Genomic DNA, 54189 nt, shown 5'->3' with positions numbered 1-54189 from the left:
GCGCGGCTCTCCAGTGCTGCCTGCAGTTCGTTGAAGGGTAGCGCCTGGATCTGGCACTTTGCCGTCACGCCCAGCGTGTCGCAAAGCTCGCGCGCCAGATCGACATTGAAGCCGGACAGGCGGCCTTCCGCATCGAGAAACTCGAAGGGCGGGAAGTCGAGCGTGGTCAGAAAACGGATGCGCGGGACGTTGCTGATGTCGGGATTGGCGCGATGCTCGCGCTTGTCGAAGGTCAGAAGCGGCCCTTGCGCCTCCGCGGCCACCACCGGAGCATGCATAGCCGGCAATAGAATCAGCAAAAACCCCATGATTCTGACTGATGCAGACGCGATGCCGTTCGATACCATGGGCTTCAATTCTCGATGTTTCATACATTTTCAGTTGATACCAAAAACGGTTTATCAAACTCATGGGCACCGGAGAATATTGGAATTCCGGAAATGTCGATAATTCTCCCGCGCCATCTGCATCGCTATCCGCGCTGGAGGCCGGTGGAGCCGGCGACGCATTGCATGCGGACGAGGTGCGGCTCTTTCTGAAACTCGGCATCGGCAAGCCAACACTGGCTGCAGCCGCCCTCAAGGCGCGGCAGAACGCAACAACCATCGAGCGAGAACTGATCGCCGATGGCATGCTTGATCCGCAGATCTTCTACGAAGCGCTGGCCGAATGGCTGGGCCTGCCCTTCTTCGCAGCCATAAACCCGGCGAATGTCTTCGTGACGGAGATGATCGACACCCAGCTTGCCAGCGGTTCGCTGCTGAGGCTCACGCGCCCGTCGCGTCCGGCCATGCTGGTCATTGCGCCCGAGGCGCGCCACGCGCTCAGGCTCCGCGACCAGCTTGCCGCCGCACCCGAGATGCGCGAGGGACTGGCGATTGCCACGCCTCAGACAATCCGCGACGCCATCTGGCAGGCCAATTGCCGGGCGCGCGTCGAAAAAGTGACCGACCGGCTCTTTGGCAACGCGCCCGCCTTCAGCGCCCGTGTGGTCCTGACCGGCTGGCAGGGCTATGTGCTCGGCGCACTGTCGGTGAGCGTTCCCGTGGCTGCGGTCACCTGGCCCGAGCAGATCCTGCTGGTTCTGCATATTGCCCTGAGCGCCGTCTATCTTCTCGCCATCGGGCTTCGCGCGGCTGCCCTTCGGGCAGGGATGGGTGAAGCCACCATCCCTCCGCCGGCATCCGCCATCGACACCGGTGCGCCGCTGCCGGTCTACACCGTGCTCGTCGCGGCCTATCGGGAAGAGGCGGTGGTGCCACAGATGATGGCGGCGCTTGATCGCCTCGACTGGCCGAAATCGCTTCTCGACATCAAGATCATCTGCGAGGCGGATGACCGGGCGACGATTGCAGCCGTCGCCCGGCACGCAAGTGGCGTGCATTTTGAAATCGTCGAGGTGCCGCCCGGCGGACCACGCACCAAGCCGAAGGCGCTGAACTATGCGCTGGCCGGTGCGCGCGGCGATTTTGTCGTGATCTTCGACGCGGAAGACCGGCCGCATCCGCGACAGTTGCGCGAGGCGCATGCGTGTTTCACCGCGGAGCCCGAGGCCTTGGCCTGCCTGCAGGCGCCGCTCCAGATCGCCAATGCAGCCCAGAGCCGGATCGCCGCCCTCTTCGCGCTGGAATATGCCGGCCTGTTCCGCAGCCTGTTGCCGCTTCTTGCCCGTCTCCGCCTGCCGATGCCGCTCGGCGGCACCTCCAATCATTTCCGAAGGGAGGCGCTTGAGGCCGCCGGCGCGTGGGATCCGTTCAACGTGACCGAGGATGCGGATCTCGGCATCCGCCTTCATCGCATGGGCTATCGCTGCGGCGTCCTCGGTCTGCCGACGCTGGAGGATGCACCGACCGAGTGGCCGGTCTGGCGCGCGCAACGATCACGCTGGTTCAAGGGCTGGCTGCAGACGGTACTGGTGCATTGCCGCGCACCCGCACGCCTTCATGCGCAGATCGGCACGGCCGGTCTCATCGCCTTGTTTCTGACGACGGGTGGGATGCTGTTTTCGGCGCTGGCGCATCCATTGCTGGCAGTCTTCATCCTGCGTTCGATCTGGCTCTTCGCCAGCGGCGCGTGGCTGGCGGCGGGCCTTGCCGAACAGGTCCTCTTTGCCATCGACGTCGCCAATATCATCGGCAGCTACTGTCTCTTCGCGGTTCTCGGACGCAAGCCGATGACGGCGGAGGAACGGCAGGCGGTTGGGAGACCCTGGTTGGGCCTGCCGTTCTACTGGATGATGCTTTCCGTTGCCGCCTGGCAGGCAGTGCGGGAGCTTTCGGACGATCCCTTCCTGTGGCGAAAGACGCCGCATGCGCCGGCAGCCCAGGAAGACCCGTCAAAAGAGGCCGGCGACCTGCGCCAGAAGCAGGAAGTTGAGGCAGAGCACGACCGCCGCGCCCACCGTGCCGAGCACTCGGACGGGAATGCCGTTCACGTATTCGCCCATGATGCTGCGCTTTGAGGTGAAATGCAGCAGTGCCAGCATCGGGATCGGCAGGGCAATCGACAGGATGACCTGGCTGACGACCAGCGCCTTGGTCGAATCGACGCCCATGAGAACCACGGCGAAGGCCGGGACCATGGTGACGAGGCGGCGCACCAGCAGGGGGATGCGGAAACCGACGAAGCCCTGCATGATCACCTGCCCTGCCATCGTCCCGACGACTGAGGATGACACACCCGAGGCGATCAGCGAAACGAGGAAGACCGAGGCGGCGGCACCACCAAGCAGCGGCGTCAGCGTGTGATAGGCCGTCTCGATTTCCGCGACTTCCGAATGGCCAAGGTGGAAGGCGGCGGCAGCCATGATGACCATCGCCATGTTGACGAGGCCGGCAGCAGCGAGCGCGATCATCACTTCACGGTTGGAGAAGTTCACCAGCATGCGCCGTTCGCGGTCGTCGGCAGGCCGGATGCGGCCCTGTGTGAGCCCGGAATGCAGGAAGACCGCATGCGGCATCACCGTTGCGCCGACAATGCCGACAGCGATCATCAGCGCGTTGCTGTCCGGGATGTTCGGGGTCGTGAGACCCTTGGCGACATTGCCCCATTCGACTGGCGCGATCAGCATTTCAACGAGATAGCAGAGGCTGATCACGGCGACGAAGACGCCGATGAGGATTTCCATGCGGCGAAAGCCGCCCTGCTCCATGATGAGGATGATGTAGGTGATGATGGCCGTCACTACCATGCTGGCGAGAAGCGGCATGCCGAAGATCAGCGAGAGGCCGATCGCGCCGCCCAGAAACTCGGCAAGGTCGGTCGCCATGGCGGCGATTTCGCTTATCGCCCACATCACATAGACCATCGGCTTCGGATATTGCTCCCGGCACATTTCCGCGAGGTTGAAGCCTGTGACGATGCCGAGCTTGGCGGAAAGCGACTGGAACAGCATGGCAATCAGGTTTGCCGCCAGCAGAACCCAGAGCAGCGCATAGCCGTAGCCCGCCCCCGCCTGGATGTTCGTGGCGAAATTGCCGGGGTCCATGTAGGCGATCGAGGCAATCACCGCCGGACCGAAAAAGGGCAGGAAGGCCCGTACCCCTGTCCTGCGGCCGGCCAGAGCATCGCGCATGGCCTGCTCGTGCCGCGAGGCCATGGTTGATCCGCTCGCCATCTGCATTTCGTCGCGCAACATGTCTCTGCTTCCAATTTATAGCATGTGCTATAATAATTAGCCTATGACAAGTTCCTGTCAATAAGGCGCAGCGACGAAATTTCCGCTTGCCGAGGCGCCGCAACGCGTTCAGAAAGCCGGGACAGTCGCGATGGGACCAATGGGCGCGACACGGCAAGGCGGGGCATGGCAAGACGGAAATCGACAGAAGCGGACGATGCGCTGGCTGCGCCCGGAACACGGGCGGCAGCCTTCCAGCAGGCGCGCGATGCGCGCCGCTCGGAGCTTCTGGAAGACTATGTCGAACTGATCGACGATCTCGTGCGCGCAACCGGCGAGGCCAGGCAGGTGGATATCGCCGCCTATCTCGGCGTTGCCCAGCCGACAGTTGCCCGCATGCTGAACCGCCTGTCGGATGCCGGCCTCATCGAAAAGCGCCCCTATCGCGGCATTTTCCTCAGCGAAGCCGGCACGAAACTCGCCGAAGAGGGCCGCGAACGCCACGCCATCGTCGAAACATTCCTCATCGACATCGGCATCGATCCCGAGATTGCCAGCTGCGACGCAGAAGGCATCGAACATCACGTCAGCCGCGAAACGCTCGCCGCCTTCAAGGCCTATTCGACCGCCAAGCGCGACAAATAATCGGAAAATCGGGAAAAAGCTGGAGCGGGTGAAGGGAATCGAACCCTCGTATTCAGCTTGGGAAGCTGCTGCTCTACCATTGAGCTACACCCGCTTTCGACCTTTCGGTCTGCCCGGCACAAATCCAACACTCGCCCTGTTTTGTCAAGCCGGACTTGAACGTCGCTGACACGACCGATGCGTTGCCGCGAAACCGCGATGGATGGCGCAGGCTGTATTAAATGAATATCTGAAATAATATTCGGCAGCCGATGCTGTCCAGCCGCAAACTGAACATGTACGGCTTGTATTTTCATGTCCCATAATATTCGGCAATTCTCGGCAAAACAACGTAAAACCCGATTGCAATCGCGTCCGTTACGCCATTATAAGGCCATCTTCGAAATCTCCTCATGACTGTAAACTTTTCAAGCGGAAACGGTCGAACGTCATGGCCAATGCCACGTATCTTCTTGCCGTGAATTTCTCGATCGGCCTGGCGTTCTCGCTGGCATTTGTCAGCATTGCGCGGTCGCAGCGGGTGACGATGGGGTACTGGTTTGCGGCAGGCTTCCTGTCCGCCTCCTCCACGGCAGGCGTGGAGACGCTTGCTCCGGCCACAAGTGCGCCGGCACTCGTATCCTTTCTGTCATTTTCCGGCCTGCTGACTGCACTGACCATGGTGACGGTCGGATTGTTCAGAAACTTCACGACCTGGTCCGTCTGGCCGATCCTTGCGCTCTATCTGGGATTCGAAGCGGCATTTCCTGCAGTCCTGAGGGGTGCCGCCCGCGACTCGGCCATCCATGCCTTTGCCTATCAAACGCCGTTTGCGACGATGACGGCGCTGGGAGGCGTTGCTCTGCTGTCGGGCTCGATGTCGCGCCGGTCGGTGCCGGAGCGGTTGCTGGCGGGTGTCTTGTTCCTGACGTCGGCGCAATTTCTCTTCAAGGCGTTTCTGGCGCATGCCATCGGCACCGGCGCCAGTGTCCAGACCTATGCTTTCAGCAGCTATGCGCAATATTCCCAGACAATCTCGGCGATCCTGTCCATTCTTCTCGGCGTCTGCCTGATGATGGTCCTGATGGAGGAGAGCCAGTCTCGCGCCAGACACACCCTGCTGCGCGACCACCTTTCGGGGCTCTGGACGCGCCGCGCGTTCTTCGAGCATGCCGAGGCTGCGCTGAAGCGCAAGACGGGCGGCGGAACGCCTGTCGTCATCCTGTGCGACCTCGATCACTTCAAGAAGATCAACGACACCTATGGCCACGCGGTCGGCGACGAGGTCATTCGCGTCTTCGCAGCCTGCCTGGAGGCCGCCGGCGGCGATGTCTGCGGGCGGCTTGGCGGCGAGGAGTTCGCGGCCCTGACCGTCAACGGCGATGCGTCGCTCGCCCAGCTCCAGGTCGAAGCGGTGCGGTCGAGGCTCTACAACGCCGCCTTCGGGCAACCGGGACTGCGACCGACGGCGAGCTTCGGCATTGCCATCATGGATCCCGACGAAAGTCTCGCCGAGGCCATCAATCGTGCCGATGCCGCGCTCTACGAAGCCAAAGCACGCGGCCGCAACAGGTTCGTCTTCTCCCGAAACGAAAAGGACATTGCGGTTGTCCTGCGCGAAGCGCTGCTGCGCCGCTAGGCAATCCAGCCGGCCTGTCAGACGCGGCCGATGGCGATGCTCTCAAACGGCGGCCATTGTCACCCGCGCGCACAATCCGCCTGACTTCGCGTCATTCTCCAGCTCGAACTCCATGTCGTAGACGGTTGCGATCTCGCGGACGATCGACAGGCCGAGACCGCTGCCGGGTTTGGCACTGTCGAGCCGCCAGCCGCGCCGGGTCAGGTTGGCAAGCTCTTCCTTCGGCACGCCCGGTCCGTCATCTGCGACGCGGAACCAGATCCTGCCGTCGTCGGCTCCCCAGGCGACAAGAACGCGCGACTTCGCCCATTTGGCGGCATTCTCGATGAGGTTTCCGACGATCTCGCGGAAGTCGCCCGGATCGACGGGGGCCGTGAGCGCGGCAGGGCCTTCCGTTGCGAAGGTGATCTCTTCGCCGTCGGGTGTGCGGCTGACGGTGCGAATGACATCGCCGACGAGCTTGGCAATATCGCTGTCGCCGCGGCGGAGATCCGGCCTTGCCGCAATCCGCGACAGGGCCAGCTCGCGCTCGACATGGGCGCGCATCGTTGCGGCCAGATGGTCGAGTTCGTCGGCCAGCGCCGTCTCGCCCCTGTCGCGCAATGTCAGCGCGTCGTTCGAAAGAACCGTCAGCGGCGTGCGCAGGCCGTGGGCCAGATCGGCGGCGCGGCGGCGGGCCTTTTCGATCATCGCCCCTTGCGCATCCAGCAGCTGGTTCATGGCCGTCACGGTCGTCTGAAATTCCGCCGGATAGTCGCCCGTAAGGCGGCTGTCGCGGCGTTCACGGATGCGGTTGATGCCTTCGCTGAGCGACGATAGCGGGCGCAGGCCGAAGGCGAGCTGGGCAATCGAGGCGCCGACCAGAAAAAGCCCGAGCGCGGCGAGCGCCGGCGCGAAATCGCGGACGAAACCGTTGCGCGCCTCCTCCAACGCCCGGCCGTTGCTGGCGACGGCAATGCGGATCGCCCGCTGGCCGCCGGGGGCCGAGATGCGCACCATGCGTTCCAGCACAATGAGGGTCCGGTTTTCCGGCCCCGGCAGAAGATAGTGATGGATCGTCCCGTCGGTATGCGTATCCGCCGGCAGGTTGAGCTCGGTATCGAAGAGCGAGACCGAACGCATCGTCTGGGCCGCCGCATCGTCGACGACCTGCCAGTAGAGCCCGCCATAGGGAATGCCGAAACGCGGATCGAGCGGGCCGCTCGGGCGCACGAGCCTGCCGCCGGCATCAAACGTCAGGGCGCCGGCCAGCGTGTTGATCTGGTTTGTCAGCTCAAGATCGATGCGCTTGCGGATATTGTTTGAGAAGAGCGAGACGAGAAGGGCCGCCGTCAGCGCCAGCGCGAGGCCGACCGTCAGCGCAGAGAGCACGAGGAAGCGGCCGCGGATCGAGGACAGCCATTTCATCCGGCGTGCGATCATGCGCCTGCCTCGCCGCCACCGGCAATGCGGTAGCCATAGCCGCGGCGCGTCTCGATGAGATCGCGGCCGAGCTTGCGGCGCAGCCGGCCGATCAGAACCTCAACCGAATTGCTCTCGCGCTCGAAATCCTGCGCATAGAGCTGTTCGGTGAGTTCGAGCTGGGTCACATGCCGGTCGCGATGGAGCAGGAGATGGTGCAGACAGCGATATTCGAGCGGCGTGAGGTCGACGGGCACGCCGGCCAGCGTCACCAGCCTCGTGCGTGGATCAAGCGCGATCTCGTCGGCGGAAAGCACGGGATTGGCCTGTCCCGCGGAACGGCGCAGGATCGCCCGCAGCCGCGCCAGCACTTCGGCCACCTGGAACGGCTTGGCGAGATAGTCGTCGGCGCCCGCATCGATCCCCTCGACGCGCTCTTCCCAGTTGCCGCGCGCCGTCAGCACCAGAACCGGCATCTGCCGTCCGGCCTTGCGCCAGCGTTTGAGCACCGTCATGCCGTCCATCGTCGGCAGGCCGAGGTCGAGGATGGCAGCGGCAAACTCCTCGCTGTCGCCGGCATACCAGCCGGATTCGCCGTCCCGCTCATGGGCGACCAGATAGCCGGCGCGCTCCAGATGGGTGATGAGGTCGCGCGCAATCAGCGGGTCGTCTTCAACAAGCAGAATGCGCATCATTCGTTCTCGGTCTTGAGGATGCGGCCGGTCCTGGCATCCATATGGATCTCGACCAGCCTGCCGTCGCCCTGAAGCACCTTGAACTCGTAGGTGAAGTTGCCGTGCCGGACACGCGGCTCGATGCGGACGATATCGCCCGGAAAGCGCTCGGCAACAATCGCCTTGAGATCGGAAAGCGGCCTGACAGTGCCGTTCTCGACGGCGCGCTGGATCGCGTCCAGCGTCACGCCCTCGTCGCCGTCATCATCGCTGTCGGCATGCGCAAGCGATCCCGCAAGGGCGAGCGCGGCAACGGCAATCAGGAGGGAGGGAACGGGTCGATACATGGTTTCACGCTAGCACGGCGAAGCTGAAATTTCGCTGACATTTTCCGTCAGCCATCGCTCAGGTCGGGGACACTAGGTTTGCTGCCAACGATCGGACACGGGGTCACGATCGCCAACCAAGGAGCATGTCCCATGAAGAAACTCATCCTCGCTGCCACCCTCTTTTCCGCTCTTGCTGCCGGTGCGGCCTACGCCGAAGACGAAAGCACGAAGTGCGACGTGCCGAAGGACAAGTGGATGAGCGAAGACGCCATGAAGGCCAAGGCCAAGGAAATGGGCCTCGAGGTGCGCAAGATCAAGATCGAGAACGGCTGCTACGAAGTTTACGCCATCGACGCCAAGGGCAAGAAGGTCGAGCAGATCTTCAACCCGGAAACCGGCGTTCAGGTCGGCACGGAAGGCAGCAACTGATGTCCGAGGTCTCGCTCCACGGCCGGGAGATCGCTTCCGGCCGGAGCGCTGACCGGATCAAGGTGTGGGATCCTCTGGTGCGGATCTTCCACTGGTCGCTGGTCGCGCTCTTCACCTTTTCCTTCCTCACCGGCGACGAGTGGAAGTCGGCCCATATTCTCTCGGGCTATGCGATCGGCATTCTCCTCGCCATCCGCATCGTCTGGGGTCTGGTCGGCACGCATCATGCGCGGTTCGTCAGCTTCATCTACTCGCCGCGTACGATCCTCACGTTCCTCAAGGACAGCCTGTCCATGAAGGCGAAGCGCTATGTCGGGCACAATCCCGCCGGCGGGGCGATGGTGATCCTGCTGATCGCGATGATTTCCGGCATCGTCACTACCGGCTACATGATGACCACCGACACGTTCTGGGGCATCGAATGGGTGGAAGACGTCCACAAGGCACTCGTCTACTCGACCCTCGGCCTCATCATCCTGCATGTCGCAGGCGTGGTTCTGGCCAGCATCGAGCATCGGGAAAATCTCGCCCGTGCCATGGTCACCGGCTGGAAACGACGCTAGCGCATTTCAACAGCCTCCCAAGCCTCTCGCGAGCCCTCACACCGGGGCTCGCGACCGCCCTTCGGGGCGCTCACCCCATCATCGCAGAAATGTTTTCGCCGGCGCCGTTGATGGCGCGAATGCATAGGGTATGAGATATGCGTTGAGCCCGGTCAGGCGACCGGCTCCAGCATCGGAGGGACGTATAAACTCATGAAAAGCATCATCAAATTCTGTCTTATTGCCACCGTGTCCGCAACTGCGCTTGCCGGCACCGCACTTGCTGGCGACAAGTGGGGCGCGTTTGCCGTCGATACGTCGGACAAGTCCAAGTCGCCCTATTTCGGCGTCGGCGGCGGCGACACGGAAAAGGAAGCTTCCGATTTCGCCATGAAATTCTGCAAGGAAGAAGGCGGCAAGGAATGCACACTCGCCGTGACCTATGAAAAGTGCGGCGCGCTGGCCTCCAACGGCAAGTCCATCTGGTGGGGCGTTGCTCCGACGAAGAAGGACGCCGAAGCGCAGGCCCTGCAGGGCTGCAAGGACGGCGCCTGCAAGGTCGTCTCCTCCGACTGCAACTGAAACTGAAAGCGGCGCCGGTTTGAGCCGGCGCCGCTTTTCATCTGCATGTCCTGGCGATCAGGCCTGCAGCGGATCTTCGCCGAAGCGGTTCGGGCCGGTCGTGCCCTTCAGGAAATAGGCTTCGATGAGAAACCAGATCGGCCCGATCAGCGGGATCAACTGGATCAGGATGAACCAGCCGGACCTGTCGCGGTCATGTACGCGCTTGATGGCGACCGCCAGACCCGACCACACCGCAAAGACCAGATAGGCAATGCCGACGACGAAATAGGGAGCGGAAGCCGCGCCTTCGACGTGGAAATTGCCATCTTCGGTCACCGTGCCGGGGAAGATGGTCCAAAGGATCGAGAAGATGACGCCGACTGCGGCAGCGGCAATCAGATGAATGAGAAATGCAAACCAAATCTTCTTGCGGTTGATGCGGCCGTCGAATTTAAAAAGAAGCTCTTTCATATAATCCTCACAGTGAAAAAGTTCCCAAATCCCTAATCCAGGGCTGACCATTGTCAACGAATGGGAGACAATTATCTTAGAAATGTTCGAAGATGATGCACGGCATGGTTAACCGGCGCAAGGCCTGCCGGCTGAAATGACAAATCCTGCGTCCTCCGGCGGTCAACCGGCCGCTCAGCTTCTGAAATGCTTGGAGAGCTTCAGCCCCTGAGCCTGATAGTTGGAGCCGACGCCAGAACCGTAAAGCGCCTGCGGCTGTTCCAGCATGTGCTCGTAGACCAGACGGCCGACGATCTGGCCGTCTTCGAGGATGAAGGGCACCTCGTGGCTGCGTACCTCAAGAACGGCGCGCGAGCCCTTGCCGCCGGCGGCCGCATGGCCGAAGCCGGGATCGAAGAAGCCGGCATAGTGGACGCGGAATTCGCCGACCAGCGGATCGAAGGGCGTCATTTCGGCCGCGTAGAGCGGCGGCACATGCACAGCCTCGCGGGAGACGAGAATGTAGAACTCGTCCGGATCGAGGATCAGCTCGTTGCGGCCGCGGCCATAGATCGGCTCCCAGAAGTCATGCAGGTCATGCGCGCCCTTGCGGTCGACATCGACGACGGCGGTATGATGCTTGCCGCGATAGCCTATGAGGCCATCCGGGCCGGTGCCTTCGAGATCGATGGAGAGCGCGATGCCGGCGCCGGAGACATTCGGTTCGCTGGAGGCCACAAGGCCTTCGCTGGCATGCAGGCTTTTGACCTCCTGCTCGGTCAGAAGCGCATTGCCGATGCGGAAGCGGATCTGCGACAGGCGCGAGCCGCGACGCACGACGATGGGGAAGGTCCGGGGCGAGATTTCGAGATAAAGCGGGCCGTTATAGCCGGCCGGGATCTTGTCGAATTCCTGCGCGCGATCGGTGATGACGCGGGTGAAGATATCGAGACGGCCGGTCGAGCTTTTCGGATTGGCCGACGCCGACATCGCGACATCAAGCGACAGGCTTTCCATTAGCGGGACGATATAGACGCAGCCCGTTTCCAGCACCGCGCCTTCGGAAAGGTCGATGACATGGAGCTTCAGCCGGTCGAGCTTGTCGGCGACGAGATGATGCGGGCCCGGCAGGAAGCTTGCGCGGACGCGAAACGCCTTTGCGCCGAGCCTCAGGTCGAGGCTGGCGGGCTGGATCTGGTCATGGTCGAGCGCGGCCTCGCTCTTGAGCTTGCCGGCATCGAACAGAGCCTTGATCGCCTTGTCGGCCAGAATTCCGGTGGTGCGGGTCATTTTTGAAATCCTTTGGCGGACAAAACCAAAATCGGCCAATTGACGCAAGCGCCCTTGAGGCGTAAGGGCTTTTTATCCCGTGGTGATTTGGCCGGTCGGCTTGCAGCCACGTTAAATAAGTGGCTAAAAGGACCGGGTTGTGAAACCGGTCCGCAATTGCGACCGGTTTTTTTGTTGTGTGAAGGTGCATACCCATGACCAGGAATTGGAAGCCCGCAACCAAACTCGTTCACGGCGGATCGCTGCGCTCGCAATTCGGCGAGATGTCAGAAGCGATTTTCCTCACCCAAGGGTTCCTCTACGAGACGTCGGCTGCGGCCGAAGCCCGCTTCAAGGGCGAAGATGACGGGTTCATCTATGCCCGCTACGGCTCGCCGACGAATGACATGTTCGAAAAGCGCATGTGCCTGCTGGAAGGCGCCGAAGACGCCCGCGCCACCGCGTCCGGCATGGCCGCCATCTCCGCCGCCATTTTGTGCCAGCTGAAGGCTGGCGATCATATCGTCGCCGCCCGCGCCCTCTTCGGTTCCTGCCGCTACATCGTCGAGACGCTGGCGCCGCGCTACGGCATCGGCTGCACGCTGATTGACGGCCGCGATCTCGACAACTGGGAAAAGGCGATCCAGCCGAACACCAAGGTCATGTTCCTGGAAAGCCCGACCAACCCGACGCTGGAAGTCGTCGACATTGCCGGCGTTGCCAAGCTTGCCAACCAGATCGGCGCCAAGCTGGTGGTCGACAACGTGTTTGCGACGCCGCTCTTCCAGCACCCGCTCGATCTCGGCGCCCATATCGTCGTCTATTCGGCCACCAAGCATATCGACGGCCAGGGCCGGTGCCTCGGCGGCGTCATTCTCTCCTCGAAGGACTGGATCGACGAGAACCTGCACGATTATTTCCGCCATACGGGTCCGGCCATGTCGCCGTTCAATGCCTGGACGCTGCTGAAGGGTCTTGAAACCCTGCCGCTTCGCGTCAAGCAGCAGACGGAAAATGCCGCACGCGTGGCCGATTTCCTCGCCGACCAGAAGGCTGTTGCCAAGGTCATCTATCCGGGCCGCGCTGACCACCCGCAGGCCGACATCATCGCCAAGCAGATGACCGGCGGCTCGACGCTGGTTGCCTTTGAACTCAAGGGCGGCAAGGAAGCTGCCTTCGCGCTTCAGGACGCACTCGACGTCATCTGCATCTCCAACAATCTCGGCGACGCCAAGAGCCTGATCACCCATCCGGCGACGACCACGCACAAGAACCTGAAGGACGAAGACCGCGCCGAACTCGGCATTTCGCCCGGCACCGTCCGCCTGTCGCTCGGCATCGAGGACGGCGACGACCTGCTGGCCGATCTCGAGCAGGCGCTGTCGAAGGTCAAGGCTTAAAGACTATCTGCGTCGGGCCATGCCCGGCGCGCGGCCTCGCGGAAGGCGTCAATGGCGGCTTCCGCGATCGTCAACTCCATATCAAGGGCTTCCGCCGCGTAGGCGACTTCGCTGGCATCCTGAAGATGGTTGAGAATGCCGACTGCCTTCCTGACAATGTCGGCGCCATAGGCCGCTTCAGCCTTTTCCACCGCCTTGCGCGGAATGTCATGATGCACCTGCGCCAGCCGGCCCAGATCAATTGCATCACGATAGGCCACGGCACGGTCGAAGCACCGGTCTGCGTTCGCGAGCAGTTTCTCCGCAAACATGTCGGGAATGCTCAGCATTGGGACCGCAAGGCCAGGCGCAATGGCACCGCTCAGCGAAACACGCGCTTCCCGAACGATTTCAAACTTGATGGCGAGCCCTTCGTATTCAACGAGCGTTCGAATACCATAGGCATCGGCGCGGATATCACGAAGCGACTTGACGTCGTCGGCGAAGAGAGCGGCAAGTCCTTGATCGAACACAGCGTTGCGGATGTTGCGATAGCCGTCCGTGTCCGCACACAGGAAATCGACATCAAGCGAACGGCGATATTCGCCGTGAGTCAGCACGATTGCTGTTCCGCCTCCGAACCAGCAGCGGGTTTCAAGAAGAAACCCAGCGTTCATGTTTCGAAGCAGGCCCGCAATCGTGTTGTGTTCCGGTCGCTTGAATTTCATGCCGCATTCACACCAGAAGCCGGCCGTGGCCGAAGGCGCGGGCGAGTTCTTCGATGAGCCGGGTTTCGTCCTTACTCAGGCGATTGCGATCGACAAAGCGCCAGTTGCGTTCATAGAGCGCAAATGCTTCTTTTGCCGGAATGCCGCGCGCAGGATCCCGGTTCCACGCGAGCGCTTTCAGCTCGGGGAAGTCGGCAGGCACGATCATCCGGTCAGTCATCATATCCATGAAGACATTTTAGCAGAGGCCGGCCGGCCGGGCAAATTGGCTGGTGATCTCGCTTACCGCCCCGCCGCAGCCGCCCGCGGCGCATGGTTGGGCGACAGCGCCTTTGTGAGCGCAACAATCGCCACCAGCGTGACGAGATAGACGAGAACCTGCAGCTCGCTCGGGGTCTGGGCGTAGCCGATCAGCGTGTGCAGGAGGCGGCCGGGAATGCTGCCTTCGTCGATCAGCCAGGATGTGTCCCAGGCGGTGGCGGAGAGAACGTTGACCTTGCCGGAGGCGAGCAGGAAGGCGGCGCATTGGGAGGCCATGCTGGCGGCGAGCAGCGTGATCAGCCCGGACGTGACGGAGAAGAGGTAGCGCGTCGGGATCTTGACGAGGCCAAGATAGGTGAGCGCGGAGACCGCACCGCCCAGCACGAGACCAAGCACGGAGCCCAGCGCCAGCGAGGACCAGCTGTCGCCACCGGCAAGCACGATCCCGTACATGAAGAGTGCGATTTCGGCGCCTTCGCGCAAGACGGCGACGCCGACGACCACGGCAAGAGCGGCGAGCGGGCGGCGGCCTTCGCTGACGGCCTGTCCAGCAGCGGTGAGTTCGGCGGCGAGTTCGCGGCCGTGGCGGGCCATCCAGAGGTTATGCCAGACGAGCATGCCCACCGCGATGGCGAGCACGCCGGCATTGAAGAGTTCCTGCCCGAAGCCATCGGCCCATTTCGACACGACCTCGGCGAACATCGCCAGAAGCGCGCTGCCGGCAATGCCGGCGAGAACGCCGCCGGCAATCCACCAGCGGCTGCCCGCCACGAGCCTCGTCGCGGCCAGCACGATGCCGATGACGAGACCGGCCTCGAAGACTTCGCGGAAGACGATGATGAGGGCGCCGAGCATGTGAAGTTTCCCGAACTGAACGGTTTACCGGACGACGACGTTACTGGACGACAACCTGACCGGTCGTTTCCTTCGGATGGAAGTCATCGAAGAACGTGTAGGTGCCGGGCGCCTGGGCGCGGACATTCACCAGAATGTCGGAAAAGCCGGCGGCGACCTTCTCGAAGCCGAGCTTGGAAGATTCCAGTTCCACCGGCATCGGGTTGGCATTCTTCAGCTTGATGCGGAAGGGCTCGCCTGCCTTGACCGTGATCTGGTTCGGGGTGAAGACCTTGTCCTTGACGGTGATCTCATAGGTCTTCATCTCGTCGGCGCTGGCCGCAAAACCCGAGGCACCCAGGGCGACAGCCAACAGTGCGGCGATGACCTGAAGCTTGCGCATGTTCATTCTATGCTCCGTGAACCCAGCCCGGTTTGTCTGCAGCCCGGCTTTTCGAACAGCCATAATATCATGATATTCCGAGTCAAGAAAAATTGTGTCGCAGGTCTTATCAAGCGATGTCTGACATGCCACCAGCAGGCCACGGCAAACTTGACGCAAGCGCTTTGGTGTACAATACCTAAATCCATGGTTTTGCAGGTGTGTCATGTATAGGGCGGTAACCCGGGATATCGAAGTGACGGTTGAGCCGTTCTATCTTCCGGACCAGTCGGATCCGGAGGATAGCCGCTATGTGTGGGGCTACCGGATCGTCATTGCCAACTGGTCGAAGAGAGCGGTGCGCCTCATGCATCGCTATTGGCATATCACGGACCAGAACGGGCAGGTCGACGAGGTCACGGGGCCTGGTGTCATCGGCGAACAGCCGCGGCTCGCGCCCGGCGACACCTATGAATATTCCTCCGGCTGCCCGCTCGACACGCCATCCGGCATGATGTTCGGCCGCTATCAGATGGAGACGGACGACGGGGAAACCTTCGACGTCGCCATTCCTGCATTCTCGCTGGATTCACCGGGTCTGGCACGGACGCTGAACTGAATTCAGCGTCCGCCCTTTGAGCGTTACGCTTCGGCGCGCACCGTTTCCACTTCCTCGGCCGTGTAACGATAGACCTCGGAGCAGAATTCGCACGTCACCGTGATCACGCCATCCTCAAAGCCCTGATCGACTTCGTCCGGATCGAGACCGCGCAGAACGCCGGCGATCTTGTCGCGCGAGCAGGAGCAGCGGTCGAGGACCTTCTGCGGTTCGAAGACGCGGACGCCGCGTTCGTGGAAGAGACGATAGAGCAGACGTTCAGCGCCGACCTGCGGGTCGGTGAGCTCGTCGGCATCGATCGTTGAAACGAGGCTGCGGGCCTCGGTCCAGTTGTCGTCTTCATCGATCTCGTGGCCTTCGTCGCCATCGCCGCCGGGAAGATCCGGCTGGCGCATGCGCTCCGGCGCTTCGGGCAGGAACTGCGCGATGAGACCGCCGGCCCGCCAGCGATGGCGCGGCTTGCCAGCCTCGTCGCGGTCGAGCAGTTCGGCGACGCTGAGACGGACTGCCGTCGGGATCTGTTCCGACTGGCGGAAATAGACCATAGCGATGTCTTCAAGGCTCGAACCGTCCATCTCGACGATGCCCTGATAGCGGCCCATATGCGTGCCCTGATCGATGGTGAAGGCCAGAATGCCGCTGCCGAGCAGATCGGGCGGCGAGGTCAGGCCTTCGTCCATCGCCTCTTTCAGCCGCTCCTCGTCGAAGCGGGCATAGGCGCGCAGGCTGTCGGGCGTCGAAAAGTCGGCGACCAGAAGATCGACCGGCCCGTCGCCCTGCGTCTGGACGATGAACTTGCCTTCGAATTTCAGCGAGGTGCCGAGCAGGACCGTCAGCGCGACGGCTTCGGCCAAAAGCCGTGCCACCGGCACCGGATAGTCGTGGCGGGCAAGGATGGCGTCCAGCATCGGGCCGATCTGCACGGCGCGACCGCGCACATCGAGACCCTCGACCTGGAACGGAACAACATTATCGTCCCCGGCGAAACCAAATTCGCCGAGATTGGCGGTCAGCTCTGACATCATGTTTCTCCCGGCCGGGTCCGGTATTGCGGACGGCCGTCTTTCAAGCGTGTTTCAGGGGTGGCGAGGACTGAACAACCGATCTGCATCGTCTCCAGTCCTTCAAGTTGCCCCTTAGATAGTCAATGAATCAGATAACGCCAAGGCACCAGGCCAGAATGGATTTCTGAGCATGCAGGCGGTTTTCCGCCTCGTCGAAAACGACCGACTGCGGGCCGTCGATGACTTCATCCGTGACTTCCTCGCCGCGATGCGCCGGCAGGCAGTGCATGAAGAGCGCGTCCTTCTCGGCCTTGGCCATCAGCTCGGCATTCACCTGATAGGGCATGAAGACGTTGTGGCCGCGGGCCTTGTGCTCCTGGTTCATCGACACCCAGGTATCGGTGACGATGCAGTCGGCGCCGGCAACGGCGCGGTCGACGTCATGGGTAAGCATGAGGTCGGCACCCTTGTTGCGCGCCCAGTTGAGGAAGCGATCATCCGGCTCGGAACCGAGCGGAACCGCCATGTTCATGCGGTAGCCGAATTGTGCGGCGCCCTCGACGAAGGAGTGGAGCACGTTGTTGCCGTCGCCGGTCCAGGCGATCGTCTTGCCCTTCACGGCACCGCGATGCTCCTCGAAGGTCATGATGTCGGCCATGATCTGGCAGGGATGCGTGTCATCCGTCAGCGCGTTGATGACCGGCACGGTGGCGTGTTCGGCGAGTTCCAGCAGGCGCGAATGGGCGGTCGTGCGGATCATGATGGCATCGACGAAGCGCGAGAGGACCTTGGCGGTGTCGCCAATCGTCTCGGCGCGGCCGAGCTGCATTTCGGTGCCGGACAGGAACAGCGTTTCGCCGCCCAGCTGGCGCATGCCGACATCGAAGGAGACGCGGGTTCGGGTCGAGGGCTTCTCGAAGATCATCGCCAGCATCTTGCCTTTCAGCGGCTGGTCGGCGGTTCCGGCTTTCGTCGCCTTCTTGCGGGCCAGCGCGTCATTCATGATGACGCGCAGCTCGCCGGCGGAAACGGCGGAGAGATCGAGGAAATGCTTCGGAGAGGCCATGTCGATGTCCTGAAATGAAATGGCTGCTTATGCCGCAGCCTTGAAATGGTCGAGCGCCCGTTCGATGCGGGCCAGACCTTCGCGGATTTCGTCTGCCGTGACGGTCAGCGGCGGAACGAGGCGCATGACATTGTCGCCGGCGCCGACGCCGAGCATGTGCTCAGCGCGCACGGCCTTGATGAGATCGGCGACCGGCCGCTTGGCCTTGATGCCGAGCAGCAGGCCCTGGCCGCGCACTTCGACAATCTCGTCCGGATAGCGATCCTTCAGCGATTCCAGACCCTGACGGAAGACGAGGCTCATGTCGTTGACATGTTCGAGGAAGCCATCGCCGAGCACGACGTCGAGCACGGCATTGCCGACCGCCATGGCGAGCGGATTGCCGCCATAGGTCGAGCCATGCGTGCCGGCGACCATGCCGGAGGCTGCTTCTTCCGTGGCAAGGCAGGCCCCGAAGGGGAAGCCGCCGCCGATACCCTTGGCAATGCCCATGATGTCGGGCGTGATGCCGGCCCATTCATGGGCGAAGAGACGGCCCGTGCGGCCGACGCCGCTCTGGACTTCATCGAGGATGAGCAACAGGCCGTGATCGTCGCAGATGGTGCGCAGTGCGCGCAGGAATTCCGGATCGACGGGGCGCACGCCGCCCTCGCCCTGCACGGGCTCGATCAGAATGCCGGCGGTTGCATCGGTGATGGCAGCCTTGACGGCATCGAGATCGCCGAAGGGCACCTTGTCGAAGCCGGACGCCTTGGGGCCGAAGCCTTCGATATATTTCTCATTGCCACCGGCCGCGATCGTCGCCGTCGTGCGGCCATGGAAGGCGCCGTCGAAGGTGATGATGTGGAACTTTTCCGGATGGCCCTTGTGGAAGTGATAGCGACGCGCCGTCTTGATGGCGCATTCGATCGCTTCGGCACCGGAATTGGTGAAGAAGACCTTGTCGGCAAAGGTGTTGGCAACCAGGCGGCTGGCGAGGCGTTCCTGGCCCGGAGCCTCATAGAGGTTCGACACGTGCCAGAGCTTCTCGGCCTGCGCCTTCAGCGTCTCGACCAGATGCGGATGCGAATGGCCCAGCGAATTCACCGCCACGCCGGCTGCGAAATCGAGATATCGCTCGCCGTTTTCCGCAATGAGCCAGACGCCCTCGCCGCGCTCGAAACGGAGCGGCGCACGGGAATAACTGTCATAAAGCGGCGTGGCTTCGGCCATGGCGCGGATCTCCTTTGGTCCTGTCATCGACGGGAATAAAAAATGCCGCTTCAACAGCGGCGCGGGCACTATCGCGATTTCACCCGTCATTGTCAACAAATGCAGGCGGTTGGTGGTGTCGCCTTCTGCCGTGTGGAGACGGCGACGGCGCACTGAAATCCCGGCAGGCGATCCGCCTCCGGGGTTTCCCTCATTCTCATGATCCCCTTCACAGAAGATCGGCCGGGGCGTCTGCAACACCTCGTAATAGTATAAGTAATATGGCGTCCCAGACGCCCCGTTTCAGTCCTTGTCACTCAACGAACTTGGATCTCAACGCCCGGTCCTCGTCCGGGTTCTTCCCGGAAGATAATGGTAGCGAACCGATAGCTTATGCTGGCCAGGCCAGCGCGTCGGGGACGGCCTGCCTTGCCGCGCTCCCCGCCGGGTCACCGTTTCTCGCCAAGCGCCGGCAATCGTCGTCCCATTTCTTGTGAGTCAGGAACGAAAACCAGTCTCTCTTCCTGTCGGTCGAAAGACATGCGGGGGCTTGCGTCGCACCCCCACATCCGGAACCGGCCCCACCTCGCCGCAGCGCCCTGCGGTGTATCCGTGATGGGACGGGACAAGTATGGGGGAAGAATGGAGAGCGGGGGAAATGGGGGATGGAATTTTGGTGGAAATACCCCCTCTCTTGGAATTTCTAGCACTTAGCGTTCCGCTAAGATGCTGAAATTCCTTTCTCCCCCACCAAGGGGGAGATGGAAGCAAGCGGTCGCGCCATCCTCCAATCTCCCCACTTGTGGGGGAGAAAGCGATTTCGATGGCTTAGCCGAAGGCTAAACATCAGAAATCGCAAGAGAGGGGGCCTATCTTCCACCGCAATGCCCCGCAATTCACCCCTCACCAAGCTCGCCAAGGGGAGAGGATGGGTGGCGCCCTCAATCCTTCAGCAATTCCGGTCCATCCAGGATGTCATTGTCGATCGCGCCGATCGCCTGCTTGTCCTTGCCGTCATAATCCAGCGCGTGGAGCATGTGGCGGATGAGGTTGAGGCGGGCGCGGCGTTTGTCGTTGGCGCGGATGACCGTCCAGGGCGCGTGCTTGGTGTGAGTTTCCTTCAGCATCCTGTCGCGCGCCTTGGAATAGTCGTCCCACTTGGTCAGTGCGGCGATATCCATGTCGGAGAGTTTCCAGACCTTCAGCGGATCGTGGCGGCGGTCGTGGAAGCGTTTCAGCTGCATCTCGCGGCCGATATTCAGCCAGAACTTGAAGAGATGGGTGCCGTCATTGACGATCAGCCGCTCGAATTCCGGCACTGCCTTGAGGAAGGCCTTGTATTCGCCCTCGGTGCAGAAACCCATGACGGGTTCGACACCGGCGCGGTTATACCAGGAGCGGTCGAAGGCGACGAATTCGCCGGCGGTCGGAAAATGGCTGACATAGCGCTGGAAATACCATTGGCCATGTTCCGTCTCGGTCGGTTTGGTGAGCGCCACGACACGGGCGGAGCGCGGGTTCATGTAGGCGAGTGTTGCGGCAATGGAGCCGCCCTTGCCCGCAGCATCGCGGCCTTCGAAGATGGCCATCACGCGCTTGCCGGTTGCCTGCAGCCAGAACTGGACCTTCACCAGTTCCTTGTGCAGTGAGTAGAGCTCGACCTGATACTCTTCCTCCTTCAGCTTCTTCTTGTAAGGATAGCCGCCGGAATCGAGTGCTGCTGCCTCGATCCATTCGGGCAATTGCGGGTTATCAACGTCGAACACCCGCTTCTTGCCGCCGATCTCAAGTTCCACGGCCCTGCTCTTTTCACCGGTCATGCGATCACTTCCCTGTTTGTCATAATTTTGTTTGTCATAATTTTCATCTTAGCGCGGGTGCGTGCGAAGAAAAACATGTCACAATAGAAGCGTAACAAGTTCCCATCATTGGCGATTCGCGTGTGTTGGGAGGAAGGCGTGGCATTGACGGACGACGACGGCAAAATCAGATGGCGGCAGAATCCGTATACCCTGCTTGCTGGCCTTCTGATCCTCGTGGCCGCCCTTGCCGCCGCCATGCACGCCATTGCGGTGGCCGTTGTGCTGTCGATCGGCGCCGTCGCGATCCTGGCCTACCAGCCATCCCGCAACGCCCGCACTGAACCGATTGCCGCAAGCGTGAACGAAACGCTGCCCGTCACCGAGGCGCCGCGCGACAATATCGGCATCACAAGGGCTGCGCTGTCGGCCATCGACATGCCACTCTATCTGATCGACGGGCGCGAGAACATCGTCTTCCAGAACGGCGCGGCAGCCGAGGCCTTCGGCGACATCGAGCCGAACGCGCATATCACGACGCGCCTGCGCTCGCCCGCCATTCTCGACTGCGTGCGCGAGACGATTGCCACGGGCAATGTCAACACGGTGGAATACACCGAGCGCCACCCTTCGACCCGGGTCTATCTCGTGCGCGTCGCCCCGATTGCGCCGGAAGGCAGCCGGCCGACACATTTCATCCTCTCCTTCCGCGATATCTCTGAATCGCGCGTCGTGGAGCGGATGCGCTCCGACTTCGTGGCCAATGCCAGCCATGAGCTGAGAACCCCGCTCGCCTCGCTGCAGGGCTTCATCGAGACGCTGCAGGGACCGGCAAAGAACGATCCGAAGGCCGGCGAACGCTTCCTCGGCATCATGCTGGAACAGGTGCAGCGGATGAACCGGCTGGTCGACGACCTGCTGTCGCTGTCACGGCTGGAACTGAAGGCGCATATCGCACCCTCCGACCGGGTCGACCTGCTGCCGCTTCTCGGCCATGTCCGCGATGCGCTGCAGCCGCTCGCCGCCTCGCTCGACGTCGAGATCGTCGTCGACCTGCCCAACGATCCCGTCTTTGTCGCCGGCGACCGGGACGAACTGATCCAGGTCTTCGAAAACCTCGTGCAGAACGCCTGCAAATACGGGCAGGAAGGCAAGCGCATCGAAGTGACGCTGACGCCAGCGACCAAGGGCCAAGGGGCGGAAGTGTCGATCCGCGATTTCGGTCCCGGCATTGCCGAGGAACATATTCCACGTCTCACCGAGCGTTTCTATCGCGTCAATGTGGAAGCCAGCCGCTCAAAGAAAGGCACCGGGCTCGGGCTCGCCATCGTCAAGCATATCCTGACGCGGCATCGCGCGCGCCTCATCGTCCAGTCGGAAATGGGCAAGGGATCGGTCTTCACGGTCAGATTTTGACGCGTCTCATCGCACAGGCTTTGACAGCACCTGAAAAAGCCTAGTGAATTCAGCGATATAATTTGTCACAAATCTTTTGCCAAAGTGTCATAAAAGCATTGGCGGGTGGCGCTAGGAAAGCGCATCCATACGGAATGCGTCGCGCCATTGTCATGGTGCGGCCGAGCATGAACGCGCAACGGCTGATCGAAGAGGCCCGACATGACCCAATCCCACATTATGACCGCCTATGACGAGGAACTGCGTTTTCTCAGCCGCCGGATCGCGGAAATGGGCGGCATGGCCGAACAGATGGCAAGCGACGCGGTTCGCGCGCTGGTCAACGCCGATGCGGCTCTTGCGCAGCGCGTGATCTCGGATGACGCGATCCTCGACGCCGCCGAGCGCGAGATCACCGACAAGGCGATCCTGACGATCGCCCGCCGCCAGCCGGTTGCCAACGACCTGCGCGAAATCATGGGCTCGATCCGCATCGCCTCCGATCTGGAACGCGTCGGTGACCTCGGCAAGAACACCGCCAAGCGCGTCATCGCCGTCCAGCAGAGCGGCGTTCCGCGCGCCCTGGCCCGCGGCATGGAACATCTTTCGGAACTCGCTCTTGCACAGCTGAAGGACGTTCTCGACGTCTACACGACGCGTTCGGCTGAAAAGGCGCAGGCCATCCGTGATCGCGACGAGGAAATCGACGCGATGTACACCTCGCTCTTCCGCGAACTGCTGACCTACATGATGGAAGATCCGCGCAACATCACGTCCTGCACGCATCTCCTCTTCTGCGCCAAGAACATCGAGCGCATCGGCGACCACGCCACGAACATTGCCGAGACGATCTACTACATGACGACCGGCACGCAGCCCGACGGCGAGCGCCCGAAGGACGACAACACCGCCACGATGACGGTTCAGGGCTGAAGGCGGTAGAAGCGTCATGCAGCCGAAAATCACCGTGGTCGAAGACGAGGAGGCGCTGAGCGTCCTCCTCCGTTACAATCTGGAAGCCGAAGGCTACGAGGTGGAGACGATCCTGCGTGGCGATGAGGCGGATATCCGCCTGCAGGAGCAGGTGCCGGATCTCGTCATCCTCGACTGGATGCTGCCCGGCGTCCCGGGCATCGAACTGTGCCGTCGGCTGCGCGCCAGACCCACGACCGAGCGGCTGCCGATCATCATGCTCACCGCACGCGGCGAGGAAAGCGAGCGCATTCGCGGTCTCTCGACCGGGGCGGACGACTATGTCGTGAAGCCCTTCTCGACGCCCGAACTGATGGCACGCGTCAAGGCGATGCTGCGCCGCGCCAAGCCGGAGGTCGTCTCCTCGCAGCTGAAATGCGGTGATATCGAACTGGACCGCGACAGCCACCGGGTTCACCGCCGGTCGCGCGAAGTGCGCCTCGGGCCGACGGAATTCCGCCTGCTGGAATTCTTCATGTCGTCGCCCGGCCGCGTCTTCTCGCGCTCGCAGCTTCTCGACGGCGTCTGGGGCCACGACATCTATGTCGACGAACGCACGGTGGACGTCCATATCGGACGCCTGCGCAAGGCGCTGAACTTCTCCAACATGCCGGATGTCATCCGCACCGTTCGCGGCGCGGGCTATTCGATGGAAGGCTGAGACACGCATTGATGCACGGCCGCTGACCCTGACGGGTCGCGGCCGTGTTTTTGCTTCCTCTATCACCTCAGATCACGATTTCCCGATGTGAACGGGGAACCGGATCGGGGTTCAGGCGTTCTCCCGGAGCAAACGGAATGTGTTTATTCCGATAAAAGGAGAAACGCTCATGAGCAGCACGACTGACAAGATTTCCGGCAAGGCAAATGAACTCGCGGGCAAGGCCAAGCAGGCTGTCGGCAAGGCAACCGGCGACGACAAGCTTCGCGCCAAGGGTGCAGCCCAGGAGGTCAAGGGCAAGGTCCAGACCGCCAAGGGCGATGCCAAGGACGCCATCAAGAGCGTCACCGACCGTCTCTGACGGTTCAGCCCTCATCCCCCCAGTTTCCCTCCTCCCCACAAAAGCAGCGGGCCCCTTTCGGGGCCCGTTTCATTTCGTTCTGTGCTTTCGCGGAAATCAGCGGCCGGCGCGACGGCGCTCGGCGGACGGCTGATAGGCGAGCCGCGCATGATAGGTGCAATAGGGCGAGCTATCCGGGCTGTCATTGCCGCAGAAGTGGAAGTCGTCCTTCATCGGGTCGCCGACCGGCCACTTGCAGGTGCGCTCGGTCAGTTCCGTCAGCGCCAGGCGGCGCGAGATCGGAACGACGACGTTGGACGCCGGCTGCACTTCGGTCTCGTAATAGACTTCCGTCTCGACCTCTTCCTTCAGCATGGTTGCGCCCTGCGCGCGGGTGACCGTGCGGGTCACGGTGCGCGGCATGAAAGACTGAGCGCGGGGGGCCGCTGCTGCTGCCTGGCGCTTGGCCGGACGAGCGGCTGTTGCACCGCCCGCCTTGGCACGACCCGGCAGGCAAAGGCGATGCACCTTGCCGATCACCGCATTGCGGCTCACGCCACCCAGCTGGGCGGCGATCTGGCTGGCGCTCAAACCTTCGGACCACAATTTCTTCAGTCTTTCGACGCGCTCATCTGTCCAGCCCATCGTCATCGTCAAATCCGCTCCTTGTGCCTCGCAGAATCCACCACCGAGGCCGCAGAAGGATTCCGCTGCCGGGATACGCGCTTACAGTGTGGTGACTAGTTCCGCCGCATGCGATCTAGTAATTATTTGTTAACCTAAAGGGTGGGTGACTCTGTGGCAAGAGTCGGCGGAATCGGCGAGAATCACTTTCTGCGCTTTTCCCCAACTTGATGGGATTTTGGCAACACTCCCCGCCAACGTACAGCGCGCTATCAATTTTGCAAACAATTGAAATGTAATGCTTTATTGAAACGTCATTGAAGGATTTGACTCCGCCCAGCCTACCGTAACGGAAGGTGGAATCACGCTGAGTCAGGCGTCCAAAAAAATTTGCTTCCACCACAAAAAATCCCGCCGTCAAGCGGGATTTTCCGATCAATCGATGCAATTTCAGGTCGATCAGCTACCCGGGAGCACGTGAATCGAGAAGAGCTTGACGCTGTTTCCCTCACCGCCGGCGTCGGCATTGATCAACAGCCGGCCGGGTCCTTCTGCAGCGCCTCCGCTCTTGACCTCGACATCGAACATCAGGTCGGTCTTGTTCTGCGACAGCAGGAAGCGGTGGCGCCCGCAATTGCCGAGCCCGCCGAATTCGCATTCGACGGTGACCTGAACCGGCTTGTCGCCACCTTCGAGCATGAGGGCGACGTTGGAGGTCTTGCCCTGCATGGCGGCGATGGTCGATTGCGGCAACTCGATCGACACCGACCCATCAAGGCCCGGTGTGGCGGAGGTGATGGCGAGATACGGTCCGGAGCCGCTCTGCTCGACCTTCGCGGTTGCCTGCGAACCGACGGAGAAGGATTTCGACTTGCCGGCCTCGAAGAGCTTGGTCCACTCGTCGCCATAGCCGCCCTGCCGCGACAGCGACTTCAGCTGCTTGGCGCCGTCAAAATCGGCTTCCTTGACGCTGGGCGGCGGATTGGGAACAGAACCGTCGCGAACGGCCTTGGGCAAGGTCAGGCCGGTGCTTTCGACCCACCACCAGCCGGCAGCACCAAAGGCCGCGAGCGTGACGAGGGCGAAGGCGCGGGCCTTCCAGCGGCTCTTGCGGCGCGGCTTGATGGCGCGTTCCGGCGGCAGATGGATGACTTCGGGCTGCGGCTCGACCTCGCGATCGTCCGCATAGACCGGCTCCGGCGTCTCGATGTCGAAGGACGGCGCGCGGCGTTCATCGCGGCGCTCCACCTCCGGCATGATATCGAAGACCGGCTCGCGGGGACCGTTGTCACGCTCCAGCTCGACGGACGGCGCGTCGTCAAGCGACGGCGCGCGATCCCGCGCGGGGGCATTCTCATGGCGCACCATGCCGCCGATGGCAGACGCGGCGGATGCAGCAGCCAGCCGGCTCTCCCGCTCGCGCGCCTCATGCTCGGCCCTCGCTGCCGCCAGTCGAGTGCGTTCGGCATCTGCCGCGCGGCGGGCCTCCTCTTCGGCGACGCGGCGCTCGGCCTCCTCGCGGACAAACCTTTCGCGCTCGGCAGCCTGCCGGGCAGCCTCTTCGCGGGCGCTCTGTTCCCGCGCCTGCGCTTCGCGTTCACGCTCTGCAGCCTGACGCTCGGCGAATTCACGGGCCGCCTGCTCGCGGGCAAGCCGTTCTCTCTCGGCCTGGACGCGGATGGCCTCCTCGCGCTCCGCCTGTTCTTCCAGTGCGCGGCGGCGGGCTTCGGCCTCGCGTTCGGACTGTTCGGCGGCATTGCGACGGGCATCTTCGGCCTGACGGCGGGAGTCTTCTTCCTGGCGCTCGGCGGCGAGCATCTGCTCGCGCTCCTGCAGGGCGCGTTCGCGGGCTGCCTGTTCGCGGGCGGCGATGCGCTCGCGCAGCGCCCGCTGCGCCGCCTCATATTCCAGTTCGCGGGCAACGCGCTCGCGGTCGATCTCGTCGCGGCGGCGGCGCAATTCGGCGTCGCGCTCTGCCTGTTCCCGCGCACGCTCGGCGCGCTCGCGCGCCTGCTCGGCCTCTGCACGGGCCTGCTCGGCCATTTCCAGCTCGCGCTTGCGGCGCTCTTCGCGCTCGGCGGTCTCGCGGGCCGCGCGATTGCGCGCCTCGTGCTCCATATAGTCGAGCTTGGCATCGCGCTCGACACGATTGATCGCGGCCTCGAGCTGGCGGCGCTGTTCGGAGGCGGTTGCCGGGTCGGTGATGTTCTGCTGGCGCATCCCGTTTTCCAGCGCCAGACGGGCAGACTGGTAGACGCGGGCGCGCTGCTCGGGGTCGGCGCCCGGACCCACCCGCTCGAGAGCCTTTCTGATGGCCGTTTCCAGACTCAAATGCTTCTGCTCCTAAAGCGTCTTGCGGTCATTCAAGACCGTCTGCGGCAGCCCCCGCCCGCCCGAAAATCCATAGTCGCGAATGCACATGATCGAACCTGCATTCGCGATTTCACGCGACATGGCAAAAACCAGGGCACGCTTCAATCCTGAAGCTCTACTAAACAACGACCCATGGCGAAAATAGCAAGTGACATCTTATCCACTATCGCGACGGTTATGGCTGCTTGCCACCCCCACATATTTCAATTTTCATCGGAATGAAAACCTGCTAGATGATTGACGTTTGCGTAAACGTCACAATTGGACAAGCCGGGAGGAACCATGGCTCTGCCGCCGATCTTGAAAGACAACCTGCGCCTGCCGGTGGTCGCATCGCCGCTTTTCATCATTTCGCATCCGGACCTGACCCTTGCCCAGTGCAAGGCCGGCGTGGTCGGCTCGTTTCCGGCGCTGAACGCGCGGCCCGAGGCCCAGCTGGACGAATGGCTGGCCAAGATCACCGAGGAACTGGCCGATCACAACGCCCGGAACCCGGAACGCCCGGCCGCCCCCTTTGCCGTCAACCAGATCGTCCATACCTCGAACAAGCGTCTCGAGCACGACCTGATGATGTGCGTCAAATACAAGGTGCCGATCGTCATTTCCTCGCTCGGCGCCGTGCCGGAGGTCAACCAGGCGATCCAGTCCTATGGCGGCATCGTGCTGCATGACATCATCAACAACCGGCACGCCCATTCGGCAATCCGCAAGGGTGCCAACGGCCTGATCGCGGTTGCCACCGGCGCCGGCGGCCATGCGGGCAAGCTTTCGCCCTTCGCGCTGATCCAGGAAATCCGCGAATGGTTCGACGGGCCGCTGCTGCTGTCCGGCGCGATTGCCAATGGCGGGGCGATCCTTGCCGCGCAGGCGATGGGCGCGGACATGGCCTATATCGGCTCGCCCTTCATTGCCACGCACGAAGCCCGCGCGGCGGACGCCTACAAGGAGATGATCGTCGCCTCGAATGCCGACGATATCGTCTATTCCAACTATTTCACTGGCGTGCACGGCAACTACCTGAAGCCCTCGATTGCGGCCTCCGGCATGGACCCGGACCATCTGCCCGAGGCCGATCCGTCGAAGATGGATTTCAGCCAGGCCGCCACCGGTGGCGCCAAGGCGTGGAAGGACATCTGGGGCTGCGGCCAGGGCATCGGCGCTGTCAAGGAAGTGACCTCCACCGCCGCCCTCGTCGACCGGCTGGAGCGGGAATATATCGCCGCGAAGAAGTCCATTTGCGGTTGAGACAAGCACTGCTATTCTGCCGCCCGCAACGGGAGGCAGGACGCATGCGGCATAGACACTGGATGGCAGGGTTCCTGATCGGCGCGGCGCTGGCAGCCGCGCCTTTTTCGTCTGCCCTTGCCGGCGCCTTCAAGAGCTTCGGCAAATGGGAGGTTTCCTGCACCAACGGGCGCAATTGCGAGCTGCGCTTCTACGACACCGACAACAAGGCCGGCGCCAGCGCTTTCGTGATGCGCGAAATCGGGCCGGCGACACCGGCAACGCTGGCCATCGGCCTGCCGGGCGACGTCTTCGGCGAAGCGGCGAAAGACCTGACGATTGCGCTTTCGATCGACGGCCGGGCGGAGCAGGGCTTCGGGCACGACAAGCTTTCCTATGATGCCAACACCTCTGCCTGGCGGCTCGCCGGCGATATCGGCACGGATGGGCTTGTCGAGGCCCTGCGCAAGGGCAAGACGATCGGCATCACCGCGCGCGCCGGCGGCCAGACCACGAAGGCGACAATCCCGCTGGACGGCATGGCGGCGAGCCTGCTCTTTCTCGACGACACGCAGAACCGCGTCGGCCACACCGATGCGCTGGTCTCCAGGGGCGACAAGCCGCCGAGCCCGCTGCCGCCGGTGACCGATATCCGCAAGTTCACCGATGTGCCTGCCGAGATCCGCACGAATTTCACCAACGAGGACGCCACCTGTGGCGGGCTGGACGAAAGCATGCTGGCCGGCCTTGGCGGATTCACCCGCCGCTACAGCGAGACCGAGGCGCTCTACGTCATCCCCTGCGGTGCGCCCGGCGCCTATAACGTTCCCTTCGTCGCCTACTACCAGCTGGAAACGATGCTGGAGCAGGTGCAGTTTCCCGTCATGGCCAAGGATGGCCCGAGCGTTTCCACGACCGGCTACAATCTCGACTACGACGAGAAGAGCGACACCATGACCTCCTTCTTCAAGGGGCGCGGGCTTGGCGATTGCGGATCGTTCTACAAATGGAAGATCTCCGAAGGCGGCGCCGGCCGCGCGCTTGTCCTGCTGAAGGAAACCGACAAGGACGACTGCGACGGCAAATATGGCGACGGCCCCGAAAGCTGGCCGGCCGCATGGCCTCTGGGCGGCACGGCAGGACAGAAGGCGAAAGCCAAGCGCTGAGACCGACAGATCGCGCGCGGACGCAGAGCCTGGACAGCCCCCACCCGCAACGCATCGCCGCGACACAGGCGCGCCGCAGCAGCGCAACTGGCCGCGACGAGGAGGAGCACGCCCCCGCGACGGCGCCCGTTTTCCCGACACCCCACGAATTTTCTCGCTGCGACCGAAAAACCGGCTTGAAATTGCAAGGCGTTGCCTGTATCAGCGCCTCACGAAACGCCGGAAGCATATCACCTTCCCGGTCTGGAATGCCGCTTTAGCTCAGGTGGTAGAGCACATCATTCGTAATGATGGGGTCGCAGGTTCGAGTCCTGCAAGCGGCACCATTTCTCTCCAAAGCAAGTCAGATCAACGCAAGGCGACCCTCAATTCGCCATCACCGCCTGCGTATTCGCCGTCCCCGTCCCACAGGCCCTCAGCGCCGCATTGGACCCGTTGTAGATGCTGATCGTGGCGGCGATGATGGCGAAGCAGCCGCCCTGGGGGATGGTGCTGGTCTGCTGGCCGAAGAGGCTGACGTCGTTGCCGGGGTTGTAGACGAGGCCGGAGAGGCTGTCGGTGGCATTGCCCTGGTAGATCGAGAAATTGGCGCCGTAGAGATAGGCGAAGACGTTCTGGTAGCCATAGGTGGGGGCGGCAGAGGTCGGGGCTGTGATGGTTGCCGCACTTGAGCTTGAGAGCGTGAAGCTGCCATACCAGAAGCCCATCGAGGTGCCGTTGGCGGTGAACTTGCCCGACGCGATCTGCAGGCCCGACCAGTAGAAGAACATGGAGCTTGCGCCGTTGACGGCATCGCCGGTTCCGCCCAGCGTGAATTCCGCGCCGGCGATATAGAGCGGCGTGGTGTAGAGGTCCATGTTGCCCTTGCCGAAAGTGGTCTTCGAGCTGTTGAAGGTCGAAATGCTGGCATTGTAGAACTCGAAATCGCCGGTGCCGAGCGTGACTGTGCCGTTGGAATTCAGCAGGCCGCAATAGTAGAAATAGAAGGGCCCGTTGCCGAAGGTGATCGTGCCGGTGGAGCCATTGTTGACCGTGCCGGTGTTGAAATAGAACGGGCCGTTGCCGAAGGTGACGTTGCCTGTCGTGTTGTAGATACCGCCGCCGAGGTAGAACGGACCGTTGCCGAAGGCGACGTTGCCGCCATTGCCGTTGTTGATGGAAGCCACCGTCGAGAACAGCATGTTGCCGAAGGTGATCGAGCCATTGCCGTTATAGATGTATTGCTGCAGGGCGAGGGTCACATTGGCGCCGGCCGCCGGGACGACGTTGACCACCGCGCCATTGGACACGCCCAGCACACCCTGGATCACATAGCAGCCGCTGCCGAGCACGATCGTCGTGCTCCCAGAGAGCGTGACGCTGCCGGTGATCGTCACGGGCTTGGTGCAGGTCGTGTCGGCAGCGCCCGCGCCGGTGAAGGTGACGGTGGCGTTCTGGGCGGTCAGCGAGGAGAATTTGGTGCCGGAGACGGTCGCCGTCGTGTTCGTGTAGTTCAGGCTAGAGCCGCCGAAGACGGCTGCCGGCGTCAGCGGCTTCATGAACGAGCTGGTATAGGGCCAGCTGGACATGCCCTGCAGGCGCTTCTTCATCGTGGCGATGCGGGTGTCGGAGGTGAGCGGATCGGTGCTCGTCTTGTTGAAGGTGAAGCTGCTGAGGCCCGGCGTCAGCTGCGCATTGTAGCAGATGCTGTATTGTTCTGCGGCCTGCGAATAGGCGATCTCGATGGCCGAAACCTTGCTCGCCATGTTGCTGCAATAATAGAGATAGGTGGCTGATGCGACGGTGCAGCCGGTGCCGTTCACGGCAGCGCTGCTGAAGATGTTGAGCGCGCCGGTGAGCGTGCGCAGGCAATCGCCCGATGCCGCTCCCGAGGCGACGGACGCGCTGGAGAGCGCATTGACGGAGACCGAGCCGGTCTTCGTCAGGATCTGGCCCAGCGTCAGCGTCACCGGATTGGCGATGGTCGTCGTCAGCAGCTGCCCCTGGGTCGGGGAGGTGGTGACGCTGGTCGTGAGAATGTTCGGCGAATAGCCGTTGATGGTGGCGACCTGCTGCGCGGTCGCGACCGCCTGCGGGCTCGCCGCGCCGTTGACAATGGCGCCGCTGGTTCCGGCGGCCGCGAGATTGGCAAGGTCTGCCACGCGCTGCATGTCACCCTTCTTGACGAAGAGAAGCGAGGCTTCGAGCGCCAGCGCGGACACTGCGATGAGGATCACGACCGTGAATGCGCCGACAATCCCCATGGCTCCATCGCGCGCTGCCGAAAGGCGGCGCAGCTGGGCGAGGGTGGCGGAAATCATGACGGAGATTGCTCTTGTCACGGGCATGGGCGCTATCCGTTCGGAAACTGCGCGGTCGCGCTGATGGAGAAACTGTAGCCTGCCACGCTCATCGGATAGGTGATCTGCACCCGCGTGAAGCTTGCCACGCCGACGAGGTAGGTGGGGATGATGGTGATATGGTTGGCCTTGAGGCGGACGAGCCCCTGCTTCACCGCGAGCTGCTCGATATAGCATTGCTGCGGCGTGTCGGTGCAGCCGGCGACGGCGGTGGTGCAGGACGAACCCGAAATGGCAATGCAGCGGGCGCCCTGCGTGGCCACCGATTGCAGCGCATTGAGGTTGAGCATCGCCATGCCGAAGGCGAGGCCGCCGAAGATGACGAGAACGAAGAGCGGGAACACCACGGCGAATTCGACAGCGGCCGCACCATCGCGCCTCTTCAGGAGCCCCCTCGCCGCCACGCCAAACCGCATCAGCTGACCCTCGCGACGACGGTTCTGTTGAGCCCGTAGACGCCGGAAAGAAACCCCGGCGACAGGATCAGCGGCTGCAGCTGTTCGGTGACGCGAATGGTCACGAACTTGCCGGAGGTCAGGTTGGCCGAGCAGCTGGCGGGGGTGAGCCCGGTGCTGGAATAGGTCGGCGGATAGCCGGTGACGCAGAAATAGCTGGAGGCATCGAGCGCGTTCGTCGAATTGTTGATCAGGATCGAGACGGTGATGTTGGTCGACATGCCGAGCGTGCTGCGGATGATGCTTTCGAGCGTCACCCGCATCAGGTCGGCATTGGCGCTGGTCAGCGTATTGCCGTTTCTGACCGCGTAGTAGGCAGCAGCCGAAATCGCCGAACCGACCCGCGACTTCTGGTAATAGGCGAAGCCCAGATCGACCGTCGCGGCCAGGATCACCAGCATCAGCGGGAACACGATCGCGAATTCCACCGCCGCCGAGCCGGCACGGTGGCGGGCAAGGCGGAGGGCAAATTTCAACGCTTTCGTGGTGCTCATCATGGGCGAGAACCGGTATGGGGCAAGGCCCCGCAGAACTTATGCCGGTGGTCTAACAGCAAAGTCTAAAAATTGAGTTATCCGGGTGTATCTGCAGGATATAGATGGGTTTGCGCGAGACGTGCGCGGGCGCCTAGACCCTTGACGCTCGCCGCCGGATCACCGACTTATACGGCTTGACGAACGGGACCGAACGCGTGACGACAACGATCTATGGCATCAAGAATTGCGACACCATGAAGAAGGCCTTCGACTGGCTGAAGGGGCATGGGGTGGCCTGTGATTTCCACGACTACAAGGCATCCGGCATCGACGAGGCATCCCTCAAGGCCTGGTGCGCGGCACTCGGCTGGGACAAGGTGCTGAACCGCGCGGGCACGACCTTCAAGAAGCTCGACGAGGCCGACAAGGCCGATCTCGATGAGGCCAAGGCGATCCGCCTGATGCTGGCGCAGCCCTCGATGATCAAGCGGCCGGTTCTTGATGTCGACGGCAAGCTGATACTCGGCTTCAAGCCGGAGCTTTATTCGGACTTTTTCGGAGCCTGACAGATGGCGAAGTCAACACGGGCCACGCAGGCGCTCGACAAGGCGAAGGTCGCCTATACGGTCGTCGCCTATGATTACGATCCCGATGCCGACCGCATCGGCATGGCGGCGGCGGAAGCGATCGGCGAGCCACCCTCACGCGTGCTGAAGACGCTGATGGCGGAAGTCGACGGCAAGGCGGTCTGCGTCGTGCTGCCATCCGACCACGAAGTGTCTATGAAGAAGCTCGCGGCAGCCTTTGGCGGCAAGTCGGCCAACATGATGAAGCCGGCAGCCGCAGAAAAGCATACCGGCTATGTTGTCGGTGGCATTTCGCCCTTCGGCCAGCGCAAGGCGGTTCCGACCGTGATCGAGGAAAGCGCGATGGCCGAGCCTTATGTGTTCATGAATGGCGGACAGCGCGGGCTTCAGGTCCGTCTTGCGCCGGCGGATGCGCTCTCCGCCATCGGCGCGAAAGCGGCCGCCGTGATCGCCTAGTTTCGGGCCTGCCTCTTCAAATTGCCGCATCGGCATCCCACACACTATGAAGTTCAATCATCGGAAGACATGACCATGACCCAGACGCCCATCGATCCCGTAAAGCTTGAAAAGCTGGCTGAAGTCGCCGTGAAGGTCGGCCTGCAATTGCAGCAGGACCAGGACCTGGTGATCACCGCACCTTTTGCGGCGGCCCCGCTGGTGCGCCTCATCATCAAGCATGCGTATCTCGCCGGCGGCGGTCTTGTCTCGGCCTTCTACAATGACGAAGAGGCGACGCTGGCGCGCTACCGCTATGGCAGCGACAAGAATTTCGACAAGGCGGCCACCTGGCTCTATGAGGGCATGGCCAAGGCCTATGAGGCCGGCACGGCGCGGCTTGCGATTTCCGGCGACAACCCGATGTTGCTGGCCAATGAAGACTCCGCCAAGGTGGCGCGCGCCAACCGCGCCATGTCGGTGGCCTACAAGCCGGCGCTGGAGAAGATTTCCAATTTCGACATCAACTGGAACATCGTTTCCTATCCGAACCCGTCCTGGGCCAGGCAGATGTTCCCCGGCATTCCCGAAGACGAGGCCGTGAAGAAGCTGGCGGATGCGATCTTTGCCGCCTCGCGCGTCGATCGCGACGATCCGATTGCGGCCTGGAAGGAGCATAACGCCAACCTCGCCAAGCGCTCCAAGTGGCTGAACGACAAGCGTTTCGCAGCCCTCCACTTCACCGGGCCGGGCACGGACCTGACGGTCGGTCTGGCAGATGGCCATGAATGGCATGGCGGGGCGTCGGTCGCCAAGAATGGCGTCACCTGCAACCCGAACATCCCGACCGAAGAGGTGTTCACCACGCCGCATGCGCGCAAGGTGGACGGCTATGTCCGCTCGACCAAGCCGCTTAGCCATCAGGGCACGCTGATCGACAATATCGAGGTTCGTTTCGAGCAGGGCCGCATTGTCGAAGCCAAGGCGACGAAGGGCGAGGCCGTGCTGCTCAAGGTGCTCGACACCGACGAAGGCGCGCGGCGCATCGGCGAAGTGGCGCTGGTGCCGCATTCCTCGCCGATCTCGGCGTCAGGCCTGTTGTTCTACAATACGCTGTTTGACGAAAACGCCGCCTGCCACATCGCGCTTGGCCAGTGCTATTCCAAGTGCTTTGTCGATGGCGCGACGCTGACCCAGGACCAGATCAAGGCGCAGGGTGGCAATTCCTCGCTCATCCATATCGACTGGATGATCGGATCCGGCGAGATCGACATCGACGGCATCGCCGCCGATGGCTCGAAGGTGCCGGTGTTCCGCAAGGGTGAGTGGGCGTAAGGGGCGCGCAACAACGCTGCCCTCATCCTGAGGTGCCGCCCACAGGGCGGCCTCGAAGGATCGCGTTTGTGCATCGTGTTTATGGCAAGGCCCCTTCGATGCCTGCGCCTTGCGCAGGCTCCTCAGGGTGAGGGAGCCGTCAGCTCAGCCCGCAAACCGGCCGGCGTCGTTGCCGTAGTAGTTCCGATAGCGCTCGGAGATCGTGTGGATCGGCAGGACGATCAGCACGTCTGTGGTCCGGAAGGCGCGGTCGACGACGGCGCCCTCGCTGACCATGGCGCCGAGGCGCAGATAGCCCTTGATCAGCGGCGGCAGGGCGGCGAGCGCCTTGCGCGGATTGATCGCTTCTGCCGGCATCAGATCCATAGAATGTTCGAGTTCCGGCAGTGCCTCAACACGCCAGCGGCCCGTGGCGCGGGCATTGTGGTGCAGGTAGGAGAGCGCCAGCGCATGCTCTTCCGGCACGCTGCCCGAGAAGGAGGCGCAGCCGAACAGGACGTCGATGCGATGCTTGAGGGCATAGGCCCAGTTGCCCTGCCAGAGCAGCTCGACCGTGCGCTTGGTGCGGTATTCCGGCAGCACGCAGGAGCGGCCGAGCTCCATGAAGCGCTTGTCCGGATGACGCGCGACGAGGTCGGCGACCTCGAATTCGGATGAGGAATAGAAACCGCCATTGGCCATGGCGACATCCTGACGCAGCAGGCGATAGGTGCCGACGATCTGGTCTTCGGCATCGCCCTCGAGGGCGGTGTCGAGAACCAGAAGATGATCGCAGATCGCGTCCCAGGCATCGATGTCGCGGCGCTTCAGCTGCGCCATCGGCGGAACCTGCGCGTGCATTTCCTCGACGAAGACCCGATAGCGGATCGCCTGTGCCGCATCGACTTCCGACGCGGTGCGGGCGATGCGGGTTTCCAACGTGCCAATGCGGCCGAGAACGCCGCTCTTGTCTGCGGCCAGACGCGCCAGTGTCGCGTCCTGTCCTGCCAGGATGTCGGGGTTGAGCGTTTCTGTCGTCATCGCGATTCAAGCCTCGTTCAGTTGAGGGCGATTAAACACGAATATACGACATGCGGGTGACATAAATAGGACAGAACCGTGTCCCGGCCGGTCAGATCACCAGGATTGTTAGCCAGCGCGACGCGCCGCGTAGGAGGCGAGAAGGTCGGCAAGGGCCGAGGGATCCGCAGGCTTGATGAAAAGCTCGGTTGCCCCTGCCTCGATCGCAGCCTTGCGCGTCTCGGCGCTCGCCGAGCCGGTCACGACAATGACCGGAACCTCGGCGAGCCTGTTGGCACGCTCGAAATCGCGGATCGCCGCAAGTGCATCCAGACCATTGCCGCCGGGCATGGAGAGGTCGGTGACGATTGCGCCGGGCCGGGCGGTCGGTTGCGTGGCGGCCGCGACCAGATCGCGGAAGGTTTCCACCTCTGACACGCGATGGCCGCTCTTCTTGAGCACGGTCTTGAGGAGCAGCCGATTGACCGGATCATCCTCTGCGACCAGCACGTCGAGACCGCTGCCTTCGGCCTGCGTCCAGCGGGTGTTGGAGCGGTTGTCGTTGATCGGATCGCGAAGCTCGATCCCCTTCATGCGGCCCTGCAGAACGCCGATGAGCGAGCGCTCACGCAACGGACGTACAAGCCAGGAATCGTAACCCGTGCCGAAGAAGCGCGATCCGCCGCGGCTTTCGGGATCGATCAGCAGGATGCGGCGGGTGGCCGGATTGCGGAAACCCGGATGCTTGCGCAGATCCTCCGAGAGGAGATCGGCCAGACGGCGGTCGACGACGATATCGGTGAAGGCTTCGGAGGCGGCATCGAGGCTTGCCACGACATCTGCCGGCGTTGCGGCGACCATGACCTGCCCGCCAAGGCTCGTGACGGCCGCAGCCAGCGCCTCGCGGCAGACGCCATCGGGCGCGATGATCAGCATATGCGTGCTCGACAGCATGGTGGCACGCGCCTGGCGGAGGCGAAAATCGGATGGCTGGCCGACCGGAACCCGGACGATGAAGGTGCTGCCGGCGCCAAGCTGGCTTTCGACCGCAAGGCTGCCGCCGGCTTCCAGAACGATGCGGCGGGATATGGCAAGGCCGAGACCGGTGCCGCCGATGCGGCTCTTTTCCTCGCCCACCTGCTCGAATTCGCGGAACAGCCTTTCCTGGCCGCGCGGCGACATGCCGGGGCCAGTGTCGCGGACGCGGATTTCGAGTTCGCCGTCAACCATGGACGCCGAGACAAGAACGCCGCCTTCGCTGGTGAATTTCACGGCATTGCCGACGAGATTGAAGAGAACCTGGCGCAGGCGCTCCGGGTCGAAGGAGAGGAGGCCGGGGACATCGGCTGCCACCCAGCTTGCAATCTCGACGCCCTTTTCATGGGCGCGGTGGGCCAGCATCTCCACCACGCTTTCGATCATCTGGCGAAGATCGTCGTCGCGCGGGTGGAGCTTGAAGCGGCCTGCCTCAATGGCCGAGAAATCAAGAAGATCATCAACCAGCTGCGACAGCGCCTGCACAGACTGGCCGATGCCGGAAAGATAGTTCGCCTGTTCGGGCGTCAGCCGGGTCTGGCTGAGAAGGTGGCTCATGCCTGCAATGCCGGAAAGCGGCGTGCGGATGTCATGGCTGACGGTTGCCAGAATCCGGCTTTTCATCGCGCTTTCGCGCTCGGCCCGGGCCAGCGCTTCGCGGGTGAGATTGAGGCTTGGAACATGATCGGCGGACAACGGCCGGTGGCCAGCCAGAAGCCGCCGGAACCAGGCGCCAAGCCGGTTCCCGGTCTTGCGACCGGCAGGAAGTTTTTCGATATCGAGGTCCGGTTCTTGAAAATCGCGCATGAGCCAGAGCTAACATGCGAAAGCTACAGAAGTGTTTCCGGGCTTCGTTAATCGTTCATTTCGATTTTTCGCCGCTTCCGAAGATTTCGTCAAAGCCGATCAGTACGGCACCGACGGTGATGAAACTGTCGGCCAGATTGAAGACGGCAAAGGACCATGTTCCGACATGGAAAAGCACGAAATCGATGACGTGACCATAAAGGAAACGGTCGATGAGATTGCCGAAGGCGCCGGCAATCACCAGCACGAAGCCGAGATGGGCCATCCAGCGTGCCGCCGGGGTGCGCACCCAGAGCCAGGTGACGAAGGCGACGATGGCAAGCCGCAATCCGACGATCAGATAGCCGGGCGTCTCGTCGAACATCGAGAAGGCGACACCGGTATTATAGGTGCGGTAAAGCGCCAGAACCGGCAGGAGATGAACCGGCTCCTGCAGCGGCAGATAGTGATCGACGGCGATCTTCGTCAGCTGATCGAGGATCAGCAGCGCAATGATCAGCGCAATCGCCGGGCGAGCGCGCGAGAACAGGGAGACATTGTCCATCAGCGCGGCTCCAGCGTCAGCAGATGCCGGCGCGCCTCGAAGAGCATGACGGCCGTGGCGACCGCGAGGTTCAGCGAATCCGCAAGCCCTGCCTGCGGAATGCGGGCGAGCTGATCGGCTTCCTTCGCCAGCATGTCGGGCAGGCCCTGCTGCTCATTGCCCATGAGGACGACGACGGGCTTTTTCTTGTAATCGACCGTGCGGTAATCGACGGCGCCGGCGAGATGGGTCGCGACAACAGAGACACCTGCGCCCTTTTTCCAGGCGAGGAATTCTTCCGGCGTGGCGCGGGTGACGGGCAGCGCGAAGACCGAGCCCATGGTGGCGCGCACGGTTTCGAGCGAGAACGGGTCGGTGCATTCGCCGACCAGGATGACGCCCGAAGCGCCGGCAGCATCCGCCGTCCGAATAATGGTTCCGAGATTGCCGGGGTCGCGGACGCGGTCGAGCGCGATATAGGTTTCGTTGACCGAGGGCCTGATGTCCGAGAGAGAGCGCCACTTGGTCTTGAAGACGCCGACCACCATTTGCGGATTGTCGCGGCGCGTGATGGCGGAAAGAACTTTCTCGCTCACCTCCAGCACGAGGCCGCCGGCGGCGACCGTGCGGGCCGCCATCTTGGCGACGAGCGGCTTGTCCTTGGCATTCTTGGCGTAAACCAGCGTCGTGATCGACCAGCCGAGCTCGATCGCATCGATAACGAGTTTCAGGCCTTCGGCCATGAAGGTGCCGGTTTCCTCGCGCTCCTTCTTCGACGACAGCGCCTTGATGTCCTTGATGATCGGATTGGACAGGCTGGTGACTTCCTTGACCTGTCCGACGCGGCCGGGGCCGCCCTTTGTCGCGTCGCTCATGCGGGCACCCAACGGGAAAAGAGGGATGTGGAAAGCGCCCTGCCCCTTTCAGAGCCGTCGAGCCCGCTTTCACGGATGATGAGTTCGCCGGATTCCACCACGCCGCCGGCGCCGCGCATCGTTTCGCGCATCAGCTCGTGGATCGAATAGAAGCTGGCGCGGATCGAATAGGCCGTCAGCACGAAGCCGAGCGCCTTGGGGCTCAGAAGTTCGCGGCCAATATCGAGCATCAGCGGCAGATGGTCGAACAGGTGCCAGACCTCGCCATTGGGACCACGGCCGAATTTCGGCGGGTCGGTGAGGATGATGTCATAGCGGCTGCCGCGACGTTCCTCGCGGGCGATGAACTTCATCGCATCATCGCAGATCCAGCGGATCGGGGCCTTGTCGAGGCGGGCGAGCGACTGGTTCTCGCGGCCCCAGCCGATCGCCTTCTTCGAGGCGTCCACATGGGTGACTTCGGCACCGGCGGCAGCGGCAATCAGCGAGGCGACGCCGGTATAGCCGAAGAGGTTCAGCACCTTGACCGGGCGCTTCGCCTTCTCGATTTCCTGCCGCATCCAGTCCCAGTGAACCTGCTGCTCGGGGAAGACGCCGACATGGCGGAAGCTGGTGAAACGACCATGGAATTCGGTGCCGAGAAGCTGCATCGGCCAGGTTTCGCCCAGCGCACCCTTGGGGAAGCGCCAGCGGCCCATGCCGTCCTCGTCGGTATCGCCGGTGAAGACGGCGTCGACATGGTCCCAGTGCTTTGTCGCCAGCGACCGCTGCCAGAGCGCCTGCGCTTCCGGCCGGACGATGCGATAGTCGCCATATTGCTCGAGCTTTTCGCCGGCACCGCTATCGATCAGGCGGAAGCCGGATGACGACTGGTTTTCGAGGATCACGGGGATGCGCTCCGCCGGCTTTTCGCCGGTGCGCGTCATCAGCGGGCGTTCGGGGGCGGCGGGCGCTGCGCGCTCCGGCTTCACCGGAGCATTCCGGGATGGGGCGCTCTTGGTTGGGGCGCTCTTGGCGCGCATATCGTTTTCGGCCGCCGGCGTTTCGCGCGGGCGCTCGCGCTTGTCCGTCCGGCCAGAACCGGGCCTTGAACCCGGCGCACCCGACGGCGGGCCGCCGCGGCGCATCTTTGTCGTCTTCGTCAAAATTCACTCATCCTGAGGGGCCAAAATCGCGACTGTCGCAAAAACGGCTCTATCGGGACGAAATAACATTAAGCGCTCTCTTGGCAAAGACTTATCCCTCAAGTGATATTATAGCATTCATCAAGAGAACGGCTTGGAATTGAGCCGCGCATTTGGGAGGAGCGATCACGATGGACATGAGCGGAGAAGAGCGCATTGCGGCCAAGCGCGAGGTTGTCTGGGCGGCGCTGAACAATCCTGAAATCCTCAAAGCCTGCATTCCGGGCTGTCAGAACCTCGACATGTCCTCACCGACCGAGATGTCGGCGACCGTGAAGATCAAGATCGGGCCGGTTTCGGCAACGTTTTCGGGCGAAGTCACCCTTTCCGACCTCAATCCGCCGGCGGGCTACAAGATTTCCGGCGAGGGCAAGGGCGGCATTGCCGGTTTTGCCAAGGGCGGTGCGGAAGTCACGCTGACCGAGGATGGCGACGGCACGATCCTCGCCTATACGGTGGATGCACAGATCGGCGGCAAATTGGCGCAGCTCGGTTCGCGCCTCATCGATTCGTCGGCAAAGAAGCTGGCGGCGCAGTTCTTCGCCGATTTCAACAAGGCTGTCAGCGGAAGCTGACGGCCCCCACCCTTCCGAAACCTACTTCGAAGCCGAGACCGGCAGGATGACCTGCTGGGCCAGTTCTTCCGCGCGCTTCTGGTTGCGCCGCGCCTCGCCCTGCCAGCGGGCGACTTCCTGTGCCTGGTTGCGGGCGCGCTTGCGATGCTTGCCCTGGGCAAACCAGGTGAGGCTCGCGCCAAGGACAGTGCCGAGGATCACGGCCAGGAAGAGATAGACGAAGAAGGGTGCGGTGACCGACAGCATCGAATCGGCCGGATCAAACGGGTTGAGCGCCAGCGTGACCGCGTGGCGATTGGCGACCGAAAGCACGATGAGGATGATGGCGACCGGCAGGAGGATCACCAGGTTGATCAGCTTCTTCGTCATGGGCAGGCTCCGGCGGGCAAGAGATTGCTGTCCGGGCGAAATCACCCGGTCACGCGCTCTAGGATAGAAGGATGTGTGGCGCTTTCAAGCCGGCAATTGAAAGACGGCTTTGCAAACGCTGCGCCGATCAATCGTCTTCGTCGGCCTGACCGGGGTTCAGGCGCTCGCGCAGTTCCTTGCCGGTCTTGAAGAAGGGAACCCATTTCTCCTCGACGAAAACGGCATCGCCTGTGCGCGGGTTGCGGCCCGAACGCGAAGGACGGTTCTTGACGGAGAATGCGCCAAAGCCGCGCAGTTCGACGCGATTGCCGCCCGCGAGCGCATCGGTAATCTCATCGAGAACGGCATTGACGATATTTTCCACGTCGCGGTGATAGAGATGTGGATTGCGCGCAGCAACGATCTGCACCAATTCGGACTTTATCACGTCTTCCCCCTCGATCATTTCCAGTTTCCGGTCCCGTCAGGCGGCGGTCTTTGCCGCAACCTGCTTGCCGGAGTGAAATCTGCACGGTCTTTTCTTCCCGACGGTTGCCGCCGGGGGTGCCTTAGCCGCGATCAACCTGCCAAACGGAAACAAGGCCGTCAAGGAACAAGTGCTGGATACCTAGCATTTTCAAGGCGCTTGCCGAAAAATCCTTGTCCAGACCCGACCATTCGGCAGCGTGAATGAGGGCGCCGGGAAGCATGGCTGCCCATCCCTGCGGCACCGGCTTCCAGTCGATGACCGGCAGCTCGGGGTCAACGGAGCGGGTTTTCAGATAGGCCTTGATCTCGCTGAGCCCGCCCAGCTCATCGACGAGGCCGTTTTTCAGCGCCTGACGACCGGTGAAGATGGACCCATCGGACAGCGCCATGGCCTGATCCGGCGTCATCTTCCTGCGTTCGGCAACGAGGTCGACGAACCAGTGGAAGCTGTCCTGCACCATGGCGTTGATCATCGCCTTGGTCTGATCGCTCGGCGGATTGAAGGGCGACGGTTCGGCCTTCATCGGGGCCGACTTGATCGATTCCAGCGAGACGCCGATCTTGTCGAGCAGTTCCTTGGCCTGCGGATACTGGAAGAGCACGCCGATCGAACCGGTGATCGACATGTCGCCCGCAATGATGCGGTCGCCGCCCAGCGCGATCATGTAGCCGGCGGAGGCCGCCAGCGTGCGGATGTCGGAGACGACGGGCTTCTTTTCGGCCACGCGGCGCAGCGCCTTGTAGATCGTTTCGCCGCCATAGGTCGTGCCGCCGGGCGAAGAGATGTCGACGATCAGCGCCTTGACATTATCCGCCTTGGCGATGCGGTCGAGCCGCGCCGTCAGGTCCTGATCGTCCTGGATGAGGCCGCTGATGGAGACGCGGGCGATCTGGTTGACGCCCGGGCCCTGCGTGCCCGGCCAGCGAAACCAGACGGTTGCCAGCACGAAGACGAGAACGATGATGGCAAGGCTGCGCCAGAAGGTGACCTTGCGGCGAAGCGCCCGTCGATCGGCAATTCCGTTGTCCATGCAATTTCCCTCCAGGATCAGGCCACGCGGGCGACGACGCGCGTCGCTTCGCAAATCAACGGCCGGTGCGATATCCATAATGCCCCTGCGATCAATCCGGAAGCCGCAGCATGCCGTAAAACTGCGTTAAGGGGTTGGCGGGTAAAAGGACCGTGGAAAATATTAAGGCATCCGATGTGTTTCGCAGCGATCGTCATTGTCTCCGGCACGAAAATAACCATATTGCGACGCTAGCGCTTCGGCTAATGTGACAGCCGGTCCAACACGGGAACGAGATGGCAAGCTTGGAAATGAACAGCACCTTTGTGGGCGATCAGGATGCGCGACGCGCCGCCTATGCTCAGGCCGTGCGCCATTCCCAGCGCGTCCGTAGGCTCAAGATCCTGCTGCCGGTGGCAGCGCTGGTCGTCTCCCTTCTGTTCATTGCCGTCTCCTTGGTTCGCAGCTTCCTGCCCGACAATATCGAGGTGAAGGGCGCGACCATCGAAAACGGCCAGATCGTCATGGAAAAACCGGCGATTTCAGGCCGCAACGCCGATGGCATCTTCTATTCGATGACCGCGGCGCGCGCGCTGCAGAGCATCGTCTCCCCCAACATCATGACGCTGGAAGACATCGCCGCACAGATGCCGGTCAATGACCAGCTGATCGCCAAGGTCAAGGCGAAGGGCGGCATCTACGACCGCAGCGCCAATACGCTCGACATGACACAGCCCTTCTCCCTGCACCTGTCGAGCGGGCTGGTCGCGAATTTCCGCTCCGCCAAGCTCGACGTGAAGAACGGCACGATGTCGTCAAACGACATGGTGTCGATCACCGCGTCCAAGGCAACCGTAGTTGCGCAAAGCATCAATATCGAAGATAAGGGCCAGACGATCGTATTCGATGGCCGCGTGCAGGTGAACCTGAGCGCCGACTCCATTCATGATAAAGGCAATTAGGTCATGCCCGCCAAATCCAATCTCACGCTGTGCCTGGTGATTGCTGCGCTCGCGACTGCGCCCGCCACTGCCGCTTTTTCACAGGCGACGGCCGGCAAGATGGACGGCGTCGCGCTTTCCAATGACAAGCCGATCCATATCGAAAGCGACAAGCTTGAGATCAAGGACAAGGAAAATCGCGCCGACTTCACCGGCAATGTCGTGGCCACCCAGGGCACGACGATGCTGAAGTCGAAGACGATGACGGTTTATTACAAGTCCTCCGGCAAGGACGGCGCGAGCAGCGGCGGGACGATGGCCAATGCCGGCAATGGCGACATCGACCGAATTATCGTCAATGGCGGCGTCGTGCTGAATTCGGACAAGCAGACCGCGACGGCCGAAAGCGGCCATTTCGAGATGGCCAAGCAGCTCTTCATTCTGGAAGGCAAGCAGGTGGTGCTCTCGGATGGAAACAATGTTTTCACCGGCTGCCGACTGACTGTGCACATGGATACCGGACAGGCACAGCTCGACAGCTGCGGCGGCCGCGTCCAGATTCAGCTCGATCCCAAGTCGCGCAGCAAGTAAGAGATGACCTCCTTGCTGAACCGGAACACCGACAAATCCGCGTCGAACATCCCCGGCGAAACGCAGGGCGACAGCCATGCCACGCGCTATGAGGGAACGCTGGTCGCGCGAAACCTGACCAAGACCTATAATTCGCGGCGCGTGGTGAACGGCGTTTCGCTGATCCTGAAGCGCGGCGAGGCCGTCGGCCTGCTTGGCCCCAACGGCGCCGGCAAGACCACCTGTTTCTACATGATCACCGGCCTTGTTCCGGTCGATTCCGGCACGATCGAACTCGACGGCCACGATGTCAGCTCCATGCCGATGTATCGCCGTGCCCGCCTCGGGGTCGGCTATCTGCCGCAGGAAGCCTCGATTTTCCGCGGCCTGACGGTCGAGGAGAACATTCGGGCGGTTCTTGAGGTGCGGGAGAAGAACCGCGCCAAGCGCGAGAGCAAGATCACCGAACTGCTGGAAGAATTCTCCATCGAACATCTGCGCAAGTCGCCCGCCGTTGCCCTCTCGGGTGGCGAACGGCGCCGTCTGGAAATTGCCCGCGCACTGGCGACCGAGCCGGCCTTCATGCTGCTTGACGAGCCCTTTGCCGGTGTCGACCCGATCTCGGTGTCGGAAATCCAGAACCTCGTTCGGCACCTGACGCGCCGCGGCATCGGCGTGCTGATCACCGACCACAATGTGCGCGAAACGCTCGGGCTGATCGACCGCGCCTATATCATCCACGCCGGCGAAGTGCTGACGCATGGCCGCGCGGACGATATCGTCAACAATGCCGACGTGCGGCGCCTCTATCTCGGCGACAATTTCAGCCTGTAAGGCCGCACTCATCTCGCGCCTGTCACACAACAGACACTCATTTTAACCGAATCTCTGCTTGGCTCTTGACCGCGAAAGGGAAACCAAGCAATTTTCGGGCCAGACAGTTTTTTCGCCGGGAGCGCGTCGAACCTGTCGAATGGGAAGTGGGAGTTCTGCGTTCATCATGGCCATGTCAGCCAGCCTGCACCTGAAACAATCGCAATCGCTTGTGATGACGCCGCAGCTGATGCAGTCGATCCAGCTTTTGCAGATGACGCATGTCGAACTCAACCAGTTCATCGAACAGGAAGTCCAGAAGAACCCCCTGCTTGAAATCACCACGGGCGATGGTCCCTCCGTGCCGATCGGCGATGACGCGCCCGACACCTCCTCCGAGCCGGCGCTGGCGCCGCGTGGCGAGGGAGACTGGTTCGAGGCCGGCAATACCGGCCAGGCCGAACGCCTGACCAAGGAACTCGACGCGAATTTCGAGCCCGAATTCGACACGGACCAGGCCGAACGCCGCCCCGACTCACCCGAACTGATCGGACAATGGAAGTCGATGCCCGGCGGACAGGGCGAGGATGGCGGCGATTTCGACATGGACGATTTCGCCGCAGCCGGCGTATCGCTGCGCGAATTCGTCAGCCAGCAGCTTCCCTTTGCCGTCACCAATGCTGCCGACAGGCTGATTGCCCAGCACCTTGTCGATCTTCTCGACGACAGCGGCTATGTCCTGCCCGAATTCGATGCCGTGGCCGAACGGGTCGGCAGGCCGGTGGCCGATGTCGAGCGCGTGCTTTCCGTGCTGCAGACGCTGGAACCGGCCGGCATCTTTGCCCGTTCCTTGAGCGAATGTCTGGCGATCCAGCTGAGGCAGAAGAACCGGCTGGACCCCGCCATGTCCGCCTTTGTCACCAATCTCGAGCTTCTGGCACGGCGCGATTTCCAGGCGCTGAAAAAGCTCTGCGGCGTGGATGAAGACGACCTTCTCGACATGCTGGCGGAGATCCGCAGGCTCGATCCGAAGCCCGGCAGCGGCTTCCTGCGTTCCGCCTCGGAGACGATCGTCCCCGATATCGTCGTCTCGCCGGCATCGGACGGCGGCTGGAATGTCGAACTGAACCCGGACACTTTGCCGCGCGTACTCGTCAACCAGTCTTATTATGCGGAAGTGTCGCGCCATGCACCACGCGACAGCGCCGATCAGGCATTTCTCAGTGAGTGCATGCAGAACGCCAACTGGCTGACGCGCAGTCTCGACCAGCGGGCACGCACGATCCTGAAGGTCGCAACCGAGATCGTACGCCGGCAGGATGGTTTCCTGCGCCTCGGCGTCGACGGGCTGAAGCCTCTGAACCTGAAGACGGTGGCCGATGCAATCAAGATGCATGAATCGACCGTCAGCCGCGTCACCTCCAACAAGTTCATGATGACGCCGCGCGGCGTCTACGAGCTGAAATATTTCTTCACGGTCTCGATCTCGTCGGCCGAAGGCGGCGACGGACATTCGGCGGAAGCCGTGCGAAACCGCATCCGCTCGATGATCAACGAGGAGACCGCCGATACCGTGCTTTCCGACGACGACATCGTGGATATCCTGAAATCCGCCGGCATCGACATCGCGCGGCGCACGGTCGCCAAATATCGCGATGCGATGAACATCTCCTCCTCCGTCCAGCGGCGGCGCGAGAAGAAGGCGATGGCGCGCATCGCCTCCTGAAAGCCAACTTTCCAGTCCTGGTTAACAAATGGTGGGCAAGTGTTTGCGCGCATCGGTCGTTGTGTTGACTTGACGCATGCCCCGGAGTAGAAGCGCGCCGCACCCCATGGAAGACTGAAACATTGTCGGAATCGCTTGGATGCGGAGGCAGGTTGGAATAGACTGTTTCTCGCAAATCAATACACAAGAAGGGTAAATCCATGAGTGTGCGAGTTTCCGGAAAGCATATGGAAATCGGTGAAGCGTTCCGCGAGCGGATCGTGGGCCATGTCGGAGACGCGGTAGGGAAATATTTCGACGGAGGTTATTCCGGCCAAGTCACGGTGGAGAAGTCTGGGTCGCGTTTTGATGCAGACTGCAAGATCCACCTTGATACCGGCGTCGTTCTTCATGCGGCCGGTCAGGCGAATGATCCGCAGGCAGCCTATGATGCGGCGGCCGCTCGGATCGAAAAGCGGCTTCGGCGCTACAAGCGCAGGCTCCGCGACCACCATGTCGGAAACGCACAGCACATCGACATGCCCTACTCCGTGATCGATTCGATCCCGGATCTTGAGGAAGAAGTGCCGGAAGATTATGCACCCGCTATTATCGCGGAGAGCACGAAGCGGCTCAGGACCATGACTGTCGCCGGCGCCGTTATGGCGCTCGACATGACCGACGAACCGGTTTTCGTCTTCCGCAATGCGGGCAACGAACAACTGAACATTGTCTATCGCCGCCACGACGGCAACATCGGCTGGATCGACCCGGCCGGTGTCAAGAGCTGAAAAGCCAGGCGGGCGCGCCGAAGAGGCCGCGCCCGCCTCCTTTCAGCTTCGGAACGGGGAACATCGAATGGCATTGGCAGATTTGCTGCATCAGGATGCGATTATTCCGGCTCTGAAAGCCAATTCCAAAAAGCAGCTGCTTCAGGAACTCGCGGAAAAGGCGGCCACCGTTACCGGCCTGCCCGAGCGGGAAATATTCGACGTCATCCTGCAGCGCGAGCGTCTCGGCTCGACCGGCGTCGGCAACGGCATCGCCATTCCCCATGGCAAGCTCAATTCCATCAAGAAGATCGCCGGTGTCTTTGCCCGGCTTGACACACCTGTCGCCTTCGAAGCACTGGACGACCAGCCCGTCGATCTCGTCTTTCTGCTGCTGGCACCGGAAGGTGCGGGCGCAGACCACCTGAAGGCACTCTCCCGCGTCGCCCGCGTGCTGCGCGACCAGGACCTGACCGCGCGCCTGCGCGCCTGCGAAACGGCCGCCGCCATCTTCGCCTGCCTCAACCAGGACGCCGGAACGAACGCGGCCTGAACCCGGTGGGCTGAACGACGCGCCTATCGCATTCGCGTTGAAAACGTGCTGATATGCTGGGGTCAACAGGGAGCGAATGTATGGCTGCCAGCACGACGATGACGATCACCGTCAGACCCGACGTGAAAGCGAAGCTGGAGCGGATCGCAAGCGATACGCAGCGGACCACCGCTGCTGTTGCCGGTGACGCGGTTGCTGCCTATGTCGAGCGCGAGGCGGAAATCCTTGAAGGTATCAAGCGCGGGATCGCCGACGCCGAGGCTGGCCGCGTGATATCGCACGAACAGGCCGTTGCGGAGATGCGTTCCGCCATCGAGGACGCCAAACGGCGCAAGGCCGCGCACGAATGAGGCCAGTCGTCTGGTCCATTGAGGCACATCGCGACAATCTCGAAATTCTGCGCCATATCGCTCAAGACGATCCCCTCGCCGCAGAACGGGTCGTCGATGCGATCGAGGAGGCCGGCAACAGGCTGGCAAAGCACGCGACCGGCAGACCGGGGAGGGTCAGCGGGACCTATGCGCCCGCTACCCCTATGTCATTGCCTATGCGTTGCGGAACCTCTCAGACCGCGAATGCATCGTGATCGTGCGCGTCATCCATACCTCACGCGATTGGCCGCCGGAGGATTGGCCGCAAGAGTGAAAACATAAAAAATGCGGCCCAACCTTGTGAGGTCAGGCGGCAATTTTCATCAGCTGCGATCGGACTTTGACGAGACCTCTCAGGCCGTCTTTTCGGCGTCCGTCGTCTCGGTGGCAACCGCCTTGGGGCCACCCTTGGACACGCCGACCATGGCCGGGCGCAGCATGCGCTCGCCGATGACGTAGCCGGCCTGGACGACCTGCAGAACCGTGTTGTTCGGGACTTCGGTGTTCGGGATTTCGAACATGGCCTGATGGAAGTTCGGGTCGAACTTCTGGCCTTCCGGCTCGAGCTTCTTGACGCCATGGCGTTCCATGGCGGCCAGCATCGAGCGCTCGGTGAGTTCGACGCCTTCGATCAGGGCCATGAGGCCCGCTTCGCCGGCTTCCCGGGCTTCCGCCGGGATCGCATCCAGCGCGCGGCGGAGGTTGTCCGACACGCCCAGCATGTCGCGGGCAAAGCCGGCAATCGAATAGGACTTGGCATCCTTGACGTCGCGTTCCGTGCGGCGGCGCAGATTGTCCATTTCGGCGGCCAGACGCAGATAGCGGTCGCGCAGATCAGCGTTCTCTGCCTTGAGAGCTTCGATCGGGTCCGGCTCCTGTTCGGCGGCCTGCGCCTCGGCTGCTTCTGCCTCGGCAATCAAGGCGTCGGCTTCCGCGCCGAGGTCCCTTACCGCTTCGTCAGGTCCGTTCTTCTTCGTGTCGTCGGTCATGACGGTCTCCAAATTGAGGTTTGTTTGGGGTTGCGCCCGATATCGATGTTCAGCCGCAAAAAATCAAGACTTCGCAGCCGACTTGTTGACAATCCGGGAGTTTGTTCGGTGTCAGCCGGGTGAACTCAGCTTGGAAATGAGCTGCGCCGTGTAGTCGACCATGGGGACGATGCGGGCGTAATTCAGCCGTGTGGGACCGATCACGCCGACCGCACCCACAACCTTCTGCTCACTGTCGCGATAGGGCGCGACGATGAGCGAGGAGCCGGAGAGCGAGAAGAGCTTGTTTTCCGAGCCGATGAAGATGCGCACGCCCGGCCCGGTTTCGGCAAGGTTCAACAGGTCGATCAGGCTTTCCTTGCGCTCCAGATCGTCGAAAAGCATGCGCAGGCGATCGATATCGGCCTGATCGTCCAGCCCTTCGATGAGGTTCGACTGGCCGCGCACGATGAGCTGCGAGGTCTGGTCGAGCTCGCTCGTGCCGGACCAGACGGCAAGGCCGCGCTCGACCAGATCCTGCGACAGCGTGTCGAGCTCGGCCTGGATCGTCTTGCGGATGACTTCCGTCTGGCTGCGGATTTCCGCCAGCGTATAGCCGGAGAGATGGGCGTTGAGGAAATTGGCGGCTTCCGTCAGCTGCGAGCTGGTCGTGCCGGCGGCCAGTTCGATGATGCGGTTTTCGACCTCGTCATGCTCGCCGACGAGAACCGCGAGCGCCTTGGTCGGACCCAGCCGCACGAAATCAACATGGCGCAGGACCGGATCGTTTTTCGTCGTCACCACGAGGCCGGCGCCGCGCGACATGCCGGACAGCATGCGGCTTGCCTCGCTGAGCAGATTATCGGTCGGCTGGCCGCGCTCTGCGGCGCGCATCTGCGTTTCGATCGATGTGCGCTCTTCCGGCGACAGATCGCCGACCTGCATGAAGGCATCAACGAAGAAGCGGAGACCCAGCTGCGTCGGCAGGCGGCCGGCGCTGATATGGGGGGAATAGATGAGGCCCAGCTCTTCCAGATCGCTCATCACATTGCGCACGGAGGCGGGCGAAAGCGACATGGGCAGGAGGCGCGACAGGTTGCGCGAGCCCAGCGGCTCGCCGTTCTGCAGGTAGGTTTCCACGATGCGCCGGAAAATCTCGCCCGAGCGTTCGTCAAGCGAACGCCCCCTGTCCGGGCCCTTGTCCAGCGTTTGACCGATCCGTCTGTCCCAACCGATCATGTGCTTTGCATCGTCTCCATCGCCATTACATCCTGAAATATAGACATCGAAGCCCCGCGCGCAAACAGGAATCGATTTCCTCGCCTCCGTTTTTCTTTGCAAATGGCCGGGGGCGGTCTTAGAAGAGCGCAAAACAAACAAGGAGACATCCATGAGGCCTTCAGGACGCAAGATCGACCAGATGCGCAAGGTGACGTTCGAGCGCGGCGTATCCAAGCATGCGGAAGGCTCCTGCCTCGTCAAATTCGGCGACACGCATGTGCTTTGCACGGCCAGCCTTGAGGAAAAGACGCCGCCGTGGCTGCGCAATTCCGGCAAGGGCTGGGTGACGGCTGAGTACGGCATGCTGCCGCGTGCCACCGGCGACCGCATGAAGCGCGAAGCCGCCAGCGGCAAGCAGGGCGGCCGCACGCTCGAAATCCAGCGCCTCATCGGACGTTCCTTGCGGGCTGTGGTCGATCTCGAAGCGCTCGGCGAACGCCAGATCACCGTCGACTGCGACGTCATCCAGGCGGATGGCGGCACGCGCACGGCCTCGATCACCGGCGGCTGGATTGCGCTGCGCGACTGCCTGAAATGGATGGAAACGCGCGGCATGATCAAGATGGATCGCGTGCTGAAGGACCATGTTGCAGCAATCTCCTGCGGCATCTTCGCAAACCAGCCGGTCATCGATCTCGATTACCTCGAAGACTCCTCGGCTGAAACGGATGCGAATTTCGTCATGACGGGTGCCGGCGGGATCGTCGAAATCCAGGGCACAGCCGAAGGCAAGCCTTTCTCGGAAGAGGAATTTGCAACGCTGATGGGTCTTGCCAAGGCCGGCATTGCCGATCTCGTGACCCTGCAGAAGGAAGCCGTCTCGGCTTGAGGAGACGTATGACCGGCGCGGCGCGGATCGAAGGTGTTCTGGAAACGGCGCTTTATGCCGCAGACCTCCACGCGGCAGCGGATTTCTATGGCCGGGTTCTCGGCCTTGAGGAAATCACCCATGTCGCGGGCCGGCATATCTTCTTCCGCTGCGGCGCCGGCGTTCTCCTGATCTTCAATCCGGACGCCACCGAACTGCCGCCGCATAATCCCGATCTGCCGGTTCCGCCGCATGGCGCGCGTGGGGCCGGCCACGCCTGTTTCCGCGTTGCGGGCGAGGCGATGGATGTGATGCGCGCCCGCCTTGAAGAGGAAGGCGTGACAATCGAAGCCGATTTCCGCTGGCCGAATGGCGCGCGGTCCCTCTATTTTCGTGATCCGGCCGGCAACAGTCTGGAATGCGCCGAAGCCAAACTCTGGAACCTTTGAGACATGCGCAAGCTCGATACCCGCACCATTGTTGTTGCCAGCCACAATGCCGGCAAGATCCGCGAGATCAACGATCTGATTGGCCCGATGGGTTTTACCGCCACCTCGGCCGCCGAACTGAATTTCGCCGTGCCTGACGAGACCGGCACGACCTTCGAGGAAAATGCCGCGATCAAGGCGCTCGCCTCCGCCAAGGCGGCCGGCATCCCTGCCCTTTCGGATGATTCCGGGCTGGTGGTGGATGCGCTTGACGGTGCGCCCGGTGTCTATACCGCCGACTGGGCGGAAACCGGCGACGGCACGCGCGACTTCCAGATGGCGATGCAGAAGGTCGAGACGGCGCTTGCCGAGAAGGGTGCGACGAGCCCGGACAAGCGGACCTGCCGCTTTGTCTCCGTGCTCTGCCTTGCCTGGCCGGACGGGCATACGGAAATGTTCCGCGGCGAAGTGGAAGGCACGTTCGCCTGGCCGCCGCGCGGGACTGCCGGCTTCGGCTACGATCCGATCTTCCAGCCGGAAGGCTATGACGTGACGTTTGGCGAAATGTCGGCGGAAGAAAAGCATGGCTGGAAGCCGGGCGATGCGGCCGCACTTTCGCATCGGGCACGCGCGTTCAAGCTTTTCGTCGAAACCTGCCTTGAGGCATGATGATGCTCACCGCTGATGGCCAAATCCTCCCCGATACGGGCGATCCCGGCTTCGGCGTCTATCTCCATTGGCCCTTCTGCGCGGCCAAATGCCCCTATTGCGACTTCAACAGCCATGTGCGCCACCAGCCGGTGGATCAGCAGCGCTTTGTCGCGGCCTTTCTGAAAGAGATGGCGGCGACGCGCGAGCTGACCGGCCCGCGCACCGTCACCTCCATCTTCATCGGCGGCGGCACGCCCTCGCTGATGCAGCCGGCAACCGTCGAGGCGATCCTGAACGGGGTGGCTGAGACCTGGCATGTGCCGGCCGGCATCGAGATCACGCTGGAGGCCAATCCGTCCAGCGTCGAGGCGGAGCGCTTTCGCGGCTATCGCGCCGCCGGCGTCAACCGCGTTTCGATGGGCGTGCAGGCGCTGAACGACAAGGATCTGAAATTCCTCGGCCGGCTGCACAATGTCGAGGAAGCCCTGACAGCGATCCGGCTGGCACGCGAGATCTTCCCGCGCATGTCCTTCGACCTCATCTATGCCCGGCCCGGCCAGACGGTGGAAGACTGGCAACGCGAACTCACCGAGGCGATCAATCTCGCGGTTGATCATCTCTCGCTCTACCAGTTGACGATCGAGGAAGGCACGCCCTTCTTCGGCCTGCACAAGGCGGGCAAGTTTACCGTTCCCGATGGCGACCAGTCGGCAGCGCTCTACGAGGCGACGCAGGAGATCACCGCGCGCCACGGCATGCCGGCCTATGAGGTCTCCAACCATGCCGTGCCGGGTGCGGAAAGCCGGCACAATCTCACCTATTGGCGCTATGGCGACTATGCCGGCATCGGCCCCGGCGCCCATGGCCGCATTTCGCGCGGCACCCAGAAGATCGCCACCGCCACCGAGCGAAACCCGGAAGCCTGGCTTTCGCTGGTGGAAGCGCGCGGCCATGGCATGATCGATCATGAGCTGCTGGGTTACGAGGAACAGGCGGACGAATTGCTGCTGATGGGGCTTCGTCTTCGCGAAGGCGTCGACCTCGCCCGCTGGCAGGCGCTTTCCGGCCGCGACCCGGACCCCAAGCGCGAGCAGCTGCTGCTCGACCACGGCTTCATCGAACGGCTCGGCAATTCGCGGCTGCGCTGCACGCCGACGGGCATGCTGATCCTTGATAGCGTGGTGGCTGATCTCGCCTGCTGAGACGTCAAGGCGCGGGGTTTAGCGTAGTTCGCTTTGAGCGACAGAGTTCGCCATATCCCCCCTCTGCCCTGCCGGCAACCAACCTGACAGGCTTAAAGCGC

General features: G+C 62.4%; 57 protein-coding genes, 2 tRNA genes, 3 pseudogenes and 1 riboswitch (1 of these 63 running past the window's edge). Of the genes and pseudogenes, 31 read left to right on the top strand and 31 right to left on the bottom strand.

Features of this window, described 5'->3' with window-relative positions; translation table 11 throughout:
* On the bottom strand, positions 1 to 266 hold the 5' end (the start) of the coding sequence (locus LQK84_RS16605) for a transporter substrate-binding domain-containing protein (RefSeq protein WP_230829834.1). It extends 517 nt beyond the left edge of the window; only the first 266 of its 783 coding nucleotides appear in the window; its start codon is at positions 264 to 266; the stop codon falls past the left edge of the window.
* Between the two features lie 143 nt (positions 267 to 409).
* On the opposite strand from LQK84_RS16605, the pseudogene LQK84_RS25250 reads away from it, so the two are divergent.
* A pseudogene (locus tag LQK84_RS25250) lies at positions 410 to 2071 on the top strand (glycosyltransferase); the annotation flags it as partial.
* 264 nt (positions 2072 to 2335) lie between these two features.
* Here LQK84_RS25250 and LQK84_RS16595 read toward each other — a convergent pair.
* On the bottom strand, positions 2336 to 3637 hold the full coding sequence (locus LQK84_RS16595) for an Nramp family divalent metal transporter (RefSeq protein WP_230829833.1): 1302 nt from the start codon (positions 3635 to 3637) through the stop codon (positions 2336 to 2338).
* Positions 3638 to 3802: 165 nt separating this feature from the next.
* Here LQK84_RS16595 and mntR point away from each other — a divergent pair, with 165 nt between their 5' ends.
* Positions 3803 to 4261, top strand: coding sequence for a manganese-binding transcriptional regulator MntR (mntR, locus tag LQK84_RS16590; RefSeq protein WP_230829832.1), 459 nt, complete (start codon positions 3803 to 3805; stop codon positions 4259 to 4261).
* Positions 4262 to 4281: 20 nt separating this feature from the next.
* On the opposite strand, the gene LQK84_RS16585 is transcribed toward mntR, so the two are convergent.
* Positions 4282 to 4355, bottom strand: a tRNA-Gly gene (locus tag LQK84_RS16585).
* A gap of 336 nt (positions 4356 to 4691) precedes the next feature.
* On the opposite strand from LQK84_RS16585, the gene LQK84_RS16580 reads away from it, so the two are divergent.
* On the top strand, positions 4692 to 5879 hold the full coding sequence (locus LQK84_RS16580; RefSeq protein WP_230829831.1) for a GGDEF domain-containing protein: 1188 nt from the start codon (positions 4692 to 4694) through the stop codon (positions 5877 to 5879).
* 42 nt (positions 5880 to 5921) lie between these two features.
* Here LQK84_RS16580 and LQK84_RS16575 read toward each other — a convergent pair whose 3' ends face one another.
* Genes LQK84_RS16575 through LQK84_RS16565 form a run of 3 tightly spaced genes read right to left on the bottom strand, consistent with a single transcriptional unit; the run spans position 5922 to position 8301 of the window.
* On the bottom strand, positions 5922 to 7301 hold the full coding sequence (locus LQK84_RS16575; protein WP_230829830.1) for a sensor histidine kinase: 1380 nt from the start codon (positions 7299 to 7301) through the stop codon (positions 5922 to 5924).
* Positions 7298 to 7972: a response regulator gene (locus LQK84_RS16570; protein ID WP_230829886.1), complete on the bottom strand. Its 675-nt coding sequence runs from the start codon at positions 7970 to 7972 to the stop codon at positions 7298 to 7300. Before LQK84_RS16570 ends, LQK84_RS16575 begins: the two co-directional genes overlap by 4 nt.
* A complete protein-coding gene (locus LQK84_RS16565) occupies positions 7972 to 8301 on the bottom strand; it encodes a PepSY domain-containing protein (RefSeq protein WP_230829829.1) in 330 nt (109 codons plus the stop codon). Before LQK84_RS16565 ends, LQK84_RS16570 begins: the two co-directional genes overlap by 1 nt.
* A 132-nt stretch (positions 8302 to 8433) precedes the next feature.
* On the opposite strand from LQK84_RS16565, the gene LQK84_RS16560 reads away from it, so the two are divergent.
* The 3 genes from LQK84_RS16560 to LQK84_RS16550 all read left to right on the top strand — a co-directional run bounded on the left by LQK84_RS16560 (position 8434) and on the right by LQK84_RS16550 (position 9836).
* Positions 8434 to 8712, top strand: a complete 279-nt coding sequence (locus tag LQK84_RS16560) for a PepSY domain-containing protein (protein ID WP_230829828.1) — start codon at positions 8434 to 8436, stop codon at positions 8710 to 8712.
* Complete coding sequence (locus tag LQK84_RS16555) at positions 8712 to 9275, top strand: cytochrome b/b6 domain-containing protein (protein WP_230829827.1); 564 nt, start codon at positions 8712 to 8714, stop codon at positions 9273 to 9275. The genes LQK84_RS16560 and LQK84_RS16555 overlap by 1 nt, the downstream gene beginning before the upstream one ends.
* A gap of 192 nt (positions 9276 to 9467) precedes the next feature.
* The gene (locus LQK84_RS16550) at positions 9468 to 9836 is read left to right on the top strand and encodes a DUF4189 domain-containing protein (RefSeq protein ID WP_230829826.1); all 369 of its coding nucleotides are present in this window, start codon (positions 9468 to 9470) and stop codon (positions 9834 to 9836) included.
* Between the two features lie 57 nt (positions 9837 to 9893).
* Here the strand turns inward: LQK84_RS16550 and LQK84_RS16545 are convergent, their stop codons facing one another.
* Positions 9894 to 10289, bottom strand: a complete 396-nt coding sequence (locus tag LQK84_RS16545; RefSeq protein WP_230829825.1) for a DUF805 domain-containing protein — start codon at positions 10287 to 10289, stop codon at positions 9894 to 9896.
* A 174-nt stretch (positions 10290 to 10463) separates the two neighbouring features.
* Positions 10464 to 11558, bottom strand: a complete 1095-nt coding sequence (locus tag LQK84_RS16540) for a 2'-deoxycytidine 5'-triphosphate deaminase (protein WP_230829824.1) — start codon at positions 11556 to 11558, stop codon at positions 10464 to 10466.
* Positions 11559 to 11627: 69 nt separating this feature from the next.
* Positions 11628 to 11706: riboswitch (SAM riboswitch) on the top strand.
* A gap of 46 nt (positions 11707 to 11752) precedes the next feature.
* Here LQK84_RS16540 and LQK84_RS16535 point away from each other — a divergent pair.
* Positions 11753 to 12937, top strand: a complete 1185-nt coding sequence (locus LQK84_RS16535) for an O-succinylhomoserine sulfhydrylase (RefSeq protein WP_230829823.1) — start codon at positions 11753 to 11755, stop codon at positions 12935 to 12937.
* Here the strand turns inward: LQK84_RS16535 and LQK84_RS16530 are convergent.
* The 4 genes from LQK84_RS16530 to LQK84_RS16515 all read right to left on the bottom strand — a co-directional run bounded on the left by LQK84_RS16530 (position 12934) and on the right by LQK84_RS16515 (position 15148).
* Entirely contained in the window at positions 12934 to 13593 is a 660-nt protein-coding gene (locus LQK84_RS16530; protein WP_269072156.1) for a nucleotidyl transferase AbiEii/AbiGii toxin family protein, read from the bottom strand. The genes LQK84_RS16535 and LQK84_RS16530 overlap by 4 nt on opposite strands.
* A 58-nt stretch (positions 13594 to 13651) precedes the next feature.
* Positions 13652 to 13852 (bottom strand): hypothetical protein, encoded by a 201-nt coding sequence (locus LQK84_RS16525; RefSeq protein WP_442966976.1) that lies wholly within the window; start codon positions 13850 to 13852, stop codon positions 13652 to 13654.
* A 74-nt stretch (positions 13853 to 13926) separates the two neighbouring features.
* Positions 13927 to 14760 carry an FTR1 family iron permease gene (locus tag LQK84_RS16520; RefSeq protein WP_230829821.1) on the bottom strand — a complete coding sequence of 278 codons (834 nt, stop codon included), beginning with the start codon at positions 14758 to 14760 and terminating at the stop codon, positions 13927 to 13929.
* Between the two features lie 40 nt (positions 14761 to 14800).
* Positions 14801 to 15148 carry a cupredoxin domain-containing protein gene (locus tag LQK84_RS16515; protein ID WP_230829820.1) on the bottom strand — a complete coding sequence of 116 codons (348 nt, stop codon included), beginning with the start codon at positions 15146 to 15148 and terminating at the stop codon, positions 14801 to 14803.
* 199 nt (positions 15149 to 15347) lie between these two features.
* Here LQK84_RS16515 and apaG point away from each other — a divergent pair, with 199 nt between their 5' ends.
* Entirely contained in the window at positions 15348 to 15740 is a 393-nt protein-coding gene (apaG, locus tag LQK84_RS16510; RefSeq protein WP_230829819.1) for a Co2+/Mg2+ efflux protein ApaG, read from the top strand.
* A 23-nt stretch (positions 15741 to 15763) separates the two neighbouring features.
* Here apaG and LQK84_RS16505 read toward each other — a convergent pair whose 3' ends face one another.
* The 4 genes from LQK84_RS16505 to ppk2 all read right to left on the bottom strand — a co-directional run bounded on the left by LQK84_RS16505 (position 15764) and on the right by ppk2 (position 20821).
* On the bottom strand, positions 15764 to 16762 hold the full coding sequence (locus LQK84_RS16505) for an Hsp33 family molecular chaperone (RefSeq protein ID WP_230829818.1): 999 nt from the start codon (positions 16760 to 16762) through the stop codon (positions 15764 to 15766).
* 130 nt (positions 16763 to 16892) lie between these two features.
* A complete protein-coding gene (gene argF / locus LQK84_RS16500; RefSeq protein WP_230829817.1) occupies positions 16893 to 17810 on the bottom strand; it encodes an ornithine carbamoyltransferase in 918 nt (305 codons plus the stop codon).
* Positions 17811 to 17837: 27 nt separating this feature from the next.
* Positions 17838 to 19022 (bottom strand): aspartate aminotransferase family protein, encoded by a 1185-nt coding sequence (locus tag LQK84_RS16495; protein WP_230829816.1) that lies wholly within the window; start codon positions 19020 to 19022, stop codon positions 17838 to 17840.
* 920 nt (positions 19023 to 19942) lie between these two features.
* Positions 19943 to 20821: a polyphosphate kinase 2 gene (gene ppk2, locus LQK84_RS16490; RefSeq protein WP_230829815.1), complete on the bottom strand. Its 879-nt coding sequence runs from the start codon at positions 20819 to 20821 to the stop codon at positions 19943 to 19945.
* Positions 20822 to 20965: 144 nt separating this feature from the next.
* Here ppk2 and phoR point away from each other — a divergent pair, with 144 nt between their 5' ends.
* The 4 genes from phoR to LQK84_RS16470 all read left to right on the top strand — a co-directional run bounded on the left by phoR (position 20966) and on the right by LQK84_RS16470 (position 24189).
* Positions 20966 to 22216: a phosphate regulon sensor histidine kinase PhoR gene (phoR, locus tag LQK84_RS16485; protein WP_230829884.1), complete on the top strand. Its 1251-nt coding sequence runs from the start codon at positions 20966 to 20968 to the stop codon at positions 22214 to 22216.
* 201 nt (positions 22217 to 22417) lie between these two features.
* Positions 22418 to 23128: a phosphate signaling complex protein PhoU gene (gene phoU, locus LQK84_RS16480; RefSeq protein ID WP_230829814.1), complete on the top strand. Its 711-nt coding sequence runs from the start codon at positions 22418 to 22420 to the stop codon at positions 23126 to 23128.
* Between the two features lie 16 nt (positions 23129 to 23144).
* A complete protein-coding gene (gene phoB / locus LQK84_RS16475) occupies positions 23145 to 23828 on the top strand; it encodes a phosphate regulon transcriptional regulator PhoB (protein WP_109855945.1) in 684 nt (227 codons plus the stop codon).
* A 169-nt stretch (positions 23829 to 23997) separates the two neighbouring features.
* Positions 23998 to 24189 carry a CsbD family protein gene (locus tag LQK84_RS16470; protein ID WP_230829813.1) on the top strand — a complete coding sequence of 64 codons (192 nt, stop codon included), beginning with the start codon at positions 23998 to 24000 and terminating at the stop codon, positions 24187 to 24189.
* 96 nt (positions 24190 to 24285) lie between these two features.
* On the opposite strand, the gene LQK84_RS16465 is transcribed toward LQK84_RS16470, so the two are convergent.
* Positions 24286 to 24813 carry a GcrA family cell cycle regulator gene (locus tag LQK84_RS16465; protein ID WP_230829883.1) on the bottom strand — a complete coding sequence of 176 codons (528 nt, stop codon included), beginning with the start codon at positions 24811 to 24813 and terminating at the stop codon, positions 24286 to 24288.
* A gap of 438 nt (positions 24814 to 25251) precedes the next feature.
* Positions 25252 to 27123 carry a hypothetical protein gene (locus LQK84_RS16460; protein WP_230829812.1) on the bottom strand — a complete coding sequence of 624 codons (1872 nt, stop codon included), beginning with the start codon at positions 27121 to 27123 and terminating at the stop codon, positions 25252 to 25254.
* A 324-nt stretch (positions 27124 to 27447) separates the two neighbouring features.
* On the opposite strand from LQK84_RS16460, the gene LQK84_RS16455 reads away from it, so the two are divergent.
* From LQK84_RS16455 to LQK84_RS16445, 3 genes are all read left to right on the top strand, one after another.
* Positions 27448 to 28410: an NAD(P)H-dependent flavin oxidoreductase gene (locus LQK84_RS16455; protein WP_230829811.1), complete on the top strand. Its 963-nt coding sequence runs from the start codon at positions 27448 to 27450 to the stop codon at positions 28408 to 28410.
* 44 nt (positions 28411 to 28454) lie between these two features.
* A complete protein-coding gene (locus LQK84_RS16450; RefSeq protein ID WP_230829810.1) occupies positions 28455 to 29555 on the top strand; it encodes a DUF1176 domain-containing protein in 1101 nt (366 codons plus the stop codon).
* Between the two features lie 250 nt (positions 29556 to 29805).
* Positions 29806 to 29881 (top strand) — tRNA-Thr (locus LQK84_RS16445).
* Between the two features lie 39 nt (positions 29882 to 29920).
* On the opposite strand, the gene LQK84_RS16440 is transcribed toward LQK84_RS16445, so the two are convergent.
* From LQK84_RS16440 to LQK84_RS16430, 3 genes are read right to left on the bottom strand one after another with little or no spacing between them, the layout of a single operon-like run.
* Positions 29921 to 31882 (bottom strand): Tad domain-containing protein, encoded by a 1962-nt coding sequence (locus tag LQK84_RS16440; protein WP_230829809.1) that lies wholly within the window; start codon positions 31880 to 31882, stop codon positions 29921 to 29923.
* Between the two features lie 5 nt (positions 31883 to 31887).
* Complete coding sequence (locus tag LQK84_RS16435) at positions 31888 to 32310, bottom strand: TadE/TadG family type IV pilus assembly protein (protein ID WP_230829808.1); 423 nt, start codon at positions 32308 to 32310, stop codon at positions 31888 to 31890.
* The gene (locus LQK84_RS16430) at positions 32310 to 32846 is read right to left on the bottom strand and encodes a TadE/TadG family type IV pilus assembly protein (RefSeq protein WP_230829807.1); all 537 of its coding nucleotides are present in this window, start codon (positions 32844 to 32846) and stop codon (positions 32310 to 32312) included. Before LQK84_RS16430 ends, LQK84_RS16435 begins: the two co-directional genes overlap by 1 nt.
* Before the next feature lie 194 nt (positions 32847 to 33040).
* Here LQK84_RS16430 and LQK84_RS16425 point away from each other — a divergent pair, with 194 nt between their 5' ends.
* The 3 genes from LQK84_RS16425 to LQK84_RS16415 all read left to right on the top strand — a co-directional run bounded on the left by LQK84_RS16425 (position 33041) and on the right by LQK84_RS16415 (position 35182).
* On the top strand, positions 33041 to 33391 hold the full coding sequence (locus LQK84_RS16425; RefSeq protein ID WP_230829806.1) for an ArsC family reductase: 351 nt from the start codon (positions 33041 to 33043) through the stop codon (positions 33389 to 33391).
* 3 nt (positions 33392 to 33394) lie between these two features.
* The gene (gene ybaK, locus LQK84_RS16420) at positions 33395 to 33868 is read left to right on the top strand and encodes a Cys-tRNA(Pro) deacylase (RefSeq protein WP_230829805.1); all 474 of its coding nucleotides are present in this window, start codon (positions 33395 to 33397) and stop codon (positions 33866 to 33868) included.
* Between the two features lie 75 nt (positions 33869 to 33943).
* The gene (locus LQK84_RS16415) at positions 33944 to 35182 is read left to right on the top strand and encodes an aminopeptidase (RefSeq protein ID WP_230829804.1); all 1239 of its coding nucleotides are present in this window, start codon (positions 33944 to 33946) and stop codon (positions 35180 to 35182) included.
* 144 nt (positions 35183 to 35326) lie between these two features.
* Here LQK84_RS16415 and LQK84_RS16410 read toward each other — a convergent pair whose 3' ends face one another.
* The 5 genes from LQK84_RS16410 to LQK84_RS16390 form a co-directional block, all read right to left on the bottom strand.
* The gene (locus LQK84_RS16410) at positions 35327 to 36202 is read right to left on the bottom strand and encodes a GNAT family N-acetyltransferase (protein WP_230829803.1); all 876 of its coding nucleotides are present in this window, start codon (positions 36200 to 36202) and stop codon (positions 35327 to 35329) included.
* Positions 36203 to 36310: 108 nt separating this feature from the next.
* Positions 36311 to 38023, bottom strand: coding sequence for an ATP-binding response regulator (locus tag LQK84_RS16405; protein ID WP_230829802.1), 1713 nt, complete (start codon positions 38021 to 38023; stop codon positions 36311 to 36313).
* A gap of 55 nt (positions 38024 to 38078) precedes the next feature.
* On the bottom strand, positions 38079 to 38567 hold the full coding sequence (gene lspA, locus LQK84_RS16400) for a signal peptidase II (protein ID WP_230829801.1): 489 nt from the start codon (positions 38565 to 38567) through the stop codon (positions 38079 to 38081).
* Positions 38567 to 39421, bottom strand: a complete 855-nt coding sequence (locus tag LQK84_RS16395) for a TrmH family RNA methyltransferase (RefSeq protein WP_230829800.1) — start codon at positions 39419 to 39421, stop codon at positions 38567 to 38569. Before LQK84_RS16395 ends, lspA begins: the two co-directional genes overlap by 1 nt.
* Entirely contained in the window at positions 39418 to 40548 is a 1131-nt protein-coding gene (locus tag LQK84_RS16390) for a class I SAM-dependent methyltransferase (RefSeq protein ID WP_442966975.1), read from the bottom strand. Before LQK84_RS16390 ends, LQK84_RS16395 begins: the two co-directional genes overlap by 4 nt.
* Before the next feature lie 188 nt (positions 40549 to 40736).
* Here LQK84_RS16390 and LQK84_RS16385 point away from each other — a divergent pair, with 188 nt between their 5' ends.
* On the top strand, positions 40737 to 41180 hold the full coding sequence (locus LQK84_RS16385) for an SRPBCC family protein (RefSeq protein WP_230829799.1): 444 nt from the start codon (positions 40737 to 40739) through the stop codon (positions 41178 to 41180).
* 21 nt (positions 41181 to 41201) lie between these two features.
* On the opposite strand, the gene LQK84_RS16380 is transcribed toward LQK84_RS16385, so the two are convergent.
* The 3 genes from LQK84_RS16380 to sppA all read right to left on the bottom strand — a co-directional run bounded on the left by LQK84_RS16380 (position 41202) and on the right by sppA (position 43048).
* A complete protein-coding gene (locus LQK84_RS16380; protein WP_230829798.1) occupies positions 41202 to 41549 on the bottom strand; it encodes a LapA family protein in 348 nt (115 codons plus the stop codon).
* A 127-nt stretch (positions 41550 to 41676) separates the two neighbouring features.
* Positions 41677 to 41976, bottom strand: a complete 300-nt coding sequence (locus LQK84_RS16375) for an integration host factor subunit beta (protein WP_109858354.1) — start codon at positions 41974 to 41976, stop codon at positions 41677 to 41679.
* A gap of 121 nt (positions 41977 to 42097) precedes the next feature.
* Complete coding sequence (gene sppA, locus LQK84_RS16370; protein WP_230829797.1) at positions 42098 to 43048, bottom strand: signal peptide peptidase SppA; 951 nt, start codon at positions 43046 to 43048, stop codon at positions 42098 to 42100.
* 275 nt (positions 43049 to 43323) lie between these two features.
* Between sppA and LQK84_RS16365 the strand changes: the two genes are divergently transcribed.
* The 8 genes and pseudogenes from LQK84_RS16365 (at position 43324) to LQK84_RS16330 (ending at position 49024) form a co-directional block, all read left to right on the top strand.
* Positions 43324 to 43989 carry an LPS export ABC transporter periplasmic protein LptC gene (locus tag LQK84_RS16365; RefSeq protein WP_230829796.1) on the top strand — a complete coding sequence of 222 codons (666 nt, stop codon included), beginning with the start codon at positions 43324 to 43326 and terminating at the stop codon, positions 43987 to 43989.
* A 3-nt stretch (positions 43990 to 43992) separates the two neighbouring features.
* Positions 43993 to 44559, top strand: coding sequence for an LptA/OstA family protein (locus tag LQK84_RS16360; protein WP_230829795.1), 567 nt, complete (start codon positions 43993 to 43995; stop codon positions 44557 to 44559).
* 84 nt (positions 44560 to 44643) lie between these two features.
* Positions 44644 to 45372 (top strand): annotated as a pseudogene (lptB, locus tag LQK84_RS16355) (LPS export ABC transporter ATP-binding protein); the annotation flags it as partial.
* 166 nt (positions 45373 to 45538) lie between these two features.
* Complete coding sequence (gene rpoN / locus LQK84_RS16350; RefSeq protein WP_230829793.1) at positions 45539 to 47077, top strand: RNA polymerase factor sigma-54; 1539 nt, start codon at positions 45539 to 45541, stop codon at positions 47075 to 47077.
* A 200-nt stretch (positions 47078 to 47277) separates the two neighbouring features.
* Positions 47278 to 47847 (top strand): ribosome hibernation-promoting factor, HPF/YfiA family, encoded by a 570-nt coding sequence (gene hpf, locus LQK84_RS16345; RefSeq protein ID WP_230829792.1) that lies wholly within the window; start codon positions 47278 to 47280, stop codon positions 47845 to 47847.
* Between the two features lie 67 nt (positions 47848 to 47914).
* Entirely contained in the window at positions 47915 to 48379 is a 465-nt protein-coding gene (gene ptsN, locus LQK84_RS16340; protein ID WP_230829791.1) for a PTS IIA-like nitrogen regulatory protein PtsN, read from the top strand.
* An 80-nt stretch (positions 48380 to 48459) separates the two neighbouring features.
* On the top strand, positions 48460 to 48729 hold the full coding sequence (locus LQK84_RS16335) for a CopG family ribbon-helix-helix protein (protein ID WP_230829790.1): 270 nt from the start codon (positions 48460 to 48462) through the stop codon (positions 48727 to 48729).
* Positions 48726 to 49024, top strand: a pseudogene (locus LQK84_RS16330) (type II toxin-antitoxin system RelE/ParE family toxin). Before LQK84_RS16335 ends, LQK84_RS16330 begins: the two are co-directional and overlap by 4 nt.
* A gap of 79 nt (positions 49025 to 49103) precedes the next feature.
* On the opposite strand, the gene grpE reads toward LQK84_RS16330, so the two are convergent.
* Positions 49104 to 49739: a nucleotide exchange factor GrpE gene (gene grpE, locus LQK84_RS16325; RefSeq protein WP_230829789.1), complete on the bottom strand. Its 636-nt coding sequence runs from the start codon at positions 49737 to 49739 to the stop codon at positions 49104 to 49106.
* 111 nt (positions 49740 to 49850) lie between these two features.
* Positions 49851 to 50936 (bottom strand): heat-inducible transcriptional repressor HrcA, encoded by a 1086-nt coding sequence (hrcA, locus tag LQK84_RS16320; protein WP_442966974.1) that lies wholly within the window; start codon positions 50934 to 50936, stop codon positions 49851 to 49853.
* 172 nt (positions 50937 to 51108) lie between these two features.
* Here hrcA and rph point away from each other — a divergent pair, with 172 nt between their 5' ends.
* Genes rph through hemW form a run of 4 tightly spaced genes read left to right on the top strand, consistent with a single transcriptional unit; the run spans position 51109 to position 54088 of the window.
* A complete protein-coding gene (gene rph / locus LQK84_RS16315; protein WP_230829787.1) occupies positions 51109 to 51828 on the top strand; it encodes a ribonuclease PH in 720 nt (239 codons plus the stop codon).
* 8 nt (positions 51829 to 51836) lie between these two features.
* Positions 51837 to 52256 (top strand): VOC family protein, encoded by a 420-nt coding sequence (locus LQK84_RS16310; RefSeq protein WP_230829882.1) that lies wholly within the window; start codon positions 51837 to 51839, stop codon positions 52254 to 52256.
* A 3-nt stretch (positions 52257 to 52259) separates the two neighbouring features.
* A complete protein-coding gene (gene rdgB / locus LQK84_RS16305) occupies positions 52260 to 52904 on the top strand; it encodes an RdgB/HAM1 family non-canonical purine NTP pyrophosphatase (RefSeq protein WP_230829786.1) in 645 nt (214 codons plus the stop codon).
* Entirely contained in the window at positions 52901 to 54088 is a 1188-nt protein-coding gene (gene hemW, locus LQK84_RS16300; protein ID WP_230829785.1) for a radical SAM family heme chaperone HemW, read from the top strand. Before rdgB ends, hemW begins: the two co-directional genes overlap by 4 nt.
* Positions 54089 to 54189 lie beyond the last annotated feature (101 nt).

It is taken from the genome of Rhizobium sp. C4, assembly GCF_021026315.1.
In the GTDB taxonomy this organism is placed as follows: domain Bacteria; phylum Pseudomonadota; class Alphaproteobacteria; order Rhizobiales; family Rhizobiaceae; genus Ensifer_A.
The sequence above is the reverse complement of the archived record's forward strand: the minus strand, read 5'-3'. Positions and strand labels throughout refer to the sequence as shown.

Bases quoted from the DNA above. Each gene is read 5' to 3' on its own strand.
- LQK84_RS16520 (WP_230829821.1), bottom strand. From the start codon at position 14,760: ATGCTCGGCGCCCTCATCATCGTCTTCCGCGAAGTCTTCGAGGCCGGT.
- LQK84_RS16580 (WP_230829831.1), top strand. From the start codon at position 4,692: ATGGCCAATGCCACGTATCTTCTTGCCGTGAATTTCTCGATCGGCCTG.
- grpE (WP_230829789.1), bottom strand. From the start codon at position 49,739: ATGACCGACGACACGAAGAAGAACGGACCTGACGAAGCGGTAAGGGAC.
- LQK84_RS16365 (WP_230829796.1), top strand. From the start codon at position 43,324: ATGGCAAGCTTGGAAATGAACAGCACCTTTGTGGGCGATCAGGATGCG.
- LQK84_RS16575 (WP_230829830.1), bottom strand. From the start codon at position 7,301: ATGATCGCACGCCGGATGAAATGGCTGTCCTCGATCCGCGGCCGCTTC.
- LQK84_RS16360 (WP_230829795.1), top strand. From the start codon at position 43,993: ATGCCCGCCAAATCCAATCTCACGCTGTGCCTGGTGATTGCTGCGCTC.
- LQK84_RS16435 (WP_230829808.1), bottom strand. From the start codon at position 32,310: ATGCGGTTTGGCGTGGCGGCGAGGGGGCTCCTGAAGAGGCGCGATGGT.
- hpf (WP_230829792.1), top strand. From the start codon at position 47,278: ATGAGTGTGCGAGTTTCCGGAAAGCATATGGAAATCGGTGAAGCGTTC.
- rdgB (WP_230829786.1), top strand. From the start codon at position 52,260: ATGCGCAAGCTCGATACCCGCACCATTGTTGTTGCCAGCCACAATGCC.
- LQK84_RS16410 (WP_230829803.1), bottom strand. From the start codon at position 36,202: ATGACGACAGAAACGCTCAACCCCGACATCCTGGCAGGACAGGACGCG.
- LQK84_RS16390 (WP_442966975.1), bottom strand. From the start codon at position 40,548: ATGCGCCGCGGCGGCCCGCCGTCGGGTGCGCCGGGTTCAAGGCCCGGT.
- LQK84_RS16415 (WP_230829804.1), top strand. From the start codon at position 33,944: ATGACCCAGACGCCCATCGATCCCGTAAAGCTTGAAAAGCTGGCTGAA.
- ybaK (WP_230829805.1), top strand. From the start codon at position 33,395: ATGGCGAAGTCAACACGGGCCACGCAGGCGCTCGACAAGGCGAAGGTC.
- LQK84_RS16565 (WP_230829829.1), bottom strand. From the start codon at position 8,301: ATGTATCGACCCGTTCCCTCCCTCCTGATTGCCGTTGCCGCGCTCGCC.
- LQK84_RS16385 (WP_230829799.1), top strand. From the start codon at position 40,737: ATGGACATGAGCGGAGAAGAGCGCATTGCGGCCAAGCGCGAGGTTGTC.
- LQK84_RS16450 (WP_230829810.1), top strand. From the start codon at position 28,455: ATGCGGCATAGACACTGGATGGCAGGGTTCCTGATCGGCGCGGCGCTG.
- LQK84_RS16525 (WP_442966976.1), bottom strand. From the start codon at position 13,852: ATGATCGTGCCTGCCGACTTCCCCGAGCTGAAAGCGCTCGCGTGGAAC.
- LQK84_RS16405 (WP_230829802.1), bottom strand. From the start codon at position 38,023: ATGCGCGATTTTCAAGAACCGGACCTCGATATCGAAAAACTTCCTGCC.
- LQK84_RS16495 (WP_230829816.1), bottom strand. From the start codon at position 19,022: ATGGCCGAAGCCACGCCGCTTTATGACAGTTATTCCCGTGCGCCGCTC.
- LQK84_RS16440 (WP_230829809.1), bottom strand. From the start codon at position 31,882: ATGCCCGTGACAAGAGCAATCTCCGTCATGATTTCCGCCACCCTCGCC.
- ptsN (WP_230829791.1), top strand. From the start codon at position 47,915: ATGGCATTGGCAGATTTGCTGCATCAGGATGCGATTATTCCGGCTCTG.
- LQK84_RS16395 (WP_230829800.1), bottom strand. From the start codon at position 39,421: ATGAGCGACGCGACAAAGGGCGGCCCCGGCCGCGTCGGACAGGTCAAG.
- LQK84_RS16570 (WP_230829886.1), bottom strand. From the start codon at position 7,972: ATGCGCATTCTGCTTGTTGAAGACGACCCGCTGATTGCGCGCGACCTC.
- LQK84_RS16335 (WP_230829790.1), top strand. From the start codon at position 48,460: ATGGCTGCCAGCACGACGATGACGATCACCGTCAGACCCGACGTGAAA.
- lspA (WP_230829801.1), bottom strand. From the start codon at position 38,567: ATGGACAATGTCTCCCTGTTCTCGCGCGCTCGCCCGGCGATTGCGCTG.
- LQK84_RS16455 (WP_230829811.1), top strand. From the start codon at position 27,448: ATGGCTCTGCCGCCGATCTTGAAAGACAACCTGCGCCTGCCGGTGGTC.
- rpoN (WP_230829793.1), top strand. From the start codon at position 45,539: ATGGCCATGTCAGCCAGCCTGCACCTGAAACAATCGCAATCGCTTGTG.
- LQK84_RS16470 (WP_230829813.1), top strand. From the start codon at position 23,998: ATGAGCAGCACGACTGACAAGATTTCCGGCAAGGCAAATGAACTCGCG.
- LQK84_RS16550 (WP_230829826.1), top strand. From the start codon at position 9,468: ATGAAAAGCATCATCAAATTCTGTCTTATTGCCACCGTGTCCGCAACT.
- LQK84_RS16595 (WP_230829833.1), bottom strand. From the start codon at position 3,637: ATGTTGCGCGACGAAATGCAGATGGCGAGCGGATCAACCATGGCCTCG.
- LQK84_RS16560 (WP_230829828.1), top strand. From the start codon at position 8,434: ATGAAGAAACTCATCCTCGCTGCCACCCTCTTTTCCGCTCTTGCTGCC.
- phoB (WP_109855945.1), top strand. From the start codon at position 23,145: ATGCAGCCGAAAATCACCGTGGTCGAAGACGAGGAGGCGCTGAGCGTC.
- apaG (WP_230829819.1), top strand. From the start codon at position 15,348: ATGTATAGGGCGGTAACCCGGGATATCGAAGTGACGGTTGAGCCGTTC.
- LQK84_RS16380 (WP_230829798.1), bottom strand. From the start codon at position 41,549: ATGACGAAGAAGCTGATCAACCTGGTGATCCTCCTGCCGGTCGCCATC.
- LQK84_RS16515 (WP_230829820.1), bottom strand. From the start codon at position 15,148: ATGAACATGCGCAAGCTTCAGGTCATCGCCGCACTGTTGGCTGTCGCC.
- LQK84_RS16465 (WP_230829883.1), bottom strand. From the start codon at position 24,813: ATGGGCTGGACAGATGAGCGCGTCGAAAGACTGAAGAAATTGTGGTCC.
- rph (WP_230829787.1), top strand. From the start codon at position 51,109: ATGAGGCCTTCAGGACGCAAGATCGACCAGATGCGCAAGGTGACGTTC.
- hemW (WP_230829785.1), top strand. From the start codon at position 52,901: ATGATGATGCTCACCGCTGATGGCCAAATCCTCCCCGATACGGGCGAT.
- LQK84_RS16545 (WP_230829825.1), bottom strand. From the start codon at position 10,289: ATGAAAGAGCTTCTTTTTAAATTCGACGGCCGCATCAACCGCAAGAAG.
- LQK84_RS16505 (WP_230829818.1), bottom strand. From the start codon at position 16,762: ATGTCAGAGCTGACCGCCAATCTCGGCGAATTTGGTTTCGCCGGGGAC.
- mntR (WP_230829832.1), top strand. From the start codon at position 3,803: ATGGCAAGACGGAAATCGACAGAAGCGGACGATGCGCTGGCTGCGCCC.
- phoU (WP_230829814.1), top strand. From the start codon at position 22,418: ATGACCCAATCCCACATTATGACCGCCTATGACGAGGAACTGCGTTTT.
- LQK84_RS16310 (WP_230829882.1), top strand. From the start codon at position 51,837: ATGACCGGCGCGGCGCGGATCGAAGGTGTTCTGGAAACGGCGCTTTAT.
- LQK84_RS16555 (WP_230829827.1), top strand. From the start codon at position 8,712: ATGTCCGAGGTCTCGCTCCACGGCCGGGAGATCGCTTCCGGCCGGAGC.
- sppA (WP_230829797.1), bottom strand. From the start codon at position 43,048: ATGGACAACGGAATTGCCGATCGACGGGCGCTTCGCCGCAAGGTCACC.
- LQK84_RS16430 (WP_230829807.1), bottom strand. From the start codon at position 32,846: ATGATGAGCACCACGAAAGCGTTGAAATTTGCCCTCCGCCTTGCCCGC.
- LQK84_RS16535 (WP_230829823.1), top strand. From the start codon at position 11,753: ATGACCAGGAATTGGAAGCCCGCAACCAAACTCGTTCACGGCGGATCG.
- LQK84_RS16530 (WP_269072156.1), bottom strand. From the start codon at position 13,593: ATGAACGCTGGGTTTCTTCTTGAAACCCGCTGCTGGTTCGGAGGCGGA.
- LQK84_RS16540 (WP_230829824.1), bottom strand. From the start codon at position 11,558: ATGACCCGCACCACCGGAATTCTGGCCGACAAGGCGATCAAGGCTCTG.
- argF (WP_230829817.1), bottom strand. From the start codon at position 17,810: ATGGCCTCTCCGAAGCATTTCCTCGATCTCTCCGCCGTTTCCGCCGGC.
- ppk2 (WP_230829815.1), bottom strand. From the start codon at position 20,821: ATGACCGGTGAAAAGAGCAGGGCCGTGGAACTTGAGATCGGCGGCAAG.